The following is a 57,671-nucleotide window of genomic DNA, read 5'->3' as shown; positions in this document are numbered from 1 at the left end:
AAGACGCATCCGCGAAATGGGTGCAACTCCGAGTTTTAAAGGTTATCACGGTTTCACGGGTTCGATTTGTTCTAGCATTAATAACGAAGTTGTTCACGGCATCCCCAGCCCCAAAAAAGTAATTCGGGCGGGAGATGTTCTTAAAGTAGATACGGGAGCATATTATCACGGTTTTCACGGCGATTCTTGCATCACGATCGCAGTTGTGGAAGTGACTCCGGAATCGGCAAAATTAATTAGAGTTGCAGAAGAAGCTCTCTATAAAGGTATCGAACAAGTGAAGGCGGGAGCTTATTTGCTCGATTTGGCCGGTGCGATCGAAGATCATGTCAAAAGCAACGGTTTTAGCATTGTTGAGGAGTTTACCGGCCACGGTGTCGGGCGCAATTTGCACGAGGAACCGTCGGTTTTCAATTTCCGCACCCGGGAAATGCCGAACGTGAAATTGCGATCGGGTATGACATTGGCGATCGAACCGATTTTGAATGCGGGTTCTAAGTACACTCGGACGCTGGCTGACAAGTGGACTGCTGTAACGGTTGACAATGCTATGTCTGCTCAGTTCGAGCATACTGTTTTGGTGACGGATACCGGTTATGAAATTTTGACCGATCGTTCAAAAGTTTAATTGGGAATGGTTCAAGAATAATTGTGAGTTTTGAGTTTTGAATTCAAAATTTATAGCAGTTTTCAATTCTCTGAAATACAGCTTTAGACTTAGGCACTGCCTTTCGTCGTGTCAACAAACAAGTCAAACGTATTGCTGATATTCTGTCTAGCGATTAGGGCCAGATCACCCTGGCGCCCCCCTTAATAAGGGGAGTAGGGGGTGGGACAAGAGTGTTCTTGCGTCAACCCCTACTCCCCTACAACCAGGGGAGTAGGGGTCGAGTAGAGGGTATGCGAGGGGGAGCGGACAAGAGGCTACAAACGACAGTTATCAATGGTTTTAAGCGATTGTTGACACGGCTTTGGACACGGCGCCGTGTCCAAAGCCGAGCATCTGTAATTCACTCAACTGAAAACCGCTATAATAACTTTTTAATCGTTCGATCGAAACCAAACTCAAAACTCTTGAGTTTAATCACAATTTTTTGAGTTGCTTCTATAGATGGAGTGAAAAAATAGTTGAATTCGGCTAAATTAAAAGATAATAGTGGTAAAACGTAAGGGTAACGGATATGTCAGCACGATTATTATTGGTAGATGATGAACCGGGTTTGCGGGAAGCGGTACAAGCTTATTTGGAAGATAGCGATTTTTCGGTTGAGGTTGCCAGTAATGCTCGGGATGGCTGGGAACTCTTGCAGCAGCACAATCCGGATTTGGTGATTTCAGACATTATGATGCCGCAGGTGGACGGCTATCAGTTTCTCAAGCAAGTGCGGGAAGATCCTCGCTATAAGGCTTTGCCGGTGGTGTTTTTGACGGCTAAGGGGATGACGGGCGATCGCATTCAAGGCTATCAAGCAGGCTGCGATGCTTATCTTTCTAAGCCCTTCGATCCCGACGAGTTAGTGGCAATTGTCACGAATTTGCTGGCGCGGCGCGCGGCGGCTAAGGAGACGGGCGGCAATGCTGAAAGTCCTGATATTGCTGCTTTGGCCAGCCAAATGGCGAGAATTGAGTCTTTGCTGAGCGGGCGGAGTGCGATCGTCCAAAGTGGTTCGCCGGTTAAAATTGATTTGACTCCGCGAGAACAAAGTGTTTTGGATTTGGTTGCTCAAGGTTTGATGAATAAGGAAATTGCCCGCCGTTTGGAAACTAGCGTGCGGAATGTGGAAAAGTACGTCAGCCGTTTGTTTAGCAAGACTGGTACTAACAGCCGTACTGAGTTGGTTCGCTACGCTCTCGAACACGGCTTGACTAAGTAGGAACCGTCTCGATTTTGCTGGTGGCTCTTCCTCGCCGCTCTGCGTTACCAGGCTCTTCCTGGTAACGAGAATTCTGCAAAAAATTAGAAGTTTTAAGTTTTAAGTATTGACATATAGTTGGTGAATGTGGTAAAGCAAATGAATTTGCTGGAAGTACGGGAGTGCGATCGAACTTTTAGCCGTTTTCAGTCTGAAATAGACACTCGCTCTCATTTCCAAAATTACTTAAAGGAAAACCTGATTGTTTAAGAGTTTTCACGTAATCAATAGAAACGGGAAGAGTTAGCCGGATACCCTCCGTCAGGCAAACTTGCCCCGAAGTGTCACAGATCGGGGTATATTTTGTCGAAAAATAAGCGATTATTAATTAATAGCAGCGCAGTGAAGTAGTGGCGGATGTTTGAATTTATAGCACCAGCAAAATTTAGTTGATACCAGGAGGAGATTATGGGGAAAATCACGGCGCGACAAACGATAAGTGCAATGGTAGCATTGCCGATCGCACTAATGGCCAATACAGCTCAAGCTTTGGCGGCTGATACCGATCAGAAAATAGATCCAATTAAGCAAGTTTCTGATTTTGGCGATGAGCTTGATTTTGATATGGCGGCACCAACAACAATCCTCATTGAAGAAAGCGAGGATTGGGATCGACCTGATTTTTCAGCTACTAATTTAGATATGGAGATTGATAAATTTATGACAGAAAATCTTCAAGTTGTAATTGAGGAGCCGCCGCCCGTAGTTTATCTCAGTGCGGCGAGGAGCCAGCAAAGCAGGGAATGCAATATTTCAGCAATCTGCGAATAACTGCATCGGATTGGTGGGATTTTTTGCGATCGACTTTTTTTGCTCGGGAGAATGTGAGCCACCGAGGGTAAAAAAAATCAGTAAAATCCGGTGGATTTTCCTGAGATTATGATAATAACAGAGTATGTATTTTTTTGGGGTATGCTTTAAGGGCGATCGGCTAAAACAATCGGACAGTTTCAGGGCTTAGGCATGGGGAGCTAGAAACCCGGTTTCTACAAGTTTTGGATTTAGTAACGAGAAATATACGAATAAACCGGGTTTCTGAGGTCACTAACAGACCCGTAGGTGGTCGCCACATTCAGCCAGAAGCGCACCCTACAATAACTTGCGTAGGGGAGGCGAGAAACCCGGTTTCTAGGAACTTTGGGTTTAGTAACCAGAAATAGAAGGAAGAAACCGGGTTTCTGAGGCCACTAACAGGCCCGTAGACTGCGGATAAGGGAAATTTATTGAGTCTGTGGTCGTACATTGGGCCAGAATCGCACCCTACAATAACTATCCGTTACATCCGTTTCACAATCCGTTGCCGAACTTCTTTCTACAGGATCTATTCTGAGAATAATTTTCAAATATTAATTATGATTAATTCGCACTGCCAACAAGAAACAGCAGCAGAGCAAAACAAAAGTTCGCTGCAAACTCTCTCCCGGACTCTCTCGATGTCTCAGGGGCAATTTTCGCTGATTTTAGTGCGGTGCAATTACAGTGCGATGCGAGAGGAAACTCTACGTCAATTGCGGGATAAGTCTGGGATCGAGATTCGAGAAATTGTCCTCCCGGCATCTGTTAAAACTCTTTACACGACGATAGAAACCGAACTTGACGGCAGCCAGCCTCAAGCTTTAATGGTGTTTGGATTGGAGTCGGTAAGTGCGATCGATCGCGTGCTGACTTCCACCAACTACGTCAGAGAAGAATTTCGGAATAATTTTCCCTTCCCGGTGGTGCTGTGGGTGACAGACAAAATCTTAAAAAAACTGATTCGGTTAGTCACAGATATCGAGACTTGGACGACAACTGTTGAATTTGTGCTCGGCCCAGACGAGTTGGTGGATTTTTTGGGCAAAAGTTGCGATCGCATTTTTTCCAAGATTTTAGAAAGCGGCAATTGGCGTTTAAGTAATTCTGCGATTCTCGGAGCCCATTCTTTAACTGAATTAGAGTCGGCCAGGCAAGACTTGCAAACTTGCAACATCAGGTTAGAGCCAGCTATCGAAGCCAGTTTGCAATTTATTCGCGGTCGAGACGAATATGCTTGTCACCGCATAAGTGCGGCTATTGAAGTGTATCAAAAAAGTCTCAATTTTTGGAAGTATCAAGTAGCATTTATTGGGACAAAAACCGAATTTAGCGATTTGTTGTTTACCGTTCACCCTGCACCTGTATTAGAGGGGATTCTACTATTTCACATCGGTCTTTGCTACCGCTTCCAAGCCGAAAAGCACCGCAGCGGCAACCGTCCTTACTGGACAGAAGCTAAGAATTATTTTCAGCAATGTATTGATGTTTTAGAACGCGCGGGACAGTCGGATGCCGTTGGTAGATTCATCAATCAACTCGGCGAAGTATTGCAGCATTTAGAAGATTGGGATGCACTCTGGAATTTAGCTATCAAAGCTCGGAGGTTACATGAAAATATGAAAAATTCAGCAGTTAATTTGGCTCAAGATTACGGCTTTTTGGCTAGAGTAGCCTTAGAGCAGAAGAATTGGCAAGGGGCGAAAGAATGGGCTTTAGTCGCTCTAGACGCTCTCAACTCAAATTTTGAAGCGACGGGACACGGAACGCCTGTAAAGTCGCAGCATCAAGGCTTGTATCTGTTAATTTTAGCAGAGGCCCAGAGCCAGTTGGGCGAGATGGAGGAGGCGATCGCGCATTTAGAGCTTGCTCGCTCGCAAACCGAAGCTTGCTACAACCCGCAACTGTATTTGAGGGTTTTGGAAATGCTGCGAGGATTCTATTTTCAGCGGGGAGAATATCTCAAAGCCTTTCAACTTAAGCAAGATTATCGATCGGTAGAACATACGTATCGGTTCCGAGCTTTTATTGGAGCCGCCAAATTGCAGCCGCACAGAGAAGCGATTAATCCCGCCGCCGAAACAGTTGCCGCTGCTGCGACTATTGCTGACGAAATTACTGCTTCGGGCCGAGAACAAGACCTCAACCGATTGATATATAGGATGAACAATACCCCCGACAAACTGACAGTAATTTACGGTCAGTCTGGAGTTGGCAAAAGTTCAATTGTCACCGGGGGATTAGTGCCGGCTCTCAAGCAAAGAAAGATAGAAATGCGGACTGTTTTGCCGGTAGTGCTGCAAGTTTATAACAACTGGCCGCGGGAATTGACCAGACAGTTATCTGCTGGTAAAGCTGAAATATTCGATCCGGAAATTTCCGAAGCAGTACCGGGTTCATCTCCGGTAGATTTGACCGTAGCAGGCGCAGTCAAGGGAAATCTCCTGAACGGATTTAACGGCGGCTCGGCTGGGAAAAATCCGGATAAAATTGAGCAATCACAGCCTGTTGAAGTAATAGTAGAAAAACAGGCGATCGAATACGAAAAAATTATCAAGGAATTGCAAATAAATTCAGAACATCTAGTGAGTGTTCTGATATTTGACCAATTTGAAGAATTCTTTTTCGTGTGGAAAGAGCCAGCCCAAAGACAGAGATTTTTTGATTTTTTGCGGGAATGCTTGAAAATCAAGTATTTAAAAGTCGTCCTGTCTTTGCGGGAAGATTACCTGCACTATTTGCTGGAATTTTCGCGACCCAAAAACCAGACAGAATTCATCAACAATGATATTTTGGGGGACATTCTCAGCAAAGATATTCTGTTTTATTTGGGAAATTTTTCGCTGGGCGATGCGCGATCGGTAATTCGCACTTTAACTGAACGATCGCAGTTTTACTTAGAACCTGAGCTGATCGAAGAAGTAGTCAAAGATTTAGCTGGAGAATTGGGAGAAGTCCGCCCGATCGAACTGCAACTTGTCGGCGCTCAACTGCAACAAGAAAACATTAGAACTTTAACTCAATATCAGGAACTCGGCAACAATCCGCGACAAAAATTAGTCGAAAGATTTCTCGAAGAAGTCATCCAAGATTGCGGCCCGGAAAATGAAGGAGCGGCGCGCCGAGTTTTGTATTTTCTGACAGATGAAGATGAGATACGCCCCCTAAAAACCCGCGCCGAATTAGCCTCGGATTTAGCGACATTTGCAGAATCTGACAAATTAGATTTAGTCTTAGAACTGTTAGTAAACTCGGGTTTGGTTTTTCGGTGGACGGAACTGCCGGCAGAGCTTTATCAGCTCGTTCACGACTATCTAGTTAGCTTCATCCGCCAGCAGCAGGAATTAGATAAAAAGGCAGAATTTGAGGAACTGCGAAAGCAAAACCAAATTAACCGAGATGAAATTGAACAAATTCGCAAAGACAGAGAGCAAGATGCTTTGCTCTCGGAAGCTAGAGACAAACAGTACCAAGCGGAAGCTCAACTTTACCAAAGTCGGAGATGGCAATTGCGGGCGGCGATTCTAGGAGTGCTGGTACTCGGAGGTGTTTCTTGGATAGGATTCGAGCAAGCAAAATTAGCACAAAGCGCGCGGCAAGAAGCAGAAACAAGTCGGACTGATGCCCTAAATTCGGCGTCGGAAGCTTTGGTGCTTTCTAATGAAAGAAATCAATTAGGAGTGTTAGGAAATAGTATCAAAATAGGCAGTGATTCTCTAAAAAGTACAGCGCTGCCTGTGGATACTAAAAATAAGATTGCTGAGAGACTCAGACAAGCAGTTTCTGGTGTACAAGAAAGCAACCGTTTCGAGCAGCACAGCAAGTTTGTTTTGGATGTGAGTGTGAGTCCAGACGGCAATTCAGTTGCTTCGGCAAGTGCTGACAAAACTGTTAAACTGTTGAGCAAATCAGGTAAGTTGTTAAAGACTTTCAAGCACGATGATATCGTGACGAGTGTTAGTTTTAGCCCGGATGGGAAAACGATCGCGACTGCTGGTGCCGATCGCACAATCAAAATTTGGCAAGTGGATAACGACCAAAGTGCGATCGCCACTTTATCCGGCCACCGCGATATCGTCACCAGCGTCAGTTTCAGCCCCGACGGCAAAACCCTAGCTTCCGGGAGTCACGACAACACCGTCAAAATCTGGAACCTGGAAACAAAAACATTGCTGCAAACCTTAACCAAACACAAAGACTGGGTGCTCGGCGTCAGTTTCAGCCCCGACGGCAAAACAATTGCCTCAGCAAGTGCTGACAAAACTGTCAAACTTTGGAACCGACAAGGTAAAACCCAGAAATTTCAAATTAATCCCAAAACATTAACCAAACATTCTGACATTGTTTACAGCGTTAAGTTCAGTCCAAACAGCCAACAACTCGTCTCAGCCAGTGCCGACACCACAGCTAAAATTTGGAATCGAAAGGGTGAGGAAATCAAAACTCTCAAAGGACACAACGATGCAGTTGTCAGCGCGAGTTTCAGTCGCGACGGCGAAAAGATTGTCACCGGCAGTGCAGACGATACGGTGAAAGTTTGGAGTCGCAGCGGTACTTTGCTCAACACTTTTAGAGGACATCAAGATGACGTGAGATCCGTAACTTTCAGCAGCGACGGCACGATTGCTTCCGCAAGTAAGGACAAAATGGTTAAAATTTGGCAACCCGAGAGCACTCCGTTGAATAAGATTTTATCGGGGCACGAAGACTGGGTTTACAAGGTCAGTTTTAGTGCGGACGGCAAAACAATTGCTTCTGCTAGCGGCGACAAGACGGTGAGACTTTGGCGCGCTGACGGCAGTTTAATCAAAATTTTAGCAGGTCACAAGGATTCTGTTACCTGGGCGAGCATTTCGCCCGACAATAAAACTGTTGCTTCTGCCAGCGATGACAAAACGGTGAAAGTCTGGAGTTTAGACGGGAAACTGTTAGATACTCTGCGTCATAGCGGCATTGTTAGAAGCGTCAGTTTTAGTCCAGATGGCAAGATAATTGCCGCCGCAAGTGCCGATCGCAAATTGTACCTCTGGCGCTGGAACGGTGCTAAAGCAACTTTGTTGGCAAAACTCGATCACAGCAATCCTGTAATTAGCGTTAGTTTCAGCCCAGACGGCAAAACTATTGCTACTGCTACCGCTGCTGACGACAAGGCAAGCGCGAAGAAAACGGCTGTTGAAATGACTGGAGAAAAGAGAGTTTACCTGTGGCAATTTAACGGTACGTCGGCGAAGATTCTGAAAACTCTCGACCACGCGGACAGGGTAAGAAATGTGAGTTTCAGTCCAGACGGCAAGACTATTGCTGCTGCTGGCGCTGATAAAAAAGTTTACTTGTGGGCCTTTGATGGCAAGGCGGCAAATTTAACTGAAAAACTCGACCACAGCGATACTGTCGAAAGCGTGAGTTTCAGTCCAGACGGCAAGTTAATTGCGGCGGCGAGTGCGGGAAATACTGTTAAGCTGTGGAATTTTGACGGCAAGAAGGCGCTGCTATCGAAGACTTTGGAATCGAGCGATCGGGTGTTGAGCGTTACTTTTAGTTCGGATAGCAAAACTCTGGCTTTTGCTAGCAGGAATAGAACTGTAATTCTGTGGCCTTTGGAGAATTTGGAACTGAATAATATCATTGCTCGGAGTTGCGAGTGGTTGGGAGATTATTTGCAGAATGACCCAAATGTTGCTGAGGGCGATCGACTGCTTTGTCTTGGGTTTGGCAAGCAGGCGTTAAATAAGAGGAAGTAAACCTGGTTCGTAAAATAAAAGGAAATAAACCTGGCTTGTAAAATAAGAGGAAATAACCCAGGTTTGTAGTGAGGAATTTAGTTTTTTCTTTTGGGGTGAAGAAGGACTGAAGTCCGATGCTGTGAACCAAGAGTTTGATTGGGATTAAAACATCTAGCTGTTGACGGGTTTTTTATGCTGTAAATTTGCGGTAAAATTAGAGTCATAAATTTAACTTCTTTGGCGGTTCGCGCGCCGCATCAACTCGCAATTAAAACAAAAGGTAAGCCCCATGGACACCAACTCCCAAAATATCCAACCCGTTCCGCCATTCAGCGAGAAAAATGAGGAAACGCCAGACATCGGTGGCGGTTTGCCCGTAATTGAATATTGGGCACAGCATACTTTGTCGCCGGAAGGCCCGAAACTTTGGAAAACTTTGCTGCACAAAAGTGCTTGTTTGTCTTGTTCTTGGGGCACTGGCGGGCAGAAAGGAGGCTTTACCAATGAAGAGGGCGAAAAACTTCAGCGCTGCATGAAAAGCGTTGAAGCAATTTCGGCTGAAATTAAACCGCCTGTCTCAACTCACTATTTTCAACAGCACAGTATTGCAGAACTCCAGCAATTAACTTCAAGGGAAGCAGACAGGCTGGGAAGGTTGAGTTTTCCGATGATTTTGCGGGCTGGTTCGTCTCATTACGATCGCATTTCTTGGCAAGAAGTTTATCAAATTGCCGAAGCTGCGTTTCGCAAAACCCCCGAAAGAGTGGCATCTTACAGTTCTGGCCGCTCTTCCAACGAAGCGGCTTTTCTGCTGCAATTGATGATGCGGGCGATGGGTTCCAATAACTTAGCAGATTGTTCCGATCTCTGCCACGCTCCCTCGACAATCGGGTTAAGCGAAATGTTTGCCACCCGCACCTCGGTAGTGAGTCTAGAAAACTTGAAGGAAGCAGATTGCGTCGTGCTCGCGGGCAGCAATTCTTCCTACAACCATCCCCGCTTGATGAACGAATTGATTAAAATTCGCGACAAAGGCGGTAAAATAATTGTAATCAATCCGGTGATGGAAATCGGGTTAGTCAAGTTTGGTTCTCCCGCATTTCCCGTCAAATCGCTCATCCCCGGTTCCGATATTTCTTCGCTATACTTGCAACCAATTCCCGGCAGCGACACAGCACTATTTGTCGGCATTCAAAAATCTGTAATCGAACAAGGATTGCTGGACGAAAAATACTTGCAAGCTCATACAGAAGGCTGGGAAGCAGTAGTACAGCACGCCCGCGAAACCTCTTGGGAAACTATTACTAAAACCTGCGGAGTTTCCCGCGCCGAAATTGAGGCAGCAGCCAAAATTATCGGCACCTCCCAGCGGGTTGTCTTTGGTTGGGCGATGGGAATTACCCAACACGATAACGGTGTAGATAATGTTTTCAGCATTGCCAACACTGCCTTAATGACAGGAAATGTCGGCAAAGAAGGTGCTGGATTAATGCCCGTGAGAGGACACTCAAACGTCCAAGGATTCGGCTCTATGGGCGTCACTGTGAAGCTGAAAAAAGAAATTCAACAAGCTTTAGAAAAGTTATTGAATCGTCCCCTCAGTCCTGTTAAGGGCTACGACACTCGATCGCTCATTGAAGCAGCAGAAGCAGGCAAAGTCGATACGCTTATCTGTCTGGGCGGCAACTTGTATGGGGCAAATCCAGATTCAACTCAGGCAAAACGCGCTTTAGGCAATGTTGAAACCGTTATCTACCTCGCAACCAAACCGAATTTAGGGCATTTTCACGGATTGGCTCATCACAATACAATTGTGATTCCCGTGCTGAATCGCTTTGAAAATCCCCACAAAACAACGGTGGAAGCCGGTAATAATTTTGTGCGTTTAAATGATGAGGGTGAAACTCATCTCAAGGATTCGGATTTGATTCCTGAAGTACATTTTTTAACAGAATTAGCCAGCCGAATTCACGGCACTTATCCGGTAGATTGGCGCCAACTGCAAGACACCAAGTACGTTCGTCAATTGATTGCTAAAACTATTCCTGGCTATGAAAAGATAGCAACAATTGATGGAACAAAAGAGGAATTTACCATCGGCGGTCGCATTTTTACAGAACCTAAATTCCCTACAGAGTCTGGGAAAGCGAAGATGTTTGTCACGCCTTTACCTAAGCTGAAATTACCGGAAGCGAAAGAGTTTGGAGTACCGGAATCGGTGCGGGGTTTAGTTGTGGCATTGATGACGGGACGCAGCTATTCTCAGCACAATACTGTCGTCTACAAAATTGATGACAAATACCGGGGAATGCCGCACCGCCACTGCATTTTGATGAACCGCGCGGATGCAGAAAGCGCGGGTGTGCAGGAACATCAGCGGGTTACGGTGCAGGGAAATGCGGGAAAAATGGAAAATGTCGAGGTGATTTACGGGGCTGTTCGTGCTGGTGCTGCTTTGATGTTTTATCCTGAAGTTAATGTGATTTTTCACCCTGAAATTGAAAGGCGATCGGGCACGCCTGCTTACAAGCGCGTACCTGCTTTTGTTTATGCGGAAAGGTAAAAACAGAATACTATTGATTGCCTCATCGCAATTACGCACACTGACTCAGGGGCGGAAATTCCCATTTTCCCGAATATAAAGTAGATGGCAGCTTTAAACAATAAGCAGCAGGAATTACTTCGATCAACCACCAATTAAACATATCTCGTCGGGCAGCAGCAAAACCAGAAATTGCATCTCCGGTAATTGCATCATACAAAATATCCAAGATGGCATTATAAGCTGTTTTGGTGTTAAGTGTTTGCAGCAAGCCGTAGAAAATATTATAAGCTTCGTTACTAGCTTGATATTTTCCAATTTTGTCGATATGAGGAAACAAGGTATCTGCCCAAGTTTCTGGGATTTCACCACCATCCTTTAGCCAACAAGATACAATTGCTTGAACGATATCAGCCTTGTTTTCTTCAGGAAAGTAATGTTTAATGGTAGGCTTAGCTGCTAATGCTATTCCATAAGCCATGTAGACATATCGCTGATGGGATATGGGATCGTTAGGCATTCCAAAGGCCGTCATTACTTCTACAAAAGCTTCTTCTACATCGCTGTTTCCGCCTCTTTCATATAAATCGTCATATTTTCTGTCCCAAACCGTGCGAAGTGTTTGCTGTAATTGAACGGGAATATCGGAGTTGCTGGGCAATCTAAAATCGGTGTAGTGGCCTATGTCAAACTTAATCATTGACTTTCCCTCCTTATATTTTTCATTTAATCGTAGACTAAGATAAAGCTTGTTTTAAGCTTCATATCACTTCCATTCTACCTTACCCAGAGAAGCCAGTAAAGCCTTGCTTGGCTCTACTGGCTTTTTATCCTATATTTCTACGGATATGGCTCCTTGTAGAAGATAATCACTTGAATGTTCGGGAACAATCTACCAAAGTCTTCATCGCAAGTAGTGTTACAGCCAGAACACATCTCCATCTCCGTGTAGAGGTAAAGCCTTCCTGTCGCATCCGAAGGTACACTATCTCCTTCTAAGTCTTCTGCAAGTGCATTGAAGAGCTTGTACTCTGCGTGTTCTTGGTTGTAATTATTATTGAGCGATCCTCTGTCAATTCTTTGCTCAAAAAACAACTTTGGCCCATTATCTTTGCCTGGAATATTCAGAGGCTTTTTCTTGCTAGTAGCTTCTTTTCTATAAACTCTACCCGTTGGGAGTTCTAGTTTGGCAACAGCAACATTACCAGAACTGGCTTTTTTAATATGAGTCGATCGAACATCTTGAGCCTGAGTCCGCAGTTCCTCTACGATATCCGCATAGGACTCAGGTATGTCTTGGGGATACTCGTAATGAAGTGTGTTTCTATAGGGGTTTCCTGTAGTTAAGTTGTTTGTCACGCGATTAATTTTAATTTAAAAATTAAATTTATATATAACCTGAGTTAGACATAAGCTTAAAGCCTCGTCTTACTCAGGTATTTTGATTCTACCGTACTATATAGAACTTGTCAAAATCTAAGTTGTGAGCCAATTATTCAAAAAAGCGATCGCTCTGGGATATCTCGAAATGCGATCGCTACAATTTCTATTAAGTATTCGGATTTTGCAAAGCTCTACCGCGCCAAGTCCACCCCCAACCTGTTTCAGTTTTAATCGCAGAGGCGATCGCAATTCCCGCCACTAACGCACCTCCCAAACCTCCCAACCACCAGTATTTCGTCGGACAGTCGGAAATCTCGGCACCCAAGCGGCGCAAAGTGTAATGATGCCAAATTACAATTACTGATAAACAGATAGTTAACAAGGTTATGGGGAATTGGTAATTGCTAATTGCTAATTGGTGATTGGTAATTAGGTTTGCAACTTCACCGTTAGCCAGCAAAATAGCTAATGCCAACCACGGCATCGGATAAAGAAAAAACATAATGGCGGCCATGTAAACCATCATGCCCCAACTGCGGTTAGCGCCGAGATACAGATTCTTTGTCCAGCCTTCCCACAATGCGCTCCAAGACCGATACATCCGCACGGATGCCAAATTTGAACCCGAATAAAGTCCGAGCTTTAAACCCGCACGTTTGATGCGTCTAGCTAATTCCACATCTTCCACAATTTCGCCGGCAACTGCTTCGTGTCCGCCGATTTTTTCGTAAGCCGATCGCCTAAACAGCATAAACGGGCCGCCCGCAAAAGCACTGTCTGTTTTTGCAGCATCATTAACCGCCGTAAAATCGAAGCAAACTGCTAGGTGATTGAACATTAACGGCTGTACCAACCACTCGGCAAAACACTCGCAAACCAGCGCTGGCATACAGGTTAGCAAGTCTATTTTCTCGGTTTCTGCTGTTGCAATTGCCGTTTCGATCGCCCCGGGTTTGAGCCGCACGTCGGCATCGATAAATAATAGGAACTCTCCCGTTGCTTCCCGAACAGCTTGGGCGCAGGCCCAGTTTTTGCCCGCCCAATATTGGTTGGCAGGTCGCGGCTGACCTGCTAATATTTTTAGGCGGGGGTCATCGAGCTGCTGTTGCAGAGTTTGCCCGATCGCCAGCGTGTCATCTGTCGATCGATCGTCTACAATCAAAACTTCTAGGTTGTCCTCCGTCAGCGGCGTACTCTCCAAAATGGCGATCGCGCAATCCCGAATATTCTCAGCTTCGTTGTATGCTGGTACGATTACCGAAACTTTCGGGGAGCGCTCCGGTGAGGGCCTCGCTGCACTGCTGTCGGTTCGAGGCGCATTTTTGACCGATTGGCGCAAATTCTTAGTGTAAGCTCTACTTACGATTAGAGAAAAAATTAGCAGGGTTAACAATATCAAAGCGAACAGACCTCAAAATTTCGGTACACAATTTGTCTCCTTAAATATTAAAAAATATTAAAACAAAAAGCTAGTCGATCGCCCGAAAAGTTATTTCGGCAACCTCTTTTGCTATAATTTGTGAGCATCTTTCGGCTCGCCCGCAGCAAGGGGTCTTACCCCTCACCCGGTCAGCGACCCAAAAGCCGAGGATAGATATCAGTCAAGAGAGGAGATTGCAATGGGCGAATTTTTTACAGTCGATGTGTTTGCGGACACGATAGCGGTACTTGGTGCTTTGGGTTTTTTCTTTTTAGGATATCAAGCTTTGCAGATGTTGAAAAAATAAAGTATTAGTCAATTGAGCATTCGGCTCGCCGTTGTGGTGGAATACAGTTAAATGCTTGGGGGGTGAGCCGGAGGGCTCGCCAAAACTCTGCAATTTAAATGTAAAATAACTGACCTGCTTACTACTCAAAACGGCCTGCTGTGAAACTGTTTCTTGCGAAAATCAACCAAAAAAAGGCTGCGTTATTATCATGGTGAGCCAACTTTTAGATGGACGCTATCAAATCATTGAAGTCATAGAAACAGGAGAGTTTGGACAAACCTATCTGGCCAAAGATATTCGCCGTCCGGGAGAACCGCAGTGCTTTGTCAAGCACCTGCGTCCCGGTACCACCGAACCGAAATTAATTAATACTACGCGCCGTCTTTTTCAAAAAGAAGCAGAAGTTCTAGAAAAGCTCGGTCAACACGACCAAATCCCTCAGCTATTCGCTTATTTTGAAGAAAATGAAGAATTTTTCTTAGTTGAATCCTTTGTTGCCGGTCACTCGCTATCAACCGAGATTGTACCGGGCAAACCCCTAACCGAAGAAAAAATGATTGCTTTGCTGAAGGAACTGTTAGAAATTTTAGTGTTTGTACACGGACAGGGAGTAATTCACCGAGATATTAAACCGGCAAATTTAATCCGCCGCTATTCAGACAACAAGTTAGTTTTGATCGACTTTGGCTCGGTGAAAGAAATTCACATCGCTCAAAGACAAGCGCCGGTAACTGTGCGGATTGGCACGCTGGAATATATGCCGATCGAACAATTTCAATACAACCCGCAACTCAACAGCGATATCTACGCTTTGGGAATGATTGGCATCCAAGCAATGACGGGTTTGCCGGCTTACGATTTGCCGAAACTGCGGGATTTGAAAAATTCTAATAAAGGCGAAATTGTTTGGCGACATTTAGCCGCGTGTTCCCAAGCGCTGGCTGATGTTTTGGACAATATGGTGCGCTACGATTTTCGGGAGCGCTACCAGTCGGCGGCGGAGGCTTTGGCAGATTTGCGGAAAATTGGCGATCGATCGCGCGCGCGGATTCCCAAGCTGACAATCTATCGCGAAGAAGTCGATCGGCGCAGCAGCAGCCGCGGTGACATTACAGTCGTCGGCCGGAGAATATTAGAAGAATTGCGCGTTAGTTTGGACTTGCAGCCGGAAGAAGCAGAGGCGATCGAAGATGAGGTATTGAACCCTTACCGCAAATACAGGGAAAAAGGCGAACGCTACGAACAATCGCTGCAAGAAGCAATGCAGCAAGAATATCCCTTTTCTCTGGAAACTCGCGAGGAGTTAAAACGCTTGCAGCAAGTTTTAGGGCTTACCGACGAAGATGCGGCCAGAATCGAAGAATTAGTCGTTCCTAAATCTTTATTCGGTAAATTGTACAAGGCGATCGCCACAGTTTTGGAGGGACACCGCAACCCCAACCCCAACCCCAATCTACCGCCAGCCAGCAGCGCTGTTCCACTCGGGGTGCAGGCAAGTTCGGCGGTATCCCCGGAGGTACATTTGAACGGAAAAGGGGATTTGTCGATCGCCAGCCCCAGCACCAGCGCCCCAGCAATTGTCCCCAAAGAACCTCGCAAATTCAATCCTTATCTCGCCGGAGCAACGATTGCAGCACTCTTAGCTGCGATCGGCGGAATTTACGGATATCTCAAGTGGCAAGAAAGGCAGCAGCGAGTGCAGCAAGAAGCCCAACAATTGAATCAAATAGATGCACTTTATAAAGAAAGCAATTATGAAGGCTGCATCAGCCAAATCCCAACAATTGCCAAGACTTCCAGCAGCTATGCCTCCGCTCAAAATTTACAAGAACAGTGCCAATCAGGTCTCCGCTGGAAAAACGCCAAAGTCAAAAATTTCGCTCAGCATTCTGATCCAGTTGGGGCTGTTGCTTTCAGTCCAGACGGCTTAATGTTAGCCAGCGGTTCTAAAGACAAAACCATCCAAATTTGGGATTTAGCCACAGGCAAATCGATCCGCACTTTTGGCGGAGATTCATCCACCATTTGGTCGGTTGCTTTTGACTCAAACGGTACGAGACTTGCGACAGGAACCGGTTTTTGGAGAGTCATGCTGTGGGATTTGAAAACAGGGCAAGCGATCCGCAGTCTCGATCACACTGCATCTGTTTGGTCTGTCGCTTTCAGCCCCGACGGACAGGTCGTTGCTAGCGGCAGCGGAGACAAAACCACCAAGATTTCGGATGCAGCAACTGGCAGTTTGCTGCAAAATTTGCCCGACCATACAGATTTTGTTTATTCTGTTGCTTTCACTCCCGATGGCAAAAGTTTGGTTAGCGCTTCTAAGGATAAAAAAATTACAATTGTTGATGTAGCAACGGGGAGGTTGCTCAAAACTCTGGAGGGACACGGCGACCAGGTGAGGTCGGTTGCTGTGAGCCCGGACGGCAAGACAATTGTTAGCGGTTCCTACGATGAAAGTATTAAAATCTGGAATCTCGAAACAGGAGATTTAATTCGCTCGATCAAGGGACATTCTGACGATATTGTCTCGGTTGCTATCAGCCCGGACGGGAATTTTATTGCGAGCGGGAGCAAGGATAAAACTATTAAAATTTGGGACTTTGCTACCGGAGAATTGTTGAATACTTTGACGGGACATACCGATGAGGTTTATGTGGTGACTTTTAGTCCCGACGGCAAAACTATTGCTAGCGGTTCTAAAGACAATACTATTAAGTTGTGGCTCAGGTAAACAGAAGGAAGAAGGAAGAAGGAAGAGGATCGATGTGAAGAGGATCGATGTGAAGAAGGAAGAGGATCGATGTGAAGAAGGAAGAAGGAAGAAGGAAGAAGGAAGAGGATCGATGTGAAGAAGAAAGAAGGAAGAAAGAGAATTTTTCCCCTCTCCCCCTCTCCCCCTCTCCCCCTCTCCCCCTCTCCCACTCTCCCCCTCTCCCCCTCTGCTTATCACCTGTCATTTAATTGCAGTAATTAAGCTCAGTTTCTAAGGATTTGGGAAAGTGCCAAGCAGGCGTTTCTAATTCGTCCTCAGCGGGATAATTTTCAGTTGAGTCCTCTCGATTTTGAAAAAAGTAGTAGAGGTTAGCCACAGTTAAATCGGATATTTCTTGCCAGTTCGAGGCAGCTAAAGCCCGATAGCCAGTTGCGATCGCCCGCTGGCCGACATAAAATTCGTATCCCCGGCGCAGTTCCGGCTTCAGGGCGAAGGCTAGCTGGTCGCGCAAGGATAGAAAGTGAGACTTTTGCTTTAAATTTTCATAAAGTGAAGGTTCCGCTGCTAATACCGCGAATGTAGTGTGGATGCTGCTTTTTATCTGATCGCCGCGGAGTTTATCTAAACTAGCTAACTGGTGCTGCTCTTTGGGAGACAAAGTTTGCATCCAATCTACCTCATTTTGCCAAAATTCTATTACACTCAGATCGTGACCGAGAATCCTGGTAACTTCTGGAAATAAAAAATCAAGTTCTGATTCCGATTGACATTCTTTAACAACAGTTAGAAGATCTTGACGAATTTTTGATTGGAGTTTGAGCAGGCGCGAACTCACCGTGTCGTAGGCCCGCTGCAACTGAAACGTGATGCCCAGCGCCAGCTCGATCGCCCAAACGCATTCCATTTGCCGGAGCTGTCCGGCAGAACACAGCCCCTCCAACAAACTGGGATTGTCATAAATTTTCAAAGCCTCAAACAGCATATCCCGCCCGCTATTAATTTCCGAATTCCGAAGTTTGAGATCGGGCACTGTCAGGGCTGACTGGCAGCGTTTGATAGCTTTAGAAAAAATATCGTAACCGTTAACCAGTTTCTGGCGGTGCATTTCAAAACTCGAGTCGTGAGCCACCTTGAAAATCTGCTGGATTACCTCTACTCCCTTATCTTTGAGGATGTGTCTGAGATCGATAAACCCGTCTTTAATTTTTAGCTTCTGGTGCTTGGCCTCTTCTCGGATTTTTAATACTTGGTCGAGGTTTACTGCTGACAAAACTGCGCTCGATACAGCGCCGATACCAATGACGGCAGCAGTCGCTTGCATCACCGCCAAATTAATTTTCAGACAGTTAAGCATTCTGTATATTTTTTGAAACCCCAGGTGAGTTTGAGCAAGCTGCAACGGCGCCGCTGTCACGTAGGCGGGAGCTACGAGCGGCTGTACGGGCCCGCCTCCGGCTAACTGTGCGAGCAATCCTAGAACTCCGCGATCGGATAGAGTTGCAGTTGTTGATTGATAAAATATTTTGGCAATTTCCACAAACTCCCCTGTCACCGGATCTCTAGCTGCCGGGAGCAATTTTCCTGTTTTGGTGGCAGGCTGTACGAGGTTGCCAGTATTGAGTCTAGCCCCAGTTGCAGGGGTGAATACATAATCCATGTTGTGACACCAGTTAAAAAAAAAGAATGCAACTGTAGGCCCGTGCTCCAAACCGTGATAGTCAGTAGATTTTAGATTTTAGATTTTAGATTTTAGATTTTAGATTTACTTCACAAATGAATCTGGGAGCTTCAACAGCTAAAATTTGGGGTTCGACCAGCCAAGCTCGCGTATGTGGCACGGTACCTGTTTTTGGGCGGGGTCGTCAGTCATCAGTCATTCCCATTCCCAATTCTCAAATCTCAAATCTCAAATCTCAAATGGTATGACTCAGTTTGCATTCAAAAAGGCAGATATTCTGTATTGTATGCTATTTAGGGAAAGGAGGGATGAAAGGAAATGAATGAGTATCTCAAGGTATTCCAGGCTATTACCCAGTTTAGCGATCGATTACTCGCAGACGAATATCAATCCGTGGAGATAAAACAGTCAGCTACCCACCTCAGCCTAGATGTGGAACCTTGTATTGAGGAAATCAAGCAATCTGCCCTCAGACTCAAGGGGTTACTTCAGGTATGTTTCAAAGATGTATCTCAGGCTGAGGATGTCTGGAATAGCAAGCCGAGAATTGCTAAAGCATCTGCTGTTGATGTCTGGGAGCAAATTGGCGAACTAAGCGGATGCGAGGTGAGAATTCGCAGTTTAGGAAAACAGGGCAAATATGATGCTGTTGTTAAAGTTCGCAAATCGTGGAGCGATAAGGCTACAAAGTTAAAAAATCAGTGGTTTGTGTGGGATAAAAACCATCAAGTGTTTAAAAGAGATTCTCTCGGTTTTTTTGACAAAGATAATTTGCACAAAGAGTTGCGTAATGAAGTTGATTACCAGGCAGAGCGAGTGATTCTGATTGTGGAGAATGAACTTAATTTGATTTTTAAACAATTACAATCTATTGATATAGAAAAAGTTGAATTTTGTATTGAATGCTTCGACCTCAAGAGTCAATCTAGATTTAGAGAGCGACTGCAATCAATAGGCGGCGAGATTGTGTCAAAGTTTACGGAACCTCTGAAATATTTGCCAGATTCTTATGTGAAAAATTTTAAAGAAACCTTGAGAGAGCCTGTAGAAACTCTGGTTCATAAAAGCAAAATGGGCATCACTTTGAGCGATTTTGAAGACTCTTGTAAAGTGATTGGGTCAATGCTGGATAATTTGGTTTTAGAAATTTTTGATGCTCGCATCAAACTAGCAATTCAAACAGTTGAAAAAGCGATGATGTTCTACAATAATTTTTTAGAGAAGCAGGCGCGGTACCAGCAAGAGACAGCCGAACAGCGAGCTGCGGAAAAAGATTGGATGGAATACCAGCGGCAGCAACTCAGGGAAGTTGAGCAGTATATTGAAGCAGTTATCAATCATCAGTAATTGGTAATTGGTAATTGGTAATTGGTAATTGGTAATTGGTAATTGGTCATTGGTAATTGGTCATTGGTAATTGGTAATTGGTAATTGGTCATTGGGAATTGGTAATTGGGAATTGGTAATTGGTCATTAGTCATTGGTAATTGGTCATTAGTCATTGGTCATTGGTCATTGGCTGCAACACCAGGCTCGATCAACCGGGTTTTTTCACCGATATTAAGGGTTTTTGGCGATATTTTAGTGAAAAAACCCGGTTTCTGGGTACTCATGCGTCCAGGACTAAATTACCAATTACGCAAAATCCAAGCGTACCGCACTGTTTCTGAGAAAGGCTATGCAAGCCACAAAATTAAGTCGCGGACACGCAAAAAAAATTAGATTTTAGTTCAAACTCCTAGTAAAGGCTGTGGAGTTAATCTAAAATCTAAAATCTCAAAATGGAAAATCGATTGATTTTAGTTTAAGCTCCCAGTAAAGGCTATGGAGTTAATCTAAAATCTCAAGTCTAAAATCTCAAATCTAAAATCACAAACCTAAATTCGATTGACCGCTGAGTTCGTAAACGATCGCGCCCAAAGACGCCAAACTAGCTAGAATCAGCATTCCAGCGGGCATGAACTTGCGAGTTTTGACCAGCCGTAAAATAAAGACTATTACTAAAACAGCGGAGATGGCTGCTGCTAATGTTAAACCCCAACTTTGTCCCATGAGTTGTGCGCTGCCGGCAAAAATTAGCAGCGAACCGCTAATCAAGCCAGAAATCAGCGAGGCTTGGCTTTTTGCCTTGATGTAACCCATGATGCCGCCAATCAGTGTCAAAACGCCGTAGCCGATCGCCGCTGCTGTACCTAAACTCATTTTTAATCCTCGAAATTTCACAAGTGCATCTCAATTTATACAGCGAGACCTGCAATTAGAGTCACGAATTGTTAGAAAATTTATTAAACTCAGTCAGAATATCTATCTGTTATACAATTGGCATTATGTCAGCCCTAACTTCTGGTGCGATCGCCCAAATCCGTTACCTCCAACGCCAAGCAGCATCCCTGCTGCTGTATCAATCGGTTCTCAAAAGCCCAGCAGGTCAAGCTTTTCTCGACTTGCTGCAAGCTCTCCACCACAGCGAAGTCAGCGGTTTGGAATGTCAGGTAGCTTACGGCAACTGGTTCAAAATTCAGGCTGCTGAAAATCTGAGCTGGAAAGATTCCCTGATTTCCCAAATTCTCAAAGACGAAAACCCATTTTCTCGCCGAGCTCAGCAAACAGATTTTGCTAGTTTGCCCCCCGCTTTGGTAGAGGCTGCCCGCCATGATTTACAAGTGCTGCAAAATATTTACGACTGCACCAGCGAGCAGTTGAGTAAATGGGTGCGGGTAGCGGGTCAACTTGACGCCGTGCCTCCGAGTTGGCATTCCGAAACTGTACCAGAAAACGGCGATTTGCCGCTGCACGGGAAACTGGAAAAATGGTCGAGCGCTGCGGAATCTTTGGCAGAATATTACCGACAGTTTGGTACGGGTTTGTTTGCTGAATTTCGTGCTTTTGGGTGGCGCTCCGGGCAGTTGGCGAGTATTTCTCATCCCGATCGCATAAATTTGAAAGAGTTGGTTTGCTGCGATTGGCAGCGGGATGCTCTGGTGAAAAATACGGAGTTTTTGCTTGCTGGTTATCCGGCTTTGCACGTGTTGCTGTACGGGAGCCGCGGTTCGGGTAAGTCTTCTTTGGTGAAGTCGCTGTTAAATGAATTTGGAACTCGCAATTTGCGCTTGATTGAAGTATCTAAATCTGACTTGCAAGATTTGCCGCTAATTGTGGAGAAGTTGCGGGGAGTTCCTCAAAAGTTTATTATTTTTGTCGATGACCTTTCCTTTGAGGAAGATGATGATGCTTTTAAATCCTTGAAAGTAGTTTTGGAAGGAAATGTCACCGCCCGGCCTCAAAATGTGGTAGTTTATGCAACATCTAACAGGCGGCATTTAATTCGAGAGTTTTTTGATGACAGGCCTCGCCCCCGCGACGGTGATGAAGTTCACGCTTGGGATACTGTGCAGGAAAAACTTTCATTTAGCGATCGCTTTGGCTTGACTTTAACTTTTGAACCGGCGGATCAAAACACTTATTTAACAATTGTCCGACATCTGGCCGGGCGAGCTGGCATCAAGCTCGCTGTTGAGGAGTTGGAGCACCGCGCTAAGGAATGGGCAACTCGCCGCAACGGGCGATCGGGGCGCACTGCGCGGCAGTTTGTTGATTTTCTGAAAGCAGATTTAGCTTTGTTTGACAAGTAGATATTCTGCGCTCTGGTGGGCGGGTTTTACCCGAGATATGGGAAGGAAATTCAAGCTCAGAATAAACCCGCCCTTGCAGCGCCGATGGGCGAAATAAAAAATCTTAATTTTTTCATAATTTTCGCGATAATAAATAACTAACCAGATTTGATATAATTGTCGAAATCCCGAAGGAAACCTCCAAAGCCAGAGCCCCTCGGGACTCCATGAATCCACTACTAAATAATGAGGAAAGTATTATGGGTTTATTTGATAAAGTATCGCAGACTCGCCAACAAACAGACGTAACGTTAGGGCCGGCCGAATCATTTGCGGCGATCGCGCTAATTGCCGTAGCAGCCGACGGTTACATCAATGACAGCGAAAGTCAAGCGATTAGCATGACGCTATCTCGGATGCAACTGTTCCGCAGCTATCCGAATGACGTGATGAGAAAAATGCTCGATCGCCTCCTGAACATTCTGCAGCGCCAAGGAGTTGAGGTACTGTTTAATGCGGCTTTGGCAAATCTGCCTGACGAACTTAAAGAAACAGTTTTTGCTGTGACAACTGATATCGCTTTAGCAGATGGCGAGGTTTCAGAAGAAGAAGAACAACTTTTGAACGATCTTTACGGTGCATTGGGCCTTTCTGAAGAAGTGGCTCTCAAAATTATAGACGTGATGTTGATTAAAAACAAAGGTTAAAAAAGAAGGGGAAGGAGTTAGGAGTGAGGAGGGCGAGTTTTAGAATATAAAAAATTAGCGCCTGCTGGCGAGGCCGATCGCTGCTCCAAAAGTGCGGGTTTACCGATATGATGGTTGGTAAAATTTAGCTTTAATTTGCGATCGCCCGCGACTACCTCAAATGCCTTTTACTTACACCCGCACTGTCCGCTTTCAAGATACCGATGCTGCTGGAGTCGTTTACTTTGCTAACGTTTTGGCGATGTGCCACGAAGCTTACGAGGCATCTCTAGCAGCATCGGGAGTCAATCTCAGAGCGTTTTTCAGCAATCGAGAGGTTGCGTTTCCGATAATTCATGCTAGTGTAGATTTTTATCGCCCACTGTTTGCGGGCGATCGGCTGACGATTCAACTAACGCCCAAACAAGTGGCTGGCGATGAATTTGAAATTGCCTATCAAGTATTTTCAGGGGAAGTTGCAGAAAGAAGCTGGGCTAAAGCTCTGACTAAGCACGTCTGCATCGATGCAGTGACGCGAACTAAAAAACAGCTATCTGAAGACATGATGCAGTGGATGAGGCAATTTGAGAGTTGAGATTTTAGATAACTTCAATATTTAAATAATAGCAGGGAATGACAGTCAAATTTCTGTTTAGTTTAAAATTTCTTCTGACTTGTTTATATTAAGTAGTTCCACTTAATTAAACGTAAAATACAGAGGAATCAAGAACGAGCGGCTCTAAGCATTCTTCCGACTTCCCTCGGACTTCTTCCTTCTTCCTTCTTCCTGATGACTGATGACTGATGACTGATGACTACCCTTCGGCTTCGCTCGGGGGGCAAGATGACTGATGACTGATGACTGATGACTGATGACTGATGACTGAGAACTTCTTCCCTCTTCCCTCTTCCTTCTTCCTTCTTCCTTCTACTTATGTCAAATCGCAATTATGCCATCGTCGGCACGGGAGCTTTAGGCGGATTCTACGGTGCTCGACTGCAAAAAGCCGGTTTAGAAGTGAATTTTTTGCTGCGCAGCGATTACGAGCGCGTCAGAAAACACGGTTTGATAGTCGAGTCTCCCGAAGGTGACTTCACCCTCCCCCACGTGCGCGCCTACCGCGACGCGCACAAAATGCCTCAGTGCGACGTAGTAATTGTAGCGCTGAAAACAACTCAAAATCACTTGTTGCCCAAAATTTTGCCTCCTTTATTAAAGGATAACGGCGCGGTTTTAGTATTGCAAAACGGACTGAATGCCGAACCGGAAGTAGCTAAAATTGTCGGTGCCGAGCGAGTGGTTGGCGGGCTGTGTTTTCTCTGTTCTTATAAAGTTGGGCCCGGTCACATCTGCCACCTAGATTACGGTACGATCACGCTGGGCGAATATGCCAAAGACTACAAACCCATCGGTATTACTGATAGATTGCACCAAATTGCTAGGGATTTTAAACGCGCTCAAATTCCCATTAAAATGAGCGAAGATTTGCTGTTATCTAGGTGGAAAAAGCTGGTTTGGAATATTCCTTATAACGGGCTGTCTGTGATTTTGGATGCGAGAACAGACGAACTGATGGCGAATCCCGATACTCTGGTTTTAGTGAAGGAAATCATGAGGGAAGTGATGGCAGGGGCCAAAAGTTGCGATCGCATTATTCCCGATGACTTTATCCCGCATATGCTCGAATATACTGAGAAAATGAAGCCTTACCGCACTAGCATGAAAATTGATTACGATGAATCGCGTCCTCTGGAAGTTGAGGCGATTTTTGGCAATCCGATGCGGGTGGCTCAAAAAGCAGGTATTAAGTTGCCGCAAATAGAGGTACTTTACCGAATGTTGAAGTTTGTGGATGTTCAAAGGCAAGAAGCAGAGAGGACGAGAAGGCTGTTAGGTGTGGAGTAATTGGTAATTGGGAATTGGGAATTGGTAATTGGGAATTGGTAATTGGGAATTGGACGGGGCGGGTTTTTGAGATTTCTCAATTGTGTTGTAGATGTTGGTGAACCCGCCCCTACGGGAATTACTGTCAAATTCGGTTAATACTATCGATTTACTGGAGATGACACCGCAATTTCTTGCAATTGTTCTCGATTGAGTTTGCCTTGAGCATTTCGGGGCAGTTGTTCGAGGATCACCCAATTTTTCGGTCGCTTAAATTTGCTCAACTTATCTTCGATTGCGGCTTGCAGATTTTTGACAGTAACTTCGGAATTAACGGGAACGTAAATCGCCGTCACGACTTGACCCCAATCTTTGTCGGGCAAGCCAATTACAGCAACATCCGCCACTAAATTAGTATTCTTAATGGCGGCTTCGACTTGGGCAGGAAATACGTTTTCTCCGCCTGTGATAATCTTGTCGCTGCTGCGTCCGACGATATTTAAGCAGTTATTGTTGTCAAAAAATCCTAAATCGTCTAATTGGAAATATTGGCGATCGCCAAATCGTTCAGGATAATAGCCCAACGCTAAAGATTTAGCATCAACCGCAATATTGCCAATTTGATTGTAGCACAAAATCTCCCCGTTTGCACTGCGAATAGTTATTTTGGCGTGGGGTAAAACTTGACCGGAACTGTTATTACCCGCGAGAAAATCTTCGGGTTTGAGTGTCGCAATTTGCGAGGCGGTTTCTGTCATGCCGTAACTCGGCGCTAATTTGATTTGATGCTTTCTAGCTGTTGCTAAAAGTTCCGGCCAAGCGGGAGCACCGCCCAAAAGTACGGCACGAAACCGGGACAGCCAATTAGCTGTATCTGGGTTTTGCAGCAGCCGTTGCAGTTGAGTTGGCACTAAGGAAATGAAAAATTCTTCGGGTTCTATATCGCATTTTTCGCCTGTTAAGAGTGCTTTGAACGGCTGGATTACCAGTTTGCCGCCTGTCGCGAAGGATCGCATAAATTGCATGAAACCGCTGACGTGGTATAATGGTAAAACGCAGAAAGAGTTGATTTTATCTACGTTAAAATATTGTTTAAAACCTTGGACTGATGCTGTGAGTGTTTCCCAAGTGTGGATGGCAAAACGGATTTTTCCGGATGAACCGCCCGTGGGAATCATAATCTGTTGAGAATTGGTAATTGGTAATTGGTAATTGGTAATTGGTAATTGGTAATTGTTCGTGTAATTCTTTGGGTGTTTGGCATTTTCTCCCCAAATTAGGTCTGGTTGGACTAAATCAAAGACTTGTTCCCATTCTTGTTTTACCCAGTTGGGATTGCAGAGGAAAATCTGGCATTTGGCGGCGCGGGCGGCGGTGAAACTGGCAAGAAATTGCACTGCTTCTGGTTCGGCGAGGCAAATTTTGGGTGGTGTTTCTCGTGATTGATTTTGGGTGATTTGTTGCAATTGCCGATCGACAATTCGAGCAAATTCGCCGCTGTCACCACCGATTAGCCAATTATCGGGCAAGTCAAAGGGACGATTTGGAATATTTACTGTGAGATTTTCTGCCATAGATGCTGTAACCAGGTGTCTTGATTGTCGTCGAACCAGCTATCGGTACCGAAGCCTAGGGCTCTATTATTTACAGATAAGTTTGTTGCTAAGTTTAAGGCGGCTTGTCTGGCGATTTTGGTTTCAAATACTGATGAGAAAACTGCGTCTATCTTGTGAGTTTGGCAAAATTTCCTGAGTTGGGATGGGGAACCGCCAATGGCTGGTTTGATGACGAAAATTCCCCGCCAGCCTTGGCTGTAGCATTCTTGGATGCGATCGAGATTGGCGGCGGATTCGTCTAGGGCGATCGCCGTTGCGTAAGTAGCATTCAATTCTACCATCTCTTGAAACTGCGCGATCGGCAGCGGCTGTTCCAAAAATTCAATCTGGGCGGCTAAGTCGGGAGTTGCTTTTACCTTGTCGCAAGCTTCCAGCCATGTTTTAGCCTGGGAGTAGGTGAGTCCCCCGTTGGCGTCTAAGCGCAAAAGTGGTTTTTGGCGATCGGCTAAATCGTCCATTCCTGCAATTAGCTGCTGAAAAATCGTTAATTCTTCCTCAATTGCAGCAACGCCAATTTTCCATTTAAAAGTGCGATATCCCTCCAACCAAAGCCTTGGTAAAACCTGCAAAGCTGTTTCACCGGCCGGCAATAAACCGCTGCACCGATTTTTGGGCATTTTCTCTTCTGCAAGCGGTGAATTTTCGATTATTTCACTGAGGTTTTCGCAAGCTGACTCAAAGCCAAATTGACAAGCAGGCAATTCAGCGGAAATACCAAAAATCATCTCTGATGAAATATTAGCAGGTAACTGTTGACAAAAATCTAAAGCTTGCTCAAAAGTTTCGGAACCAAACCAACTCAGCGGGGCAATTTCTCCCCAACCTATTCGACCATTTTCGTCAATAAGCCGCAGGATAATTCCTTCTCGGATATCCCAGATGCCGTGACTTGTTTGCAGCGGGCGCTTAAATTTTCGCTGATAGGTGCGAAACTCGAATTTATATAGCATTTATTTTTTAGTCGATTGTCACTCAGGCCAAAGAAACCGGGTTTTTACCTAATTTGTCGGTAACAACGAATGATTTTCGTGAAAAACCCGGTTTCTGACCGCTCGTTAATCATAAAATTGTCTCACGACTGAGCCAAAGTTATCAATATTTTCAAAATGGATGTTGTGACCAGCTTTTGGTATAATTTTGAGAGTAGCAGCCGGACATAAGCTGGCAATTTCTGCATTGATACCTTGAAATTTATCATCATCTTCTCCCGCTAGCAAGAGAATGGGGACTTGATTTGGCGCGAGTTTTTCCCAGAGAGAGGGCTGGTTGCCGGTTCCCATGTTGCGGAGGGATTTGGCTAGTTCTAAGGGATTGTTGGCTAAGCGGCTTTCTATGAGTTGCTCGAATTTGGGGGATTTTTTTAAGGATTTGAATAAAGGGCGATCGTACCAGTTTAAGATAAAATCTTTGATGTTGCTATTTTCGAGGTTTTGTGCTGTTTGTGAATCGGCTTGTCGTCTGTGCGATCGATCTTTTTCCGTCTTCAATCCCGGAGAAGCTGACTCTAACACGACTTTCTCGAATCTTTCAGGAAAATGTAATGTCATGTACAGCGCCAATCGCCCGCCCATTGAGTAGCCCAACAACAAACATTTGTCTATTTGTAAATCATCTAATAAGTGTATCAATGCTTGGGCTGTATTTGACATATTGTAGCAACTTTCGTCGCCGATGACTTTGGTTTTTCCGTGACCGGGAAGGTCAACAGCGAGACAACAATAACTTTGAGATAATAAGGAAATGATTTGGTCAAAGTCTTGACTGTCGCAGGTAAATCCGTGGAGTAATAAAATTAGTGACTGATTTTTGTTACCAGTTAAGGAATAGTGAAATTGATAATTTTTAGATTTTTCCATATTTACTGAAATCTAATTTCTGCATCGCCAACAGATATGACTGCTTGAAAACGAGTGAGAAAATCCATACCAAGAAGACCATCTATACGAAGATTCGGCGGTAGATTATGGGCAACGATCTCAAAATTTTCTATTAGTTGACCTACACAATTAAACCAAGATACATTAATTACAGGAGCATAAATTCTTCCTTGACCTGTAACTAATTCTTGTCTGCGTAAAGGATTGCCAGTATCATAACCCAAATTTTGTAATACTTGAACTGGCAATATTGTAAAGCTAGATCCCGTATCTACCAATAAACGCACCCGCAGAAAATCGCCCCCTTCTCTACTGCCAATAGTTGCCTGCACGGCTAGCAAATTTTGCCCATAACGCAACAAACGGTAAGCTTTCTGATAATTTGGCATTTTCGTCATAACATCACTGCTAGATTGTCAGGTATGAGTCCAGTATATTCTATGGCTACAGATTTTCCATTCCTTAATGAAAGCTTACTATAAATTTCATCGCGTTCTATTGCATGGGCTAAAACTTCACCTCGAATCACGCTTAATTCTTCATCTAATTGAGGATTGACGATGAGTACCCACTCATCAGGATACAGACTGAAAATTTCTTCTAGGGTTAGGATTGGGCTAATTTCTACTGGCGTACTCATGATTTGTTTCTCCTTGTTGGTGATTCAAGATCAAACTGTTTGCAGTAAGGACTTTAGTCCTGATTGACTAAAATATTAGAAACAAAACTAAAGTCCGAACATCGAACCATACTTCTATTTTACCGAAATTTTCGATAATCGCCCAAACTACAACACAAACCCCAGCGCCAGCAGCAAACCGCTCGCAAAATGCAGCGTCACTGCGATAAACTTAGAGTTGCTAACCTTTGCCGGTTGGTCGTGATAGTCTGCGACATGGCGGCAAAGGTCGATCGCAAAAAACAAACTCCCAAAAATCAACAGCGTCCAAACTGGGAACATTCGCAGCGCCACAAACAGTACAGTCAAAGCATAAACGCTGCCGCACAACCACTGCAACAACTGCACACCTTTTTTCGTGCCGATTCGGACAATCGGTGATTTTTTACCCGCCGCCAAATCGTCCTCAACTTGATGAAAGTGAGAACAAAATAAGATGATACTCGTAGTAATTCCCACGATTGCCGAAGCCGCAAAATTAGTAGCAGACCAAGTTTGAGTCTGACTGTAATAAGCAGCGGCTAAAGCTAGCGGGCCAAAGGTAAAAAAGCAGATAATTTCCCCTAAACCCTGATAGCCCAAACGAAACGGAGGCCCTTGATAAGTGTAGCCGAGGGCGCAGCACAAAACTACTAGCAAAATTACTGTTGGGTCTTTTTGCCACCAGCTTATGGCGCAAATTCCCGACACTCCGATTGCTAAAAATAGATTGGCAAGCCAGAAAATTAAAGCTTTATTTCCGGTTAAGTTGACTAAGGAATGTGCTTTATTTTTATCTATCCCTGTTTCCGAGTCAAATACATCATTGGTGAGATTCAGCCATGCTATAATTAAAATGGCTGAGATTAAAAATGTCGAAAAAATTGACGAATTAATCGTTTGAGTTTCGGCAAAAGCAATTGCAGTTCCTACGGAAATAGGAATCACTGCAACGCTGTACATGGGCGGCTTGATTGCCGCCAGCCACAATTTACTATTTGAACGCTCAATTATCTTTGTTGTCATTACACAAACTTGATGCAATTGATAGCAGCTCAGTAATTTTACAATTTTATTGGTGAAGAATGTCTGCTAAGTCTCCGCTTGAGTGCGCCTCCGGCATCCGTTGATAGCCTTTGCGGGCTCTGCCACGCCCGGTAATGCCCACCTGCAAACAAGAGCGGGGTCGATCGCCTTTTGGGGAGACTTGCCCTCTCAATCTTAAAGTTTTGTGTCTAAATGTTTCGGGCGATCGCGCGCTCGTCTGTTTTTTGCCCCCAGCGTGTCCAAACTGTCGGAAAACTCGAAAGGTCATGTTTGGCGATCGCCCGAGCGTGGTTAGATCGAAATAGGGGTTCTAGCGCAATACGCTTGGGATAAGAAGACGCTCGCGGTTGAAACCGCGTAAGCGTCAAACTCTCACGCGACGGGAGCGGGTTTCCGAGTGGGCGGTTAAAATTACGCTATCTTCTTGGGTCTGCGGAGGACGTTCGGCTTCGCGAGCGTCGCCCTGAGCGAAGTCGAAGGGTCGAGCCGCGGACGAAAGTTTGTGTAGTGGCGGTTTCAACCGCCGACTTATCAATCGTGTATTGGGTTCTAGCGGGACAAAACCGCACTCTTTCTGACAAATCTGCTATTCTCGATTTCATGACAGTAATACCGCACCGCGCCAATCTTTTGCAAGACCGCAATCAACTGCATCAGTTTCTGTTAGATTGCCAGCAGTCTTTAACCGAAAAAGATCAAACAAAAATAGTTAGTATTTCTCAGGAAATTTCCCCCGTCGATCCGCTAGCGGTACTGCAAGAAATTGCCGCACCCGATGACAGACACTTTTATTTTGAAAAAAGAGACCCCATTGCCGGCAACAGTTTTGCGATCGCCGCCCTAGATTCGGCGATCCATCTCACAGTAGCAGGAAGCGATCGATTTACCCTAGCTCAAAATTTTATTCAATCTTGTCTAGCCCGGACAATTACCATCGGTACGGAACGTTTGCCCTTCAGCGGGCCGCACTTTTTTTGTAGCTTTGCTTTTTTTGATGAGAATATCAGCGCCACTTCTTACTTTACCCCCGGCACAGTATTTTTACCAAAATGGCAGATTACTCGCCTGAAAGATAGCTGCACAATTGTCGCCAATACCAAAATAGACAGAGATATAAATGTTAAAATTATTACTGAAGCTATTGGAAAACAATTTGATAAAATTGCTTCTCAAAAATATATCAAATTAACCATTAATAGCCAAAATTCGCTCCCATTAAAACAAATTCCTGTGAATGATGCGGCTCAATTCAAAACATCGGTCAAGTCGGCTTTAGAATTGATTGAGTCTCACTATTTCAGTAAAATTGTTTTGTCCCAAGCAATAAAGGTCATTTCCAAAACCCCTTTTAGCTTAATAGATTCCTTAAATAACTTGCGCCTTACTTATCCAGGTTGTTACGTATTTTCTACCAGCAATGGCAAAGGTCAAAATTTTATCGGTGCCAGTCCAGAACGCTTAATTAGCATTCACAACAATCAGTTAATCACAGATGCTTTAGCCGGTTCTGCACCGAGGGGAAAAACTGAAGCCGAAGATGGGAATTTAGGGAAAGATTTACTCAACAGCGAAAAGGATATTCGAGAACATCAAGCTGTGATTGACTTTATAGTCGATCGCCTGTCGAGTCTCGGCATCCATCCCGACTTTTCCCCGCTACCGAGACTGCTGCAACTATCCAACATTCAGCATTTGTGGACACCCATCAGGGCGAGAATTCCCCCAGATATTCACTTGTTGAAAATTTTAGCGCAATTGCATCCAACGCCAGCAGTGGCGGGCGTACCGAGGGATATTGCCCTACAGCAAATTCGGGGCGGCGAAAGCTGCGATCGCTCTTTGTATGCAGCACCCCTGGGCTGGATAGATCGCACTGGTAACGGCGAATTTGCTGTCGGCATTCGATCGGCTTTAATCGATGGATCTCGGGCTATACTTCATGCTGGTGTTGGAATTGTGGCGGGTTCTGAACCCGACAAAGAACTAGCAGAAATTCAACTCAAATTGCAGGCACTTTTAAATGCTTTAGTTTAGCAATATCTCATAAGTAGGTGGGGACAACTTTGGTAATTTAAGACTTAGATATGGGTGGCCAGAAACCGGGTTTTTCACCCAATATTCGCCAAAAAACCTCTCGAAAAAACCCGGTTTCTTGAGCTTTGATTGAGAACCTTTATGTGTCATAAAATATTATCGATCGCCAAAACAACAAAATGCTTGACTTTCGGAACACAAACACCCTCTGGGCTTCCATAATAGCCGAGACATTGCAGCGACTGGGACTAACAACAGCCGTAATTTGTCCCGGTTCGCGATCGGCCCCGCTAACCATAGCCTTTGCCCAGAATAAGCGAATAGAAACTATCCCCGTACTTGACGAGAGATCCGCCAGTTTTTTCGCATTAGGAATCGCCAAAAAATCCGGTGTACCAACTGCCCTAATTTGTACCTCTGGAACCGCCGCCGCCAACTTTTATCCGGCGATTATCGAATCGAGAGAAAGTCGAATTCCGCTGCTAATTCTCACAGCAGATAGACCCCCCGAACTCCGCGACTGTCACGCCGGACAAGCGATCGACCAAATTAAACTATACGGCAATTATCCCAACTGGCAAGCCGAATTAGCCATCCCTTCAGCGTCCATAGGGATGCTAGACTATGTGCGGCAGATGATGGTGTATGCGATCGAGCGATCGACCTTTCCCACACCAGGCCCAGTCCACCTCAACATCCCCCTGCGCGATCCGCTGGTACCCGTTCCCGATCCTGCGGTACAATCCTTAGAAACACAATTTAATCCCGAAGAATTCTTTGCCGCAGTAGAACCCATTTTTGCAGGAGAAACCTCTACCCCCCCCAGCCCCCCCAGGCTTCGGGGGGGAGAAAGAAGTACAGTCAGAAAATGGCCCGAATGCAGCAAAGGGATTATTATTGCAGGCGTAGCCCAGCCTCAAGATGCAGAAAAGTATTGTAGTGCGATCGGCCAAATTTCCCAACTATTAAACTGGCCAGTATTAGCAGAAGGACTGTCCCCCTTAAGAAACCGCGCCCAACTCAACCCTTATCTAATTTCCACCTACGACTTAATCCTGCGAAACCACGAAATAGCCGAAAAATTAACCCCAGAAATCGCCATTCAAATCGGAGACTTACCAACAAGCAAACAACTGCGAAACTGGCTAGAAAAAACCCAACCCAAGCGCTACATAATCGACCCCAGCCACCACAACATCGATCCGCTACACGGCAAAACAATTCACCTGCGAACCTCCATAGAAAACCTCGCAACTATATTAATTCAAGTCCCCCCCCTTACCAAGGGGGGGCTAGGGGGGGATCTCACCTCTCCGTCAAACTCTTCTCCAGTCCCCCCCCTTACCAAGGGGGGGCTAGGGGGGGTTCTCACCTCTCCATCCCACGAATACCTCCAACATTGGCACAACGCCGAAACCAAAATCAGACAAGCAATCGACGAAAAACTTGCAACAATCAACAACATAATCGAGCCCAAAATTTCTTGGCTGCTTTCCCAAATATTGCCACCAAAAACACCGATATTTATTGCTAACAGTATGCCCGTCCGAGATGTCGAGTTTTTCTGGAAGCCGAACAACTTAGAAATAAAACCTTACGTCAATCGCGGCGCCAACGGCATAGACGGCACACTGTCAACAGCTTTAGGAGTAGCGCACCGCAATCAAAGCAGTATATTGTTAACAGGCGATTTAACACTTTTGCACGATACCAACGGTTTTTTAATTAAAAATAAATTTGTCGGTCATTTGACAATTATTTTAATTAATAACAACGGTGGCGGAATTTTTGAAATGTTGCCCGTTGCCAAATTTGACCCGCCCTTTGAAGAGTTTTTTGCCACGCCGCAGGATATCAATTTTGCTCAGTTGTGTGCAACTTACGGCGTGGAACACGAGATAATAGACGATTGGGAACAGTTAAAACAAAAATTGTTTTTGCTGCCAAATAGCGGTATTCGGGTCTTAGAACTGCCGACAAACAGGCGTACAGATGCTAAATGGCGGCAAGACAATCTAGGTAAATTTGCCAAAGATTTGTAGTGGGGATGGGGCGGGTTTACGAGATACTTAGTTTTCAACATAGATGGTTGGTAAAACCCGCCCCTACGAGAGTTTAGACTGCGGCTTGAGCTAGCAGCGCATCTAATTCTCCGTCTCCATCAAGTTTGTGAATGTCATCGCAGCCGCCGACGTGTTGGTTGTTAATAAAGATTTGGGGCACGCTGCGCTTTCCGTTAGCGCGATCGGCCATGGCATTTCTAGCAGCTTCGTCGCCATCAATTTTGTATTCCGTGTAATTTACGCCTTTCCACCACAGCAAGGTTTTGGCGCGGATGCAGTAGGGACAGGTTTGCCAAGTGTAAATCTCAACATTGGCTTTGATGCGATCGGGCTTGCGGCCCAAAATGGGATTGAGAAAATCAAGCATTTTCGGTACAGGGGTAAAAATTGAACTGATTGAGAGATGAAGTTATTTTAGCGAAACGCCGTCAGTCCCGCGTCCTACCCAAGCATCGGCGCGGGATGGAATTGCCCGCCCTAACCTTGGGTGCCGTGATTGGGGTCACATATTCACTCTACGGGGATCACTTACGTACACCCAAGATAATCACCTTCGGAACCTCATTAATATCACTGATCTTTTGAGGAAACCAAGGGATTATGAATATATCGAATTCAACCGCACTGCCATGAACGCTTTACAACTCCTCCCCGGCGCTATCTCTGAAATCCTCGCTTCTGTAACCGATACAGGCGTTTTGACTTTAGCCGATCGCTACGGTTTGATGGCCGCTACCTTGGACGAGTCGCTGAATGACGAAGATAGAGGCTGCGTCAACCGCCTGCTGCGGGCAGTCAGCAGAGGCCGGGTGAAAATGGTCAACGAACTTTCAGCAGCAATTTAAGGAGGATTTGCAGTTTTGTTCTGATGGTAAGGTGAGTCAGCGGTAGATTCTGATGGCGAAATTGGTTGGCAGCCGATCGCCCGCCGGAGTCCAAAAGACTTGATATAACGGTAATTTGAATTCGATTTAAAGTTTTCTCCTCCAACAAAACAACGGTTTTTTCGATTTGCAGCCTGTAACGGGCTGCTTTTTTTTGGACTGGTTGTCAGAAACCGGGTTTTTTAGCAAAATACTGGATTCAAACCCTTAATCTCGGTAAAAAACCCGGTTTCTTGAGTCCCTGTGCGTTTTTCGGTACTTCCAAGTCTTCTAATCGCGGATTTCGATGTCGTACTGGCGGCAGAGGGCGATCAGTTTTTGTTGGAAGCGATCGCGCACTTTCTGGGGCGAGACAATAACGCAATCTTCGCCGTAACGGAATACCTCCCGAATCAGCCAGAAGGGATTGGAGACGCGCCGCACGACTTCACGGACATCTCCGACAACTTTATTGCTGATATCTTTTGGCCTCGCTTCGTAGGCATTAACCATGCCGCGACAAAAGTGTAAGTACACTTTTAAATAATCTAAGCCTTCATCGCGCCACAGTCCATCAGTTTTGACGATCGACTGAATGCGATCGAACCGCAAACACCGGTTGTGAACAAGTTCGGGATAGTCGGGATTTTTGATGTCATCAGTCTCTTCGCACCAGATTTCCAAGTAAAAGCGCTTTTCTTCAAAGGAAATCTCCGCGTAGCGCACTGTATATGCCAAATTCTCTCCTTTGGGATTGCGGTACAGAACAAGAAACGGTTGTTTCTCGTTGATGTACTCTTCGGCTTGAATGCGCCACGCTACGGTAGGCTGGATGACTTGTTGCAGCAGCGATTGGCGTAGCGGGGCTTCTAGGTTTCCCCTATTTACAAGCAGTTGTGAGAGCGATCGCGCTTGCTCGATATAGCCTGAGTCGATCAGCAGTCTGATGCCTTGCTGCAAGGCGGAGACTTCGGCCCAGTTGAGGGTGAAGGGTTCACCAACTTCTATTCGGTGTTGGGCGATCGCGACCAATAACCCCGATACGCTGGGACTTTTGCCCCATTTGATATTGAGGCGAAGGGCGATCGCTTCTAGCTGCTCCTTGGTGCCGGACGGTATTGACAGTGTAATTGTCTCTTTTTTGCGAACCATCAACAAAATTGTAAGTACATAGTTGACATATTGGATTTTCAATGTCAATATAATTTTAGTGCAAGTACAAAACTCGTAGATAACAAATGTTGCTGTGCAAATTATAGAGCCAACAAAAAAAGCCAGAGGCTAGCTCCGGCTTTCAAGCCCTAATAGGTATTTGTGTGAAAGACAAGGTTATTGTCTCGATCGCGGTACTGTTTCAATTCCTGAAAGGCATTTGTCTATCTATCCTAGCGTGAAAGCGATCGAGCGGTCAAAAAACTTTGCTTAATCGCTGTACTAACCCAAAAGATATGGTAGAGTAAAAAGCAAGCCAGACATAAAGCCAGCTCGCCCGTGTTTAAATTACTTAACTTCTAGAATAGAGCATGGCTGGTCTGGTTGTAAACCTACGCAAATACAACCATGACAGATAATCTTCCGAATCAAATGCTTCGGCTGATGTCCGATGGGCAGTGGCATAGTGCCAGCGAGCTCATCGAGAGTATTAGCCATCGGTTCTCAGCAACTATGCACATTCTGCGAAAACAAGGCTATCAGTTTGAGAAACGTCGCCTGAGCGGACAGCAGCACGAATACCGACTGTTGCTGTCCGGCAATAATTAGGGTGTAGTGAGATTCGATCCGGGGTTGGGGGGAATTTTTCTCCTTCTACCCCTGTAAAGATAAAGTGCCAGAGGCGAACTCTGATGACGACAGAAAATTTGCTGTCCTCGTCCTCGAATTTGTTTACTCTACAAAAGTTAACTATGCTCCAAATTTCCCCAACGCTGACTGAACTTCAGGAAATTGCTTCACAACTGCCCCAACAAATTCCTTACCTCAAAATGCTAATTCTCTTTGGTTCTCGTGCCAGAGGTGATATCCACGCAAAAAGTGATTGGGATTTTGCCGCCCTTTACGATGTAAATTTCAGGGAAGAATATTGCCAAAATCGGGGATTTTCTTGGTTTGAAGTTCCTGGCATTCTCGGGCAAGTTTTTAGCCTTAATAGCGACGAGATTGATGTCGTCGAATTGAATCGGTGTTCGTCGCTAATTGCTCATTTTGTTGCGCGAGATGGAATTTTACTGTACGAATCAGAATCAGGTCAATTTGAAGCTTTTAAACAAAAATGCTTGATGACTGATGCAGAACTAGAAGTGCTGCGCCAGAATCTGCGACAAAAAATCGAGGTGGCGTTGCAAAGGAGGGGAGTATGAAAGAGATTGAGCCTGCGATCGTCCTAGCTAAGCTGGATTTTATGACAGACTATCTAGAGAGTTTAAGTTCTTTTGAGTCGATTACTTTAGAAGAATATCTCAGCGATCGGGGAAAGCAGTTAACGATCGAACGATTGTTGCAACTCATTATTCAAGTTGCAATAGATGTCAATCGCTATTTACTCAAGCGATTGGAAGTCCAGCAACCAAATAGCAACTTTGATGTCTTTATAGAAGTTAGCAACTGTGGCATTATAACAGCAGAGTTAGCTAGAGTCCTATCTCAATCCGGTGTTTTGCGTAACCGTCTGGTACATCTGTATGACGAAATCGATCCTGTTAAAGTGCATCAAGCGATCGATATTATATTGCAGAAATACCCAATTTATCAACGGCAAGTCACTACTTATTTAGATTCTCTCAAATGAAGCGATTAGAGCAAAATTATGTCCCCAAAAAGTTTGCTTTTTGACGAAGAAACAACAACTTTAGACAATCGCTATTTTGCCGAAGTTCGTCCCCGGCTGTACGAACTGCATACCAAACACTCGCAGTATGGCAGCCGCCAAGGACGCACCCTCGCCGAACATCTCGATTCAGCTTGTCAGTTCGTCCTAACTGTTAGCAAACTTGCCAAAGTTCCCGACGACAAACGCGCTTGCATTCTGGCCGCAACCGCCGTTCACGATTTGAATAAGTTGGCAGACGACGGACGCAATGTTAAAACTTTAGCGCGCGATCGCACTTTTCTCCGAGAACAACTCGATCGCGCTTGCGTTGCCCAATTCGCCCAAACCGACGAACAACTAGAACTCATCCGCCGCTTGGTAGAACGCCATTCCGGTCACGGCGCCAGCGACGGAGCCCGCTTTTTGCCGGAAGACCCCAATATCAAACGTTGGGCCGCGATGTTGATTGGGGGTGACTTATTCGACTTGGGAATTGAAGAACAAAAACGCATTGGCAAAGTCGAAACCGAGTTAACAGTTGCGTTGCAGCGTCCCAGTAAGTTGTTTCATGTCAGTCTTTCCGAAGACCGAGGTTATCTGACTTCGCTGTTGCTGTCAGCTTGCGAAGAGGTTTTGCACGATCGCAGTTTACATACTCTCGCCATTGACCCCAACGGTCAAATTTTTGTCGGATCGGCCTTTCCCGACGGCGATTTAAGCAAAATCATCGCTCAAAAATGGCAGCAAAAGATCGATCGCGTCTTTAGCAGCAACGTCGAACAACTCGTTAACGCCACCAAAGACGGCATCAAAATCGACCCGCAAGCCATCCAACAAAACCCCGAAGGAACCTTAGATGAAGTAGATAAGTTATTGGTAAAAAAAGCCAGCGGTTACAAAGCCGAAAAAGTCGCCAAAGACATTGAAAAATACGGCGGCGATGCTGGAGAAACCGCCGTTAACGCCGCCGCTGCCGTCGGCTTGCATCCAGTATCAACTGCCGAAGAATTCGCCATCTCTGAGGGACTAAAAACCGCTTACCTCAGCTATCGGGCCGCCGAACTCAGTCCCAAAGATGTTTGGGATAGAATAGCCGCGCAAGTCGGGCTTTCTCCCGAACAGCGGGCTGCCTTAGAACCGTTTAACGCGCAGTACGGACGCTGTTTGTTTGCGGCAAAATCAATCGAGGGCGATCGCGAACAGATGTTAGAAAAGGTATTTGCGGCCTTAGAAGACTCATTTCAACTCCGTCCAACAGCAGAAGTAGAAGTCTCCGCAGAATTGGTGAATGCGGTTCGGCAATTGCTTAACTTTTCCACACCCGCAAACTCGCAAGGTTTTAACGAACTAACAGCATATATTGAAGCCAACCCGCGCCAGCGCTGTTCCTTGGGAACAACATCGCTGCAAGTCGGCGAATTGAGTTCCCCGAAAATGCCGCCTGGAACAAAAGTACAAGCTTTTTCCAATCGCCTTCCCGGCGGCATGATTGCCGAACCCAAGCGGCGGGCAGATGACTTGTCGGCGCTTGGTTATCAGTTGATGGCAGTTGGTGCAAACTTCCCGAATGCTGTCAAACAAGACCCGCTTTATCTGCACTTTGCCCTGCCAAAAGGTTCGAGTGTGGAACTCAGAACAATTTGGCAAAACTTTCTGAGAAAAACCGCAGCCAAGAACGAGGACGGCACGGTAACAGTTGATGAACTGCAACTTTACCGCGAAAATCGGCTAGTTTTTCAATCAAACAAAATGGTAGGTTTAGCACTGCCAAAACGTCCTGAATTCATCAACTCAACGGTAACAATTCCCGTGCTTTGGGGAGATGTTAATAACTCTGTGGCGTTGCTGAAATCGCTCAGGCTGGCATTGGAAATGAGTTTAGCCTTTGATTTGGGTTTTCCCTTTGTTTTGAGTGCAAATCTGGAAGTCGAACCAACTTGGGACTTTTTTGCAAAAATTGATGGAATTCCATCATCGTTACAGCCGCTATTGGGGAACGGTCAGTATCGGCGGGACGGTCATTTATCCAAACAGGAACGGCGCGCGGCAGTAACGGCAGAGCAAGTTTTAGAACGGCTGCGCTGTGTTGGCAAACTGACAATTTTAGTAGCAAGTCTTAGGAAAAAAGATGATTGTCTGTACGACTTAGCGCGGGCAGCAACTCGTCCTCTCAGCTTGTATTACGTCCTGCTGCGCTGGATTTTGCGGGAACAAGATGACCCTAATTTGGAGGCGATTTGGTCTCGCATTCGAGAACCTTTGAATACTTTATTGGAGAGTTTGATGTCTGAAGAACACGATCGCGTTTCTAGCTATCTCAAGCAAGCCGCGCACATTGCCGAATTTGCCAAGCTGCGGGGCAGTTCCTTTCGCCGCACTGCCCAAACCGAGCCGTTTTCGGAGTTTATCAAAGCCGTGCGATCGCGCAAATCTCACATGGATTGGGACACGATCTTTGCCGCCCTCGCCCAGCAATATCACAACCGTCTCGATCGCATTCGAGAACATGGCGTGGGTGCGACAAAATACGAACACATCAAGCAGTTTTATCAAGTTTTGAAACAACTGTTTGAGGAGGTTTATCACTCGCGTCCAGAAAGGCTATTGACTGATAGCAAAACTCTTGAAGCTGCCTACTTGTTCTTTTTGCAAGAAGCCCGCCAAGAACTGAAAGCTGAAACCGAAAAAAAGTCTGAAACCATATCTGAAAACACCAACGCAATTGAACTTTGAAACTTCGCTCCCCCCCAGCCCCCCTTTTTAAGGGGGGAGAAAGAGTCTCAAAGTCCCCCGGGAGGTGGATTTAGGGGGATCTCCACTACAACCACATCTGAAAACAACTAGGAGAATTCAAAATGTCGATCGCAAAATTGCAACCATTCCTCGCCCCCAGCTACGAAAACTTCCCCAAAGGCCGCACCATTGGTATTGTCGTCCTCCGCACAACGCAATCGGAAACCATTTTCCGCACGGAAGGAACGGGCGAACCCATGTGCAGCGAATACGTGCAAGCTGGGATTGAAGATACCGAATCAATTCCTCGGTTGGTGATGACAAAACGCAAACAAATTGCACCGGAACGGCGAAAAGGACGAGAGTTTTTGCGATCGCAAAATCTCCTTTACCCCGCACCGAAAACAAATGAACTTTGTGCTCTCAATACCAATGCGCCTTGCGAAATGTGCGTTGATTGCTTCCTCTACGGCTTCGCAGCCGGTGGAGAAGGCGCACAAAAAAGCCGAGTCTGGACGGAAGATGCGTTTAGCGTACTGCATTCTATAGAACTGATTGGCGATCGCACGATCAATGCTATCTTTGAAACCGGAACTATGCGCGACGAAAAAGGTAACGCTTCGACGGCATTAAACACCAGCGAATATATCAAGCCCGGGGTTCATTTCCTCGATATTGTCACCCTCAAAGATGTCACGGCCGACGAACTGCGATACACCCTCGGCAACATTTTGCTAACAACTCGTTACGGTGCTGTTTCCAGCCGCGTCGGACGCATGGACAATCAAATTCTCGGTGTATTTGGCGGCATTGCCGAATTGCCCAGTTCTCTCGAATTGGTACAAGGAGTTTACGACAAGCTGAAAGCTGAAAATACCGCCATCGAACATCCTTTCACAACTCAATCTTTAGTGGATGCAACTCAGGAAGTTATCAGCACTTGGACAAACAAACGAGGTATTTCTATGCAGTTGTCCGCCACCGAACGTGACGCGCTGATTGCTGATGTCGATCGCCATTGGTCGTTACCCGAACAAGAAACTTTCCTCAAACGCCTCGATGAATCCTATGCCCCGTGGCGCAAGGTGAAGAGTGAAAACAAGAAAAAGGGAAAAAATAAGGATTAAAGATAAGACGGCGGTTAAAACCAGGTTTATACAAACGAATTCCGCCTCCGCGGAATGAAGAAAATAACGTAATTTTTACCGTTCGGTCTTTAACCCGCGGAGGCGGGTTTGGTTTGTATAAACCTGGTTTCAACCGCCCAGTCTTCTTTAATTAATCTCAACCATGACGCAATTAGAACTTGCTTTAAACTTTTCCACTGACAAAATGTCCTATTCAACTGCACGCTTAATCGAACTTTGGTGCGCCGAACCCGTGTTTTTTGCCTCGCGAGAACTTTCCGATACTTACTATACCGAAAGTGCGATCGGCAATTATGCTTTAGCCTACGCTTTGGGTTGGGCGCGATCGCCCTATCGACTCACCGGAGAAGACACCGGAAGACCCCGATATATTGAGGATTTAACGCCCCTTTCCGGTCAAAGCTACATCCTCCCCGCCTGGCCCGCCGACGGCACTGTATCCTTGCGATTTGAGCGGTTTAACGCCCTTTCTGACTCCTATTGGTATGCAATGACCAACAATCGCGTGGCAACAGCGCGGGAAGATGTGCCGCTGAGTCGATCGGGCAAAAAACCCAGTACCTACCGCCCCAGCAACTTTCCCCAAACCGGGCGATGGCGGGTGATTGAACGGGGAAATCGGTTTCAGACATTGGTATTTGGCGATCGCGAATTACCCGAATACATCCGCGTCGGCAAATTCACCAGCAAAGTCCGCGTTAAAATCGTCAAAAAATTCGATGTTGTGCAACTTCCTAAGGGCGATTATCGCTGCAATACCTATCTCAGCGCCGCTGATTTGCCTGCTAATATCGAACTCCTCGCTTTTGATTTAATTTCGATGCCGCCCGCATCGTTATTGAAGAACCTTTCCTTTCGCGGTGAGGCGCTACAAGCCGGCGATTTCATTCTCCCAGCTAACCTTGAATTTTGCGGTAGCAATCACAATGGATAATTTAAAAATTCAACTCGAACCGGCTAGCATTTCTGCTTGCGGTCAATTGCCTCAACAACTGGAATTCATGGGACAAGCATTGCAGCATCAAGTCGATGTTTATGAAGCGTCTAAAGAGAATGATATCATTCTCGACACCGCGCCGACAGGAACGGGAAAAACGAAAGCTGGATTGAGTGTTTTGCTGCACAATCCTCAACGGAATGCGATTTATATCGCGCCGACAAATGCCTTGATTGACCAGCAAACAAAAACCGCAGAAGAGTTTGTTCTGGATGCGAATTTGCCGCATCTTGTGAAAGCAGCTTCTGCTAAGCAAGTCAATTTGTGGCCGGACAATCTAGTTGGCAAACGTTCTGGGGAAAAAATCTATAACGTTTTGCGAGAACCTGCCACAATTTTTCCCGAATGCGGTGGCGGTAGACCGCTTTTGTTGGTCACCAACCCGGATATTTTCTATTATGCCACGTTCTTTGCATACAATAAGCTCGATCGCAGCAACATTGCCAGCGAATTTTACAGCAGTTTCTCAACAGTAATTTTCGATGAATTTCACCTTTACGATGCCAAACAGTTAGTCAGCTTGTTTTTCTATCTCGCTTTATCCAAAGAGTTCGGTTATTTTCAGCACAACCGAAAAATTGTTCTGTTGACGGCAACGCCCGAACCTGCTTGCGAAGAAGCCTTAAATGTCCTGGGAAAAAATGGTGTCAGAATTTATCGAACTGACAGCAAAAATCAAATCGATCGCCTGCTTCCTTCTCAAACTCAAGTCAATATCGAAATTCGCAAGCAGCCAGAAAAAGACAATCTGATTGCGGAAATCGTCGAAGAAGTTGTGCGGCGGCTTCGCGAATTTCCTGACGAAAACGGGGCAGTGATTCTGGATGCCAAGGATACATTAGGGCGCATTTCCGATCGATTGCGCGATCGCGGATTTGCCGATTTCTGCGGGCGGATTACGGGCGATACACCGAAGGAAGAACGCCCGCAGGCTGCCCAAAAACAAGTGATTCTGGCTACGAGTACCGTCGATGTGGGCTTCAACTTTGAACGGGAAAATCCGCCACCCCGACAAAATCTCGATTGGTTGATTTTTTCAACGCGCGATCGCTTTTCATTTTGGCAGCGCATCGGGCGTGTGGGACGGGTTTTGGGGAAAACGCAAACCGATATTCCTTCAGAGGCGATCGCCTATTTGCCCGATCGGGCGTGGGAACAAGGAATCGCAGAACTTGACTGTAGCGGCGGGCGCAATTCTCTAACAGAAATGTTGGCAAGTCTAGACTGCATGAAACGTCCGTTTCTAGAAATTTACTGGCGATCGGAAGCTTTTTTAGAAATTGCCAAACCCTTACTCGAACTCGAAATGTTGCTGGAAAAATTACCCGAAGCAAGTTTAGTTACACAGCTTTATCAAACACTGCAAATTGTGTTGGGAGGCAAGCGAGATTGGAGTTCTTACCGCCAGCGGATGAAGGTATTGCAAGGTGCGGAAAATGTGGCTAAATCTACAATCAAACAAATTCAAAAGGAGTGGAAGTACATTAAAGGTGGCCAAAACTGCGTCAAGAATTTTATGCAAGCAAACTATCCCCAAGATTGGGAAGAAATTAATTCGGGGAGAAGTGCGATCGAACTAATTGAGGAAAAGATTTGCAAAAACCAAAAAATCGCCGAAGAATTCAAAGAGTATGCAACGATTCTCAAAGCCAGCTATGCGCCGCTGTTTAAATTCCGAGAAAGCTTGTTTGAAAATGTCAAAATTTACGACCCCCACAATTTCTTACTCGATGAAGTCGGCGAAACCAATCTCGATCCGATTCATTTGCTGAGATTTTTTGAATTTGCCTCCGATGAAAATGGGATTGTGCTTACCCATCGCGCGGCCCAAACCTACGGACTAAAATTCGCCTTGCAAGTTTCAGATTTAGAAGAATTTGCGAACAACTATCTCTGCAAACTCTATGCCTTCAAAAATTGTACGATCGAACGGACGATCGGCGACATCGTTCGTCCCACAGCGCTAATTTCCCAACTTTCACCGCCCTTAATGCCCGGTGTAATTGTCCAAGAACACCGCAAAAATCGCTGGGCAATTCTCAAACTAAAAAAACAAGGAGTCCAATGCTATTCGATTACGGTCAAAGATAGCTTTGCTGCCAAAGAGTATACATTTTTCCCGAGTTTATCGGGGATTTTGGCGATCGCCTCCGCTGGCATTGCCTTAAAATGTCCTGACAATCAAGAATTTTGGGTAATCTAAACCATGCCGCACAGCCTCATCCTCAACCTCCTCCCCCTCTCCCCAATATCCCCCGGATACTTAACGGGAAGACACCTGCACGCCCTCTTCCTCACCCTCGCGAGCTCCGTTGACAAAAAACTCGGCGACTACCTCCACCATGCTGCCGCCGATAAAGCCTTCACCCTCAGCCCTTTACAAACTAAAAAATGCCCTTTCAAAAAACACCATTCCCTGCAATGGGAACACGCACAACCCATTCCCGAACATACCCTCTGTTGGTGGCGAATCACTCTCCTAGATGACACTTTATTCAGCAAATTAACTCACCTGTGGCTGAATCTCAATCCCTCGAAACCGTGGCATCTGGGCCCTACTGATTTGCTGATTACCAAGATTCTGGGAACGCCGCAAGTAGATCGGCCTTGGGCTAATGCTTGCGATTACTCTCAATTGTACCAGCAAGCTTCTGATACTAATCGTTTGATTGCGTTCAGTCTGGCTACTCCGACTACGTTTCGTCAGGGCAAATTTGATTCAGTTTTGCCGACGAGAGAATGCGTTTTTAACAGTCTTCTCAGTCGGTGGAACAAGTACAGCGGCATTGAAATTTCCCCGCTGGTACTGGATTCAGTTTTTTCGACTTTTGTCAATATCAAGACTGAAGTTGTGACAAATTATCACAGCAATTTAATCGGGATTGTTGGGGAGGTTAGCTATCGCATTTTAGGAGATGTGGAGCCGTTGGTTATCAAGCAAATTAATGCTTTGGCTGATTTTGCTCTGTACTGCGGATTGGGAAGGAAAACGCCGATGGGTATGGGTATGACGCGGCGGATTGTTGTTAGGAGTTCTAATGTTGAGAGGATTGAGGAGTGAGGGTGATTTAGGGTTGGATGCTTAGGCTTTCGATCCCCCCTAGCCCCCCTTCTTAAGGGGGGAGTAGGGGGCAACCGGAAGCACTCTTTCGTCAACCCCTACTCCCCTTCTTAAGGGGATTTAGGGGAATCTAGACTCAGGTAAAAGCGAGGGACTCAAAGCGTTCAAAGTGGGTCTTCTTAAGGGGGATTTAGGGGGATCGAGACTTGGCTATCAACGAAAAATACAAAGGGTTTTAGGCTTATGAATGATACTGATGATTACATTTCGATCGCCTCCTTGAACCAATACTCTTACTGTCCTCACCGCTGCTGGCGGATGGTGTGTGCGGGGGAGTTTGCGGACAACCAGTATACCGTGGAAGGGACGACTTTGCACGATCGCGTTCACACTATGGGCGAGATTAACCGCGATGAAACTTGGCAGGTGCGGGCGATTTGGCTGAAGTCGGAGCGCTACAAACTGATTGGTAAGTCGGATTTGATTGAATCGGAGAATGGTGAGTTGTATCCGGTGGAGTACAAGCGGGGGCGCAAGGGGGAATGGGATAACGATGAGTTGCAGGTGTGCGCTCAGGCTCTTTGTTTGGAGGAGATGACGGGGAAAAGTATTGCGACTGGTTATGTGTATTACGCGCAGTCGCACCAGCGGCAAAAGGTGGAGATTTCTGAGGAGTTGAGACAAGAAGCAGTTGTGACTATTTCTGCTATCAAGGCTCTTTTTAGCCAAGGGATTATCCCCCAGCCTGTTTACAAACCTCGCTGCAAAGGATGCAGCCTTTATTCGCAGTGTTTGCCGCAAGCTACCGAGAAGGTAAGCCGCTATCAGGAAGTTGGTTAGTTTATTCACAGGAGAGTTCAAAATGGGGACTGTTTACATTACTCAAGATGATGCGTTTATTGGCAAAACTGATGAACGTCTCACTGTCAAAGCGGACAAGAAAAATCTTTTGGATGTGCCGTTAATTAAGGTTGATGGTGTGGTTGTTTTTGGACGAGCTACTGTCTCGCCTGCTGTGGTTTTTGAACTGCTCAGCCGTCACATTCCTTTGAGTTTTCTCACGGGAACTGGGCGATATTTAGGCAGGCTGGAGCCTGAAGTTACTAAGAATATTTTTGTGCGCTCGGCTCAGTGGAAAGCGGCAGGTGAATCTGAGATGGCAATACATTTAGTGAAGGGGTTTGTACGCGGGAAGCTGAAAAATTACCGGACTATTTTATTGCGACGAGAACGGGAAGATTCTCAACTGGATTTGCAATCTCATGTTAAGCGGCTGGAAGGAGCGATCGCGCCTATTGACAAAACTAACTCGATCGCTTCTCTGAGAGGCTTGGAAGGGGCTGGGAGTGCGGCTTATTTTGGCTGTTTCAATCAGTTAATCAAGTCGTCAAAGTTCCAATTTCCAGGCCGCCGCCGCCGTCCTCCAACCGATCCGGTTAATGCTTTGTTGAGTTTGGGCTATTCGCTGCTGCGACATGATGTTCAAAGTGCTGTAAATATTGTAGGGTTTGATCCTTATTTAGGATACTTGCATTTGGAACATTACGGCCGCCCTTCTTTGGCTTTGGATCTGATGGAAGAGTTTCGCCCTTTGGTTGTGGATACATTGGTATTTTCGGCTGTAAATAAGGGGCAGTTGAGTCCTGATGATTTTATAACGGAACCTTTGAGTGGGGCTGTTTCTTTGACTAAGGATGGGTTGAAAATTTTTCTGCGCCTGTACGAAGAAAAGAAGCAATCTAAATTTAAGCATCCGGTGATGGGTGTTCTGCATACTTACCAAGAAGCTTTTGAAATTCAGGGGCGGCTGTTGGCGAAGTATTTGATGGGGGAAGTTGACAAATATCCGCCTTTGGTAATCAGATAAGAGCGATCGCGGAGGTTTATTATGTATTTTGTTGTGAGTTACGATGTTTCTGATGACAAGCGGCGGACTAAGATACACAGCATTCTCAAGTCTTACGGGCAGTGGGTACAGTACAGTATTTTTGAGTGCGAACTGACTCCGACTCAGTATGCTAAGTTGCGATCGCGCTTGAATAGGCTGCTTAAGTGCGATCGAGATAATATCCGCTTCTATCCTCTGTGCGCTTGCTGTCAGGGTAAGGTGGAACGGATTGGTGGAGATCCTCCGAGGGACAATACGGTGTTTTTTGTTTGAGAGGCTGGTTTGGAGGGTTTGGAGAGAGGAGTCGCGGGGCTCCTCTTTTGTATTTTGCGACGATCGGTAGGTGTAAAAAAGCGGGCCTGAAAAAAAGTGGCTGGATTCCATGAGGGATAAGGGGTTGAGGCTGTCTGGAGTCAAAATCGATCGTCGCAAACGCTGAAAACCTTACGGGAAAAAGATTACAGAGTTTTTGGCAGGTGGCCTCTTGACAAGCCAGAGGCTGAAATGATACTTTTGATCTAGGTCATCGCAAACGAACCTTGAAAACCAAATACAGTAAGGCTTCCAGAAACCTGCTATTGCAATCAACCTAAACCCCTACTAGGGATTGAAACATTTAAGTATCGTTTTTGTAAAATTTATAAGGTTATTGCAATCAACCTAAACCCCTACTAGGGATTGAAACTTTTAAATAGTTGTGACTACTTTATCATCTCGCCAATTGCAATCAACCTAAACCCCTACTAGGGATTGAAACTTCTCGTTGAATCTTTCGCCGATTATTACTTTGCCATTGCAATCAACCTAAACCCCTACTAGGGATTGAAACAGTGGAATTTGTGCAGCGGTAGCCATTCCCACAGGAAATTGCAATCAACCTAAACCCCTACTAGGGATTGAAACTCTCTTTGCTGTGCTGCCTCTGCTTCCTCTCCTGCTATTGCAATCAACCTAAACCCCTACTAGGGATTGAAACTAATCCACAAGCCAAAGAATACCACCGGATTTTTAATTGCAATCAACCTAAACCCCTACTAGGGATTGAAACATAAAAGATATGGCAGTGGCGGATCGTGGAAAAATTGCAATCAACCTAAACCCCTACTAGGGATTGAAACGGCGTTTGGCTCCGTCCACAATTGCAATATTAATTATTGCAATCAACCTAAACCCCTACTAGGGATTGAAACGATGCTGAATTCGATCGTCGTTTCAAGTTCTTTATTGCAATCAACCTAAACCCCTACTAGGGATTGAAACCTGAGATGGAATTGCTGGATGCCAAAGACCGATCGATTGCAATCAACCTAAACCCCTACTAGGGATTGAAACTTGCAGGCTCCTGAGAACGACTCCAGCAATCCCGAAACATTGCAATCAACCTAAACCCCTACTAGGGATTGAAACCGTAACTGTGTAATATATCGCCCATCCTTGATAAATTGCAATCAACCTAAACCCCTACTAGGGATTGAAACCCCTGTGCCATCCTTATCCGGGTAGTCGAACTAAATTGCAATCAACCTAAACCCCTACTAGGGATTGAAACGAACTAGAAGAAGACACGCAAATTACGTATCATTATTGCAATCAACCTAAACCCCTACTAGGGATTGAAACAATAAAGTGCTTGTAGCACTTGCACCAGAAACATTGCAATCAACCTAAACCCCTACTAGGGATTGAAACTACGAAGGTATTTATTGGCACGTTGGTGTCATCTATTGCAATCAACCTAAACCCCTACTAGGGATTGAAACGGATCTATTAGCAGCGACAAAACATTTAACTGAAGCACATATTGCAATCAACCTAAACCCCTACTAGGGATTGAAACCTGCTGCATTATTAGTACCCCACCAATAAGTAGAATTGCAATCAACCTAAACCCCTACTAGGGATTGAAACTGCTGTCGGAGGCGGTTTGCTAGCGCTCTTTGGCATTGCAATCAACCTAAACCCCTACTAGGGATTGAAACAAGTAGTTAATGTCGGTGCGGTTTCCGCTAGGGCTATTGGGATTGCAATCAACCTAAACCCCTACTAGGGATTGAAACAGAAGTTGTGGAACTGGTCGGGAACATCGATCAAGGATTGCAATCAACCTAAACCCCTACTAGGGATTGAAACGAAGTGCGACTTGTAGGACACAAGGAACTGCGAATTGCAATCAACCTAAACCCCTACTAGGGATTGAAACGGAATCCTGGATGGAGTCGCAAGTTAAAATGATGTATTGCAATCAACCTAAACCCCTACTAGGGATTGAAACTTCCAAAACCCCGCAGCAAAGCTTATGAATCACCCAAAAATTGCAATCAACCTAAACCCCTACTAGGGATTGAAACGTAATAACCATAAGCTTTAGCGTTTCTGCGAACACATTGCAATCAACCTAAACCCCTACTAGGGATTGAAACCAAAGTCCGATTATTAACAGGCTTCGTCAGGATTTAGATTGCAATCAACCTAAACCCCTACTAGGGATTGAAACGAAGAGGCTGCACGGTGATAAATGGCAAGAAGCATTGCAATCAACCTAAACCCCTACTAGGGATTGAAACCAACTGAAAAATTGCGTTCATGATATTAGTCCTCCTTATTGCAATCAACCTAAACCCCTACTAGGGATTGAAACGTTGCCCACCGCAACGACATATCCCTCCGGGATTGCAATCAACCTAAACCCCTACTAGGGATTGAAACGATCGCGGGCTTATCCCCCAACTTGAAACCTAAAATTGCAATCAACCTAAACCCCTACTAGGGATTGAAACGCTACGGTAACAGTTTGGAAGCTGGTAGAGAATGTATTGCAATCAACCTAAACCCCTACTAGGGATTGAAACTTTGCCTCCGTCGTAAATCCCCCATCTTCTCAACATTGCAATCAACCTAAACCCCTACTAGGGATTGAAACATTTGATTTACAGCCAGTTGCCCTTGAATTAGCTAGATTGCAATCAACCTAAACCCCTACTAGGGATTGAAACAAAAGCAGCAACTTAAAGAGATAGCTAGCTTCCAGTATTGCAATCAACCTAAACCCCTACTAGGGATTGAAACAAGCCAGATTAACGCACTAACCGAGCTAACAAAATTGCAATCAACCTAAACCCCTACTAGGGATTGAAACAACATTCAAAATTCCAACAGCAGTTTTGACCCTCAAATTGCAATCAACCTAAACCCCTACTAGGGATTGAAACCACGAATCTGCAAGAGAACCGGACAGCCCTAGAATTGCAATCAACCTAAACCCCTACTAGGGATTGAAACGTCGCCAGCAGCCTTAAGCCAACCGTCCCAATAAGATTGCAATCAACCTAAACCCCTACTAGGGATTGAAACAAGTCCAATAATTTGCATGAAGTTTTAGGGTGAATTGCAATCAACCTAAACCCCTACTAGGGATTGAAACCAGCTTGCGAACTTAGTTAAAAATGTCATGCAAAGATTGCAATCAACCTAAACCCCTACTAGGGATTGAAACAAATGCTTAATTTCTCCAGCCCTGGCGTCTGGATGAATTGCAATCAACCTAAACCCCTACTAGGGATTGAAACTCAAAAGTCTTACTGTTTTTTGACTTTGACCCAGATTGCAATCAACCTAAACCCCTACTAGGGATTGAAACGTGGCATGGGAAAGGGATATCGACTCTGTTGCGCCGGAAATTGCAATCAACCTAAACCCCTACTAGGGATTGAAACCAGTCCGGGGCTTTCCCAAAATGTCCGAAATTTCGGATTGCAATCAACCTAAACCCCTACTAGGGATTGAAACCTTCAGTTCACCCGCTGGCAGGGGAGGAAATGAGAGTCGGATTGCAATCAACCTAAACCCCTACTAGGGATTGAAACAATATCTCAAGATATTTCATCAATTCAGTTTTAATATTGCAATCAACCTAAACCCCTACTAGGGATTGAAACGCCCAAACTACAAAATTATTGGCTCAAAAATAGATTTCTCCTCACTCTTTTTATCCCCTCCAATCACCTCAAACAATCGATCGACTCCACACCTCCAAGAAAAATTATCCGCCACAAAACCCGGACCCGCAACCCTAGCATTTGCAGCTATTCCAGGCTGTTCGATCGCCCTGAGCATCAAATCCGTCAAATGCTCCCACTCAGGAGCTAACATAAATAAGGTTTCCCCGTCGATCGCCACAGCCGTAAATTTACTCTCAATCCGCAGTGCAAAATCCGATCGCGTAAAATCATCAGTCGGGCCGCCCGCCGTGCAAATAACCGGCAAACCGCAAGCCGCAGCCTCCAACACCGGCAGATTAAAACCTTCAGCCAAATAGGGAGAAACATAAACATCCGCTGCTTGGTAAAACTCAGCTATTTGAGCAAAAGATAGCTGCTTGCCAGTATAAATTAATCTCGGTAAAACCCTCGCTCTTTCCGCATCGTTCAACACAACTCGGCAGCCTTCAGCAATCTCGTCTCTCGACGGATAAAGCAGTTCAGAACCTTTTAAAACTAATCTGGCATGGGGATATTTGTCAACTACCGCAGCGAAGGCTTTTAATAAAGGGCGAATGCCTTTGCGATCGGTTTGTCCGCCGATGTTTAAAAATATAAAATAGTTTGACCAGCCGAAGCTGTCCCTGAGCGATTGACGCCGATCGCCCGCAGCAGGATAATAAATCTCAGGATCGACCCCCAAAGGTACCACGGCAATGCGATCGCCCTCAACACCGCTGCGAATTAAGCCGGCTTTTGACCACGCCGATGGTGTGATAATTTTTACTTCTGAATTAACGGGGGTTTGTGCGATCGACCTAACGCCGATCGCCTGCAATACTGTACGGGTAACAATCCCCCATTCTGTCGCTGCAAATACCCAAGTTTCGGCGCTGCTGGATGCTGCAAAGTCCCACGGGCAGTACATTCGCAGCGTAACATCCGCTGACTGATTTACCGCAGGGCTGTTAATGCTGCGGAGTAAAGTTTCATTTGGGCGATCGAACAAACTAATTTTTGTTTCCCAAGCTGCGTCTATGTAGGGCATATCCCGGTGGAAAAGCTCTATTTGTCTTCGCGGACGAGCCAGCATTTCTAGCAGTTGAAATTGATTGGCTACGCAGTAGGAATGATAAATAAAACGCCAGCCTTCAACAATAATCTGCAAGTTATAACTCCGAGTTTAGCAATTAAACTTATTAATAATTATCAGCACTTGATATTTAGCAATTAGTAACTATAAATGAAGTAAGTGGTGACAAATAAACATTACATTGGTCTGGCGGGTTTTGCATTCATATTCTCGCTTTTATTACATATTCTTAGCTGGCACGCGCCCCTACAAGATACTATGTTTTTTGGTCCTTACCTATTTATGAATTTGTGTCAATTTTCGACTAAAACTATTAAAAACTCTCGCTTTTAGTTGAGTTTCGATCCCCCCGAATTCTTGCCCCCTACTCGACCCCTACTCCCCTTCCCAAGGGGGGGACAGGAGTAAGCGTCAAAGTCAACCCCTACTCCCCTGGTTGAAGGGGGAGTAGGGGGTATGCGAGGGGGATCTAGGCTCGGCTGTAAACGAGAGATACAAAAGGTTTTAGGCTTAATTTAACACTATTACCAATTATCAACGCCTTACTTCATCACTTGCCAATCCATAATCCGCCACTGTCCGTCTTGGCGGATCAAGTCGTAGCGGATGCGCAGGTTTTCGTTGCGGGAAGTAACTAGCTGATCGCGATCGAACGTTTCGGCTTTTTCGCTGACTTGGGCTTCTACTTCCGCGCGATCGGGATTAGTCGGATTTGTCTTAACTCCTTTAACTTCTAGCTTGTGCACGTAACGCTGGTGGGCGTTGTTTTTCTGTTGAGCATCTGCCATCAATTGCCAGCGAGACAAAGCCGGTTCTGTGAGAACTTGCTGTAATTCTTCGACAGCGTGATTGGGGCCCAAAGCCGCTGCTTTAGCTGACAGCCAGCTTTGTACTATTTGTCCCGCTGCTTCGTCGGTGATTTCTCCCGAGACTGGGGCGGCGGCGGCGCGAGGCTCTGGGGCCGCAGAAGCGGCGGGGATTTCTACGGGCGGTGCTTCCAGGCTGACGGAGGCTTGTTCTCCTTGCAGGGATGGGCCCGACAGGGCTTGCATGGCACTCGCCAACAGACTGAGTATCCACCACAGGATTAACAGGCTCAGGACACCTGCGACTACAAGCAGAGCCAGCTTGTTTGGTGGCAGGGACTTGACTTGGGCCGAAATTTGTGCTGCTATGGTGCGCGCCCGATCGGCAAAATTGCCTGTTAGCCCCTGACCGATCGCTCCGCTGGGCCCGGTTGAATGGGGGCGCCTGCGGTGTTTTGAGGTCGAGGCTGCGGGGCGTCCCGCCGTAGTTGTCGGGAGAGAGACGGCCGCCGCCGCCCCAATTCCTGCCGCCGTTGCCTGGTATTTCGGCGCTGAAGCTGCGCTGGAGGTGTCCACCGGTACGGGGGTCAAGGTGACACTACTGGCTACCTGTTTGGCGGAGGGCGGCTGTGGAGGTGCGGGCGGGCGATCGCCCGCTGGTTGCAGTTTCCCCTGGGGTTTGCCCGATCGGGGCTGCACGACAACCCATTCGTTGGCGGTTTCTGCATCCGAGGGCAAAGCTTCTAGGTAAGCTTGGACTTTCGGGTCAGCAAAATAATCTTTCAAAGAAACTGACTGGGAAGCCAAGTCGCGGAAGTGGGGAAACACTTCTTCTTGCAGCCAGTGTTCGGCGTACAAGCAGAGTCCCGGCAACAAATCGGGAGAATCTTGGGAATGTTCGCGAATGAAGGCGAGGGGTTCTTTTTCCGAACTGAGTTCGAGGGCTCTGCTGGCTTCTTCTGTCTGGCCCAGCAGCAGGGAACACACGGCTTTTTCGAGGTGAACGTCTTGGCGGCGGCCGAGCTGCATCAGCATCAGCTTGGCGCGGCGGATCATCGCGGGTTGTCTGGCGGCAAATCCTTGGGCTAACAGGGTGTAGACCGAGAGGTAAGTGGCGACTGCGGAGGGGCGACCGGCTTCGGCTTCAAATAGAGTCTGCTGCTCGCTGCTGGTTAGGTGTTTGCGCAGTTGCTGGACGAAGCGGAGGAAGTCTTCTATGCCTAAACCCGATCGATCGTCCCCCGAGCCGTCGATACCGCCGCGTTCTTCGAGCATTTCTCGCAGGATTTGCAGTCCCTGGCGGCGCTCCGAGACTTTTTCTTCCGGGAGCGATAGTAATTCTAAAATGTTGTACGGACGGAGTTTGTATATATCGGTTTGCATTTCACCCCTCACGCTTGGAAATAAGCCCTCCAGCAGCAGCAGTTCTTGACCTGCGTCTAGTGATTTGGCGGCATTTTGGTATTGACCTTGCTGCCACTGTTCGCGACCGAGTTCTAGGCAGGCCAGGGCTACGGTTAAAACTATATCTGGCCGCACGAGCTGGGGGTCGCCGAAGCGGCCTTCGTCGATCGCGATGCTGCCATTGTTGAGATACGGGCGACCCAGCTTCTGTACGAGTTCGTATTCCCCCAGTTCTTGCAGTACGAGCAGGGCTCCTACGAATTGGTTGTCATCGATTTCAATACTTGGAGTGTGGGGGTCAGCAGCAGCGTCTAAAGCCTTGGACTCTGGCTCAGCAGTTTCTCCCGTGTCTTGCAACACTGTAGCTGCCCCTGCCGAGGTTTTCGACCTCTGCTTGGCTGCAATTGCTGCTTCCGACTCTCGATCGTATGTTTTGGCTAAAAAACTGGCATCATAAGCTTTGCGCCCGTCTGGGTCTGACAGAACGGCGCAGGCTTCATCGAGCAGTTGTTTGCGGGCGACGATCGCAACTTCGGAATACTCCCGGCGCGGAAGCTGTAAAGTTCGATCGCGGTGAGCCTGCTGCAACTGTTCGGCAGTAGCTTGAATCGGTAGACCCAAAATCCGGTAGTAATCTAGTGGAATTAACACAGCGTCCACTTCCCCAAAAAGCGCTAGCAACTGAATTAGCCTATCTTAGCTAAGGTTGGTTTGTAACAAAAGCATTAGTGAAAACTTGAGGAGGGTTTCTGCGGGAGCCGGCGCCGCCTGGGACTGGCATTTTGCCCCCTGCTTCCCTGATTTTAACAACTTCTGAACTGCTGCTGCCAAAATCTTCGACCATTTTCTGCTGCGGTTGTGTCCTCTGTCGGTTTAAATTTAGATGTTTACCAAGGCGATCGGGTATTAATTTTTTATGGAACGGACTCTACCAGTTTTTGACGCGCAGAGCGTAACTATTTCTCGGGATGAGGGCTTGATGCTCTACGAGGATATGGTTTTGGGGCGCTTTTTTGAGGATAAATGCGCTGAGATGTACTACCGGGGCAAAATGTTTGGTTTTGTCCACTTGTACAACGGACAAGAAGCTGTCTCAACTGGCGTGATTCGATCGATGCGCCGAGATAGTACCGATTACGTCAGCAGCACCTACCGCGATCACGTTCACGCTTTGAGCGCGGGCGTGCCGGCGCGGGAAGTAATGGCGGAGTTGTTCGGGAAAGAAACCGGTTGCTCGAAGGGCCGCGGCGGTTCCATGCACATGTTTTCGGCCGAACACCGGCTGTTGGGAGGCTATGCTTTTGTGGCTGAGGGGATTCCTGTAGCTACGGGGGCAGCTTTTCAATCGAAGTACCGGCGCGAAGCTTTGGGGGATGAGAGTTCCGATGGCGTGACAGCTTGTTTTTTTGGCGATGGCGCTGCAAATAACGGGCAGTTTTTTGAGTGTTTGAATATGGCTGCTTTGTGGAAGTTGCCGATTCTTTATGTTGTGGAAAACAACAAATGGGCGATCGGCATGGCCCACGAACGAGCTACTTCTGACCCCTTGATTTTCAAGAAAGCTCATGCTTTTGGCATGGCTGGCGTCGAGGTTGACGGGATGGATGTTTTGGCGGTGCGGGAAGTGGCGAAGGAAGCTGTAGCGCGGGCGCGCGCCGGCGAAGGGCCGACTGTGATCGAGGCTTTGACTTATCGTTTTCGAGGCCATTCTTTGGCAGATCCTGATGAGTTGCGCTCTAAGGAAGAGAAGGAATATTGGTTCCCCCGCGATCCGATTAAGAAGTTGGCTGCTGATTTGATCGATCGCACTTTAGCAACTGCTGAAGAATTAAAAGAGATCGACAAAAAGATCGAAGCTGTCATTGATGATGCGGTGGAGTTTGCTGAGAACAGCCCCGAGCCCGATCCGAGCGAATTGTATCGCTATATTTATGCTGAAGATTAGTAATTTTTAGCGATAATTTGCGGTTGCAGCCTACAGGTTTTAACCTGTAGCTGCAAGCATTTCAAGCTAGAATTGAAGGTATGCTTTCTATACGCCAAGAGAGGTTGTATGATAAATATCGATCGCGATCTAAGTCAAATCAGCAAAAATATGGGTGCAGTTCGAGTCAATGTCAAGCTCACGAATGCAATTGACGAAGGCTTGGTTAATCGAGGATTGCTCAAACCCAATCTTGTGCGCGTTTGCGAAGCAGAAGCAGTGATAAATACTGGCGGAGTACGCACAGCAATTCCTGTAGAAGTTTGCGAACACCTAGGTTTAAGAATTCGGAGTCAGGAAATAGCAAAGTATGCTGATGGACGACAAGAAACAGTAGGAGTTACTGGGCCTAGAATTATTGAAATGGAAGGGCGCGAGACGATTGAGGCGGCAATGGTTTTAGGCGATATCGTGCTAATCGGTCAAACTGTGTTAGAAACTTTAGACTTGCTGGTAGATTGCAAAAATCAGCGTTTAGTTCCCAATCCCGAAAATCCCGAAAGAGCTGTGTTGAGAGTTTAAAAGCAAGATTTAAATAGATATAATTATTGTAGGGGCGGGTTCGCCAATATCTACGACAGAAATCCGAGATTCATTAAACCCGCCCCGACCGGGATATTAGGGTCGATCGGACCTAATATCAAACCTACGGATTTACCGTGTGGCGGGGCAGGTTTACAGATATTTTGGATGTGAATTAGACATCTCCACTAATTATTGTGGAACAGGCATCCTGCCTGTTTTTGACAGGCTTTTTGGGAGATGTCTATTATAGATGTTGGCGAACCCGCCCCTACGGGACTTGTATTGCAGGTGTTGTTAGTTTGTCGGTGGGGCGGGGCGGGTTTACAGATATTTTGGATGTGTATTATAGATGTTGGTGAACCCGCCCCTACGGGATTTGTATTGCAGGTGTTGTTAGTTTGTCGGTGGGGCGGGGCGGGTTTACAGATATTTTGGATGTGTATTATAGATGTT

45 protein-coding genes and 1 CRISPR repeat array (1 of these 46 running past the window's edge) are annotated in these 57,671 nt (G+C 46.0%); of the genes, 28 read left to right on the top strand and 17 right to left on the bottom strand.

All coding sequences use genetic code 11. The annotated features are described in order from the left end of the window. The 5 genes from map to QUB63_RS08625 form a co-directional block, all read left to right on the top strand. On the top strand, window positions 1-628 hold the 3' portion of the coding sequence (gene map / locus QUB63_RS08645) for a type I methionyl aminopeptidase (protein ID WP_332944483.1). It extends 200 nt beyond the left edge of the window; only the last 628 of its 828 coding nucleotides appear in the window; the start codon falls outside the window, past its left edge; the stop codon is at window positions 626-628. 553 nt (window positions 629-1,181) lie between these two features. Then, window positions 1,182-1,874 (top strand): response regulator transcription factor, encoded by a 693-nt coding sequence (locus QUB63_RS08640; RefSeq protein ID WP_332944482.1) that lies wholly within the window; start codon window positions 1,182-1,184, stop codon window positions 1,872-1,874. A 447-nt stretch (window positions 1,875-2,321) separates the two neighbouring features. Next, entirely contained in the window at window positions 2,322-2,684 is a 363-nt protein-coding gene (locus QUB63_RS08635; RefSeq protein WP_332944481.1) for a hypothetical protein, read from the top strand. 581 nt (window positions 2,685-3,265) lie between these two features. Further along, on the top strand, window positions 3,266-8,446 hold the full coding sequence (locus tag QUB63_RS08630) for an nSTAND1 domain-containing NTPase (protein WP_332944480.1): 5,181 nt from the start codon (window positions 3,266-3,268) through the stop codon (window positions 8,444-8,446). Between the two features lie 271 nt (window positions 8,447-8,717). After that, window positions 8,718-10,991, top strand: a complete 2,274-nt coding sequence (locus QUB63_RS08625; RefSeq protein ID WP_332944479.1) for an FdhF/YdeP family oxidoreductase — start codon at window positions 8,718-8,720, stop codon at window positions 10,989-10,991. A 31-nt stretch (window positions 10,992-11,022) separates the two neighbouring features. Here the strand turns inward: QUB63_RS08625 and QUB63_RS08620 are convergent, their stop codons facing one another. From QUB63_RS08620 to QUB63_RS08610, 3 genes are all read right to left on the bottom strand, one after another. Continuing rightward, window positions 11,023-11,670: a hypothetical protein gene (locus tag QUB63_RS08620; protein WP_332944477.1), complete on the bottom strand. Its 648-nt coding sequence runs from the start codon at window positions 11,668-11,670 to the stop codon at window positions 11,023-11,025. 140 nt (window positions 11,671-11,810) lie between these two features. Next, window positions 11,811-12,329: a deaminase domain-containing protein gene (locus tag QUB63_RS08615; RefSeq protein ID WP_332944476.1), complete on the bottom strand. Its 519-nt coding sequence runs from the start codon at window positions 12,327-12,329 to the stop codon at window positions 11,811-11,813. 190 nt (window positions 12,330-12,519) lie between these two features. Further along, on the bottom strand, window positions 12,520-13,752 hold the full coding sequence (locus QUB63_RS08610; RefSeq protein ID WP_332944475.1) for a glycosyltransferase: 1,233 nt from the start codon (window positions 13,750-13,752) through the stop codon (window positions 12,520-12,522). A gap of 518 nt (window positions 13,753-14,270) precedes the next feature. On the opposite strand from QUB63_RS08610, the gene QUB63_RS08605 reads away from it, so the two are divergent. Continuing rightward, complete coding sequence (locus QUB63_RS08605; protein ID WP_332944473.1) at window positions 14,271-16,796, top strand: protein kinase domain-containing protein; 2,526 nt, start codon at window positions 14,271-14,273, stop codon at window positions 16,794-16,796. Between the two features lie 226 nt (window positions 16,797-17,022). Here the strand turns inward: QUB63_RS08605 and QUB63_RS08600 are convergent, their stop codons facing one another. Beyond that, the gene (locus QUB63_RS08600; RefSeq protein ID WP_332944472.1) at window positions 17,023-18,435 is read right to left on the bottom strand and encodes a hypothetical protein; all 1,413 of its coding nucleotides are present in this window, start codon (window positions 18,433-18,435) and stop codon (window positions 17,023-17,025) included. 339 nt (window positions 18,436-18,774) lie between these two features. On the opposite strand from QUB63_RS08600, the gene QUB63_RS08595 reads away from it, so the two are divergent. Continuing rightward, window positions 18,775-19,803, top strand: a complete 1,029-nt coding sequence (locus QUB63_RS08595; RefSeq protein ID WP_332944471.1) for a hypothetical protein — start codon at window positions 18,775-18,777, stop codon at window positions 19,801-19,803. On the opposite strand, the gene QUB63_RS08590 is transcribed toward QUB63_RS08595, so the two are convergent. Beyond that, window positions 19,797-19,958: a hypothetical protein gene (locus QUB63_RS08590; RefSeq protein ID WP_332944470.1), complete on the bottom strand. Its 162-nt coding sequence runs from the start codon at window positions 19,956-19,958 to the stop codon at window positions 19,797-19,799. The genes QUB63_RS08595 and QUB63_RS08590 overlap by 7 nt on opposite strands. Before the next feature lie 367 nt (window positions 19,959-20,325). Further along, the gene (locus tag QUB63_RS08585; protein ID WP_332944469.1) at window positions 20,326-20,658 is read right to left on the bottom strand and encodes a TMEM14 family protein; all 333 of its coding nucleotides are present in this window, start codon (window positions 20,656-20,658) and stop codon (window positions 20,326-20,328) included. 125 nt (window positions 20,659-20,783) lie between these two features. Here QUB63_RS08585 and QUB63_RS08580 point away from each other — a divergent pair, with 125 nt between their 5' ends. From QUB63_RS08580 to QUB63_RS08565, 4 genes are all read left to right on the top strand, one after another. Beyond that, entirely contained in the window at window positions 20,784-22,088 is a 1,305-nt protein-coding gene (locus QUB63_RS08580) for an ATP-binding protein (protein WP_332944468.1), read from the top strand. A 239-nt stretch (window positions 22,089-22,327) separates the two neighbouring features. Next, window positions 22,328-22,774, top strand: coding sequence for a tellurite resistance TerB family protein (locus QUB63_RS08575; protein ID WP_332944777.1), 447 nt, complete (start codon window positions 22,328-22,330; stop codon window positions 22,772-22,774). Between the two features lie 160 nt (window positions 22,775-22,934). Continuing rightward, on the top strand, window positions 22,935-23,348 hold the full coding sequence (locus QUB63_RS08570) for an acyl-CoA thioesterase (RefSeq protein ID WP_332944467.1): 414 nt from the start codon (window positions 22,935-22,937) through the stop codon (window positions 23,346-23,348). Between the two features lie 339 nt (window positions 23,349-23,687). Next, window positions 23,688-24,659 (top strand): putative 2-dehydropantoate 2-reductase, encoded by a 972-nt coding sequence (locus QUB63_RS08565; protein ID WP_332944466.1) that lies wholly within the window; start codon window positions 23,688-23,690, stop codon window positions 24,657-24,659. Between the two features lie 140 nt (window positions 24,660-24,799). Here QUB63_RS08565 and QUB63_RS08560 read toward each other — a convergent pair whose 3' ends face one another. From QUB63_RS08560 to QUB63_RS08530, 7 genes are all read right to left on the bottom strand, one after another. Further along, window positions 24,800-26,212, bottom strand: a complete 1,413-nt coding sequence (locus QUB63_RS08560; RefSeq protein ID WP_332944465.1) for a 2-succinylbenzoate--CoA ligase — start codon at window positions 26,210-26,212, stop codon at window positions 24,800-24,802. Next, window positions 26,191-27,204, bottom strand: coding sequence for an o-succinylbenzoate synthase (locus QUB63_RS08555; protein WP_332944464.1), 1,014 nt, complete (start codon window positions 27,202-27,204; stop codon window positions 26,191-26,193). Before QUB63_RS08555 ends, QUB63_RS08560 begins: the two co-directional genes overlap by 22 nt. Window positions 27,205-27,309: 105 nt before the next feature. Then, window positions 27,310-28,110, bottom strand: coding sequence for a 2-succinyl-6-hydroxy-2,4-cyclohexadiene-1-carboxylate synthase (menH, locus tag QUB63_RS08550; protein WP_332944462.1), 801 nt, complete (start codon window positions 28,108-28,110; stop codon window positions 27,310-27,312). Window positions 28,111-28,112: 2 nt separating this feature from the next. Further along, entirely contained in the window at window positions 28,113-28,529 is a 417-nt protein-coding gene (locus tag QUB63_RS08545) for a retropepsin-like aspartic protease family protein (RefSeq protein WP_332944461.1), read from the bottom strand. Next, window positions 28,526-28,771, bottom strand: coding sequence for a hypothetical protein (locus QUB63_RS08540; protein ID WP_332944460.1), 246 nt, complete (start codon window positions 28,769-28,771; stop codon window positions 28,526-28,528). The genes QUB63_RS08545 and QUB63_RS08540 overlap by 4 nt, the downstream gene beginning before the upstream one ends. Window positions 28,772-28,918: 147 nt before the next feature. Beyond that, window positions 28,919-29,815 (bottom strand): 2-carboxy-1,4-naphthoquinone phytyltransferase, encoded by an 897-nt coding sequence (menA, locus tag QUB63_RS08535; RefSeq protein WP_332944459.1) that lies wholly within the window; start codon window positions 29,813-29,815, stop codon window positions 28,919-28,921. A gap of 46 nt (window positions 29,816-29,861) precedes the next feature. Continuing rightward, complete coding sequence (locus QUB63_RS08530) at window positions 29,862-30,104, bottom strand: hypothetical protein (RefSeq protein WP_332944458.1); 243 nt, start codon at window positions 30,102-30,104, stop codon at window positions 29,862-29,864. A 332-nt stretch (window positions 30,105-30,436) separates the two neighbouring features. On the opposite strand from QUB63_RS08530, the gene QUB63_RS08525 reads away from it, so the two are divergent. Together QUB63_RS08525 and menD are read left to right on the top strand one after the other, a co-directional pair. After that, on the top strand, window positions 30,437-31,870 hold the full coding sequence (locus QUB63_RS08525) for an isochorismate synthase (protein WP_332944775.1): 1,434 nt from the start codon (window positions 30,437-30,439) through the stop codon (window positions 31,868-31,870). A 179-nt stretch (window positions 31,871-32,049) separates the two neighbouring features. Then, window positions 32,050-33,912: a 2-succinyl-5-enolpyruvyl-6-hydroxy-3-cyclohexene-1-carboxylic-acid synthase gene (gene menD / locus QUB63_RS08520; RefSeq protein ID WP_332944456.1), complete on the top strand. Its 1,863-nt coding sequence runs from the start codon at window positions 32,050-32,052 to the stop codon at window positions 33,910-33,912. Between the two features lie 73 nt (window positions 33,913-33,985). Here menD and grxC read toward each other — a convergent pair whose 3' ends face one another. After that, window positions 33,986-34,300 carry a glutaredoxin 3 gene (grxC, locus tag QUB63_RS08515; protein ID WP_332944455.1) on the bottom strand — a complete coding sequence of 105 codons (315 nt, stop codon included), beginning with the start codon at window positions 34,298-34,300 and terminating at the stop codon, window positions 33,986-33,988. 262 nt (window positions 34,301-34,562) lie between these two features. On the opposite strand from grxC, the gene QUB63_RS08510 reads away from it, so the two are divergent. Further along, on the top strand, window positions 34,563-34,778 hold the full coding sequence (locus QUB63_RS08510) for a hypothetical protein (protein WP_332944453.1): 216 nt from the start codon (window positions 34,563-34,565) through the stop codon (window positions 34,776-34,778). A gap of 309 nt (window positions 34,779-35,087) precedes the next feature. Here the strand turns inward: QUB63_RS08510 and QUB63_RS08505 are convergent, their stop codons facing one another. Beyond that, window positions 35,088-35,948, bottom strand: a complete 861-nt coding sequence (locus tag QUB63_RS08505) for a helix-turn-helix transcriptional regulator (RefSeq protein ID WP_332944452.1) — start codon at window positions 35,946-35,948, stop codon at window positions 35,088-35,090. Between the two features lie 408 nt (window positions 35,949-36,356). Here QUB63_RS08505 and QUB63_RS08500 point away from each other — a divergent pair, with 408 nt between their 5' ends. The 11 genes from QUB63_RS08500 to cas2 all read left to right on the top strand — a co-directional run bounded on the left by QUB63_RS08500 (window position 36,357) and on the right by cas2 (window position 47,702). Beyond that, window positions 36,357-36,557, top strand: a complete 201-nt coding sequence (locus QUB63_RS08500; RefSeq protein WP_332944451.1) for a hypothetical protein — start codon at window positions 36,357-36,359, stop codon at window positions 36,555-36,557. A 143-nt stretch (window positions 36,558-36,700) separates the two neighbouring features. Next, window positions 36,701-37,153: a type VII toxin-antitoxin system MntA family adenylyltransferase antitoxin gene (gene mntA / locus QUB63_RS08495; protein ID WP_332944450.1), complete on the top strand. Its 453-nt coding sequence runs from the start codon at window positions 36,701-36,703 to the stop codon at window positions 37,151-37,153. Beyond that, entirely contained in the window at window positions 37,150-37,581 is a 432-nt protein-coding gene (gene hepT, locus QUB63_RS08490; protein ID WP_332944449.1) for a type VII toxin-antitoxin system HepT family RNase toxin, read from the top strand. The genes mntA and hepT overlap by 4 nt, the downstream gene beginning before the upstream one ends. 18 nt (window positions 37,582-37,599) lie before the next feature. Next, window positions 37,600-40,335 (top strand): CRISPR-associated protein Csc3, encoded by a 2,736-nt coding sequence (locus tag QUB63_RS08485; protein ID WP_332944448.1) that lies wholly within the window; start codon window positions 37,600-37,602, stop codon window positions 40,333-40,335. Between the two features lie 122 nt (window positions 40,336-40,457). After that, complete coding sequence (cas7d, locus tag QUB63_RS08480) at window positions 40,458-41,462, top strand: type I-D CRISPR-associated protein Cas7/Csc2 (RefSeq protein ID WP_332944447.1); 1,005 nt, start codon at window positions 40,458-40,460, stop codon at window positions 41,460-41,462. 205 nt (window positions 41,463-41,667) lie between these two features. Then, the gene (gene cas5d / locus QUB63_RS08475; protein WP_332944445.1) at window positions 41,668-42,417 is read left to right on the top strand and encodes a type I-D CRISPR-associated protein Cas5/Csc1; all 750 of its coding nucleotides are present in this window, start codon (window positions 41,668-41,670) and stop codon (window positions 42,415-42,417) included. Next, a complete protein-coding gene (cas3, locus tag QUB63_RS08470; protein ID WP_332944443.1) occupies window positions 42,410-44,683 on the top strand; it encodes a type I-D CRISPR-associated helicase Cas3' in 2,274 nt (757 codons plus the stop codon). Before cas5d ends, cas3 begins: the two co-directional genes overlap by 8 nt. A gap of 3 nt (window positions 44,684-44,686) precedes the next feature. Continuing rightward, on the top strand, window positions 44,687-45,541 hold the full coding sequence (cas6, locus tag QUB63_RS08465; protein WP_332944441.1) for a CRISPR-associated endoribonuclease Cas6: 855 nt from the start codon (window positions 44,687-44,689) through the stop codon (window positions 45,539-45,541). Window positions 45,542-45,784: 243 nt separating this feature from the next. Continuing rightward, entirely contained in the window at window positions 45,785-46,381 is a 597-nt protein-coding gene (gene cas4, locus QUB63_RS08460) for a CRISPR-associated protein Cas4 (protein WP_332944440.1), read from the top strand. A gap of 22 nt (window positions 46,382-46,403) precedes the next feature. Further along, a complete protein-coding gene (gene cas1d, locus QUB63_RS08455) occupies window positions 46,404-47,408 on the top strand; it encodes a type I-D CRISPR-associated endonuclease Cas1d (protein ID WP_332944439.1) in 1,005 nt (334 codons plus the stop codon). A 21-nt stretch (window positions 47,409-47,429) separates the two neighbouring features. Further along, window positions 47,430-47,702 (top strand): CRISPR-associated endonuclease Cas2, encoded by a 273-nt coding sequence (cas2, locus tag QUB63_RS08450; protein WP_332944438.1) that lies wholly within the window; start codon window positions 47,430-47,432, stop codon window positions 47,700-47,702. Window positions 47,703-48,006: 304 nt separating this feature from the next. After that, window positions 48,007-51,364: a CRISPR direct-repeat array (repeat unit 37 nt; unit sequence ATTGCAATCAACCTAAACCCCTACTAGGGATTGAAAC). A gap of 7 nt (window positions 51,365-51,371) precedes the next feature. Here the strand turns inward: cas2 and QUB63_RS08445 are convergent. After that, window positions 51,372-52,574 carry a glycosyltransferase family 4 protein gene (locus QUB63_RS08445; RefSeq protein ID WP_332944437.1) on the bottom strand — a complete coding sequence of 401 codons (1,203 nt, stop codon included), beginning with the start codon at window positions 52,572-52,574 and terminating at the stop codon, window positions 51,372-51,374. A 467-nt stretch (window positions 52,575-53,041) separates the two neighbouring features. Continuing rightward, window positions 53,042-55,360: an IMS domain-containing protein gene (locus tag QUB63_RS08440; protein ID WP_332944436.1), complete on the bottom strand. Its 2,319-nt coding sequence runs from the start codon at window positions 55,358-55,360 to the stop codon at window positions 53,042-53,044. A 265-nt stretch (window positions 55,361-55,625) separates the two neighbouring features. Between QUB63_RS08440 and pdhA the strand changes: the two genes are divergently transcribed. The 3 genes from pdhA to QUB63_RS08425 all read left to right on the top strand — a co-directional run. Further along, window positions 55,626-56,654: a pyruvate dehydrogenase (acetyl-transferring) E1 component subunit alpha gene (pdhA, locus tag QUB63_RS08435; RefSeq protein ID WP_332944435.1), complete on the top strand. Its 1,029-nt coding sequence runs from the start codon at window positions 55,626-55,628 to the stop codon at window positions 56,652-56,654. 108 nt (window positions 56,655-56,762) lie between these two features. Further along, entirely contained in the window at window positions 56,763-57,215 is a 453-nt protein-coding gene (locus tag QUB63_RS08430; protein WP_332944433.1) for a clan AA aspartic protease, read from the top strand. A gap of 240 nt (window positions 57,216-57,455) precedes the next feature. Next, on the top strand, window positions 57,456-57,671 hold a 216-nt coding region (locus QUB63_RS08425), incomplete at its 3' end, for a hypothetical protein (RefSeq protein ID WP_332944432.1).

Origin of the sequence: Microcoleus sp. ARI1-B5, assembly GCF_036705795.1 — a bacterium.
Taxonomy (GTDB): Bacteria; Cyanobacteriota; Cyanobacteriia; order Cyanobacteriales; family Microcoleaceae; genus Microcoleus.
This window is presented reverse-complemented; position numbering and strand designations above follow the sequence as displayed.

What these genes read in the sequence shown, in the direction of transcription:
- QUB63_RS08525 (WP_332944775.1), top strand. Translation starts at nt 30,437, where the DNA reads ATGACAGTAATACCGCACCGCGCCAATCTTTTGCAAGACCGCAATCAA.
- QUB63_RS08505 (WP_332944452.1), bottom strand. Translation starts at nt 35,948, where the DNA reads ATGGTTCGCAAAAAAGAGACAATTACACTGTCAATACCGTCCGGCACC.
- grxC (WP_332944455.1), bottom strand. Translation starts at nt 34,300, where the DNA reads ATGCTTGATTTTCTCAATCCCATTTTGGGCCGCAAGCCCGATCGCATC.
- hepT (WP_332944449.1), top strand. Translation starts at nt 37,150, where the DNA reads ATGAAAGAGATTGAGCCTGCGATCGTCCTAGCTAAGCTGGATTTTATG.
- QUB63_RS08485 (WP_332944448.1), top strand. Translation starts at nt 37,600, where the DNA reads ATGTCCCCAAAAAGTTTGCTTTTTGACGAAGAAACAACAACTTTAGAC.
- QUB63_RS08565 (WP_332944466.1), top strand. Translation starts at nt 23,688, where the DNA reads ATGTCAAATCGCAATTATGCCATCGTCGGCACGGGAGCTTTAGGCGGA.
- QUB63_RS08595 (WP_332944471.1), top strand. Translation starts at nt 18,775, where the DNA reads ATGAATGAGTATCTCAAGGTATTCCAGGCTATTACCCAGTTTAGCGAT.
- QUB63_RS08605 (WP_332944473.1), top strand. Translation starts at nt 14,271, where the DNA reads ATGGTGAGCCAACTTTTAGATGGACGCTATCAAATCATTGAAGTCATA.
- cas6 (WP_332944441.1), top strand. Translation starts at nt 44,687, where the DNA reads ATGCCGCACAGCCTCATCCTCAACCTCCTCCCCCTCTCCCCAATATCC.
- QUB63_RS08530 (WP_332944458.1), bottom strand. Translation starts at nt 30,104, where the DNA reads ATGACCTTTCGAGTTTTCCGACAGTTTGGACACGCTGGGGGCAAAAAA.
- cas1d (WP_332944439.1), top strand. Translation starts at nt 46,404, where the DNA reads ATGGGGACTGTTTACATTACTCAAGATGATGCGTTTATTGGCAAAACT.
- cas5d (WP_332944445.1), top strand. Translation starts at nt 41,668, where the DNA reads ATGTCCTATTCAACTGCACGCTTAATCGAACTTTGGTGCGCCGAACCC.
- QUB63_RS08500 (WP_332944451.1), top strand. Translation starts at nt 36,357, where the DNA reads ATGACAGATAATCTTCCGAATCAAATGCTTCGGCTGATGTCCGATGGG.
- QUB63_RS08620 (WP_332944477.1), bottom strand. Translation starts at nt 11,670, where the DNA reads ATGATTAAGTTTGACATAGGCCACTACACCGATTTTAGATTGCCCAGC.
- QUB63_RS08510 (WP_332944453.1), top strand. Translation starts at nt 34,563, where the DNA reads ATGAACGCTTTACAACTCCTCCCCGGCGCTATCTCTGAAATCCTCGCT.
- QUB63_RS08545 (WP_332944461.1), bottom strand. Translation starts at nt 28,529, where the DNA reads ATGACGAAAATGCCAAATTATCAGAAAGCTTACCGTTTGTTGCGTTAT.
- menH (WP_332944462.1), bottom strand. Translation starts at nt 28,110, where the DNA reads ATGGAAAAATCTAAAAATTATCAATTTCACTATTCCTTAACTGGTAAC.
- QUB63_RS08590 (WP_332944470.1), bottom strand. Translation starts at nt 19,958, where the DNA reads ATGACTAATGACCAATTACCAATGACTAATGACCAATTACCAATTCCC.
- QUB63_RS08540 (WP_332944460.1), bottom strand. Translation starts at nt 28,771, where the DNA reads ATGAGTACGCCAGTAGAAATTAGCCCAATCCTAACCCTAGAAGAAATT.
- cas3 (WP_332944443.1), top strand. Translation starts at nt 42,410, where the DNA reads ATGGATAATTTAAAAATTCAACTCGAACCGGCTAGCATTTCTGCTTGC.
- QUB63_RS08555 (WP_332944464.1), bottom strand. Translation starts at nt 27,204, where the DNA reads ATGCTATATAAATTCGAGTTTCGCACCTATCAGCGAAAATTTAAGCGC.
- menD (WP_332944456.1), top strand. Translation starts at nt 32,050, where the DNA reads ATGCTTGACTTTCGGAACACAAACACCCTCTGGGCTTCCATAATAGCC.
- QUB63_RS08585 (WP_332944469.1), bottom strand. Translation starts at nt 20,658, where the DNA reads ATGAGTTTAGGTACAGCAGCGGCGATCGGCTACGGCGTTTTGACACTG.
- QUB63_RS08635 (WP_332944481.1), top strand. Translation starts at nt 2,322, where the DNA reads ATGGGGAAAATCACGGCGCGACAAACGATAAGTGCAATGGTAGCATTG.
- QUB63_RS08575 (WP_332944777.1), top strand. Translation starts at nt 22,328, where the DNA reads ATGGGTTTATTTGATAAAGTATCGCAGACTCGCCAACAAACAGACGTA.
- cas2 (WP_332944438.1), top strand. Translation starts at nt 47,430, where the DNA reads ATGTATTTTGTTGTGAGTTACGATGTTTCTGATGACAAGCGGCGGACT.
- cas7d (WP_332944447.1), top strand. Translation starts at nt 40,458, where the DNA reads ATGTCGATCGCAAAATTGCAACCATTCCTCGCCCCCAGCTACGAAAAC.
- QUB63_RS08570 (WP_332944467.1), top strand. Translation starts at nt 22,935, where the DNA reads ATGCCTTTTACTTACACCCGCACTGTCCGCTTTCAAGATACCGATGCT.
- QUB63_RS08560 (WP_332944465.1), bottom strand. Translation starts at nt 26,212, where the DNA reads ATGGCAGAAAATCTCACAGTAAATATTCCAAATCGTCCCTTTGACTTG.
- pdhA (WP_332944435.1), top strand. Translation starts at nt 55,626, where the DNA reads ATGGAACGGACTCTACCAGTTTTTGACGCGCAGAGCGTAACTATTTCT.
- QUB63_RS08600 (WP_332944472.1), bottom strand. Translation starts at nt 18,435, where the DNA reads ATGGATTATGTATTCACCCCTGCAACTGGGGCTAGACTCAATACTGGC.
- QUB63_RS08625 (WP_332944479.1), top strand. Translation starts at nt 8,718, where the DNA reads ATGGACACCAACTCCCAAAATATCCAACCCGTTCCGCCATTCAGCGAG.
- QUB63_RS08640 (WP_332944482.1), top strand. Translation starts at nt 1,182, where the DNA reads ATGTCAGCACGATTATTATTGGTAGATGATGAACCGGGTTTGCGGGAA.
- QUB63_RS08430 (WP_332944433.1), top strand. Translation starts at nt 56,763, where the DNA reads ATGATAAATATCGATCGCGATCTAAGTCAAATCAGCAAAAATATGGGT.
- QUB63_RS08630 (WP_332944480.1), top strand. Translation starts at nt 3,266, where the DNA reads ATGATTAATTCGCACTGCCAACAAGAAACAGCAGCAGAGCAAAACAAA.
- mntA (WP_332944450.1), top strand. Translation starts at nt 36,701, where the DNA reads ATGCTCCAAATTTCCCCAACGCTGACTGAACTTCAGGAAATTGCTTCA.
- QUB63_RS08580 (WP_332944468.1), top strand. Translation starts at nt 20,784, where the DNA reads ATGTCAGCCCTAACTTCTGGTGCGATCGCCCAAATCCGTTACCTCCAA.
- menA (WP_332944459.1), bottom strand. Translation starts at nt 29,815, where the DNA reads ATGACAACAAAGATAATTGAGCGTTCAAATAGTAAATTGTGGCTGGCG.
- cas4 (WP_332944440.1), top strand. Translation starts at nt 45,785, where the DNA reads ATGAATGATACTGATGATTACATTTCGATCGCCTCCTTGAACCAATAC.